The organism is Psychrobacter sp. MES7-P7E (assembly GCF_002863645.1).
GTDB lineage: Bacteria > Pseudomonadota > Gammaproteobacteria > Pseudomonadales > Moraxellaceae > Psychrobacter.
On record NZ_PJBU01000114.1, the window covers coordinates 57,672 to 115,342 of the forward strand.

The following is a 57,671-nucleotide window of genomic DNA, read 5'->3' on the forward strand; positions in this document are numbered from 1 at the left end:
AAAGCAGGTAATGCACGCTACGTTGATAGCCTCACCAGTACCGATGAGTATATGCAGCGCCGTCCAGAGTTGGTCAAGGATCAAAATCCATTGGCCATTATTTTGGGTTGCTCGGATGCACGAGTACCCGTTGAGATTGTCTTTGATCAGGGTTTGGGAGATTTGTTCGTTATACGAGTCGCAGGTAATGTGGTTGCACCATCGCAGATTGGTTCAATCGAGTTTGCAGCCGAAGCCTTTGGTACGCAACTGGTGGTGGTACTTGGACACTCGAAATGCGGTGCTGTCACGGCTTGCGTTGAGACACTGATTAATCCTGAACAAAACTATTCACCTAACTTGCAGTCCATCGTAGATCGTATTCGTCCAAGCGTTTATAACTTGCACGAACTGGCAACTGCCAATGGTCAAGACGTCGATGCAGACGAGTTGGTCGATCGTTCTATCCGCGCTAACGTACGTATGTCAGTCAGTCAGCTAAAGCATGGCTCACGTGCATTAGAGGACTTAACCAATAGTGGTCAGCTATTGGTAGTCGGTGCTGAGTATGATCTTGAGACAGGAAAAGTGCGTTTTTTAGATAGCTAGTTAGTCTTAGATAACTAGCTAGTTAGGGTATACAGACGAACACACCTTGTTCATATTCTTACAAAACCCTATCAGTTATTTCGCCATTTTTTATTATGATAAGAGAACGACGCAAATTACGACAATCGTGATTTGCGTGTTTTTGCCTTTATTTTCTGAATTATATTAGGATAATTATGTCTACTTCATCTAACAACAATAACGACGCAATAGACCAACCTGCTAGCAGCGTCAGTACTGATGGTGTTCAGCCAATCTCATCACAGACGACCGGTTTTACTTTTAACCACACCATGCTGCGTGTCAAAGACCCAGTGAAATCGCTTGAGTTTTACACTGGCGTCTTGGGTATGACCTTGCTTGCCGTTAAGAAGTTCCCTGACATGGGATTCGATTTATATTTCTTGGCTAAGTTGACCGAGAGCGAGCGCGAAAACCTGCCAACTGGCGATGATCTAGAAATCTTTGCTTTCCGTCAGCGTGGTATTTTGGAGTTGACGCATAACTACGGCACCGAAACCAAGGCTGATTTTAGCTATCATGACGGCAATCAAGATCCGCAAGGTTTTGGTCATATTTGTTTTAGCGTTCCAAGCTTGGATGAAGCGGTTGCTTGGTTTGATAAAAATGACGTCGAATTTAAAAAGCGTCCAGAAGACGGTAGCATGAAAAACATTGCCTTTATCAAAGATGTAGACGGCTACTGGATCGAAATTGTTCAGGCCGATTTGATGGGCTAGTTGTCAGAAAGACAGCACCTATTAAGATAAGTGCGCTAATAAAAATAAATAGAATAAAGGAGTATCACCCAGATGCCTACCTCTGAGGCAGAAACGACACTGAGTGCTGAGACAGCTGCGCAGTCTACGACAACGGATGGATTGACCTATCAAAGCATCCTTGGTTCGGCAAATGAGATATGGGTTGGCTTTGTTGAACGCATCCCATACTTTGTCGCATCAATTATCGTTATCCTAATTTTTTGGTTCTTATCGATTGTCTTCAAAAAAATCGTTCACAAATTATTAGGTAGCCGTAGTCGGCATCAGAACTTGGTCAAAGTGTTTCAGCGAGTAGGTGGGGCGCTTATTTTCTTTATTGGTTTTATGATAGCGATGGTTATTGCAGTGCCAGGATTCACCCCTGCTAAGCTGATTGGCGCGCTCGGTATTGGTTCCGTTGCTATCGGTTTTGCTTTTAAGGATATCTTCCAAAACTTACTCTCTGGTATCTTGCTGCTAATTTCAGAGCCGTTTCGTATCGGTGATCAGATTGTCTCAGGCGACTATGAAGGAACAGTCGAAGATATCAAAATTCGCGCAACTACCATCAGGACTTATGATGGCCGTCAAGTGGTGATTCCAAATTCAGATCTCTATACCTCAGCATTGACCGTCAATACCGCTTATAAGCAGCGCCGTCTGCAAGTCGCAGTTGGTATCGGTTATGAAGATGATATCGAAGCGGCCAAAGCTGAGATTATCAAGGCGTTAGATAAGATAGAGAGCGTCTCGAAGAAAGCAACGCCAAGCGTGATTGCTACTGGTTTTGGTGGTTCGTCCATTGATCTAATGGTACGCTGGTTTATCGAAGATGGTACGCAAGCCAATAAGGTTGCCTCGATTCATCAAGTAATTGTAGGTATCAAAAACTCATTGGATGCAGCGGGCGTAAACATTCCATTCCCAATACGTACGATTGATTTGAGTGATCCTTCAGTGAGTGCAATCGTTAATAAAATGAACGAGCAGCAAGACGTTGTGGATGTGAATAAAACAGTGGCAGAGTAGGGCGCTCGGTGAAATATTTAATTAGTTTCGAAACTTTGATTTCCACATTATTCAGAAAACTAAAAAACCGCCACATCAATTGATATGGCGGTTTTTTATACGTGTCTACTTGCTATAAGTATAAAGGCTTATTCGTCTTTTGCTCTAAAGTCGGTATGGCATGATTTACAGCTTGCACCAACTTGTCCAAACGCAGGCTTAACATCGTCCATGCTAGTGGCGTTTTGGGCGGCGGCGTTTAGCTCAGCAGTGACTTTTTGAAAGTTTTCCACTTCAGCACTGAAGCCATCAGCATTAGACCAAACCGCTTCAGTAGCATTACCTACCGCTTCTGGATCTTCAAAATGACTCCAAGGCTTGGCGGCATCTTCTGCCAAGAACGCCGCTTGCTCTTTAAATACATCGGCATCAAATGTGTCAGGTGCTTTTGCCATATCACCCATGACGCCCATTGCATCGCCCCAGTTTTTCATGGTGTCTTGACGCGCTTGCACATCAGGGTTAGATCCTGTTGAAGTGCTACAGGCCGTTAGCCCCAGTGCAGCCGCCATCAAGGTAACGCTGAACAGAGATTTGAAAGATTTGTTGGTATGAACCTGTGCCATATGACTTACTCCTTTAAACTTGGCTAATAGTAAGCGCGATTACAAACGCTCGCTTCGTCGTAAAATATAGTTATACAAAATACTGCCTAAAATTCTTTTGAGCACAGTTGCTAATAAAGAACGTCTTCTATTGTAACGGTTATCTGGGCGATGGGAATTATATAGTTGTTATATCCTCGTAATATTTTAGATAAGCATAACTTAACTTGGTTGTTACTGCTCATAGTTGATTGCGATGATTGTATAGTAGCTGCACAACGTATTTCTGTACGATAACAACGTGGGAGTAGCTCGTTTAGATAGTACTGATAATAAAAAAGGCCAGCGATAGTAGCTGACCTTTTTAATATTTTCCAAAAATATGAGTATTTCAATATTTACGAAAACTACAGTGCTAACCAATCACGCGGTTTTAGATAGTAATCGGTCAACTCAAATTCAGGCGTTCCTTTAGCAGGCTCAAAGCGATAATGCCAACTGGCAAGCGGTGGCATACTGACTAGGATGGATTCGATACGTCCATTACTCTGTAGCCCAAATAGCGTTCCACGATCGTAGACCAGATTGTATTCAACATAGCGACCACGGCGATAGAGTTGAAACTCGCGCTGCGTTTCAGTATAAGGCGTGTTTTTACGCTGTTCAAAAATCGGCATGATACCGTCAAGATAACCGTTGCCCACGGCTTTCATAAAGTTAAAGCAAGTCTCAAAGTCCCAGCCGCGACTCTCAGTACTGACGTCATCATAAAACAGACCACCAATACCGCGCTGCTCATCACGATGGCGCAGATGAAAATACTCATCACACCACTGTTTAAAATCAGCGTAAATATTGTCCCCAAAAGGCGCACACAAGTCATGACAAACTTGATGCCAGTGTACACAATCAGCGAGTACTGGATAGAATGGCGTTAAGTCAAAACCACCACCAAACCACCAAATAGGTGCTTCACCTTCCGCTTCCGCTACGAATAAACGCACATTGGCATGGCTCGTAGGCACGTTTGGATTTTTGGGATGGACAACCAGTGACACGCCCATTGCTTGGGCTTTACGTCCAGCGATATTAGGGTGACGCGCTGTCGCCGAGGCGGGGAGGTTATGTACATGAATATGGCTAAACATGACGCCCGCTTTTTCGATGACCTCGCCATCTGCCAATACGCACGACCGTCCGCCGCCGCCTTCAGGACGTTCCCAGTCATCAGGAACAAAGGTCGCATACTCGTTGTTATTAGTGCTGCCGTCACGCTCTTGTGCTTCTAGCGATTCACAGATACGCGCCTGTAAATCAACCAAAAATTCGCGCACTCGCATGATGTCGTTATTGGTTGGCGTCGTCACGGACGCCACCGTTGATAAGTCTGTTTCGTTATTTGTATTTGTAATACTCATAAGATATCTATTTATTCAGGTGTATGGCGGTATTAAGGTCTGTATCGAGAGAAGCGTCTATATCAAGATTGATATTTTTATCAAACAAGTGGCCCATGCGATCACGTTTGGTTGCTAGATATTCCGCATTCATATCATTGACACCGACCAACAATGGCACCCGTTCGACAACATCAATACCATGCTCAGTTAGATAAGCGACTTTGTTTGGATTGTTGGTAATGAGCCTGACGGCATCGACACCGACATGGGCAAGCATCGGACCACACATATCATAGATACGCGCATCGGCAGGCAAGCCTAACATGAGATTAGCATCCAGCGTATCATGCCCCTGATCTTGGAGGGCATACGCACGAATCTTATTGGTCAAACCAATACCGCGGCCTTCTTGACGCAAATACAAAATTGCACCGCAACCTGACTCTTGGATGGCTTGCATGGCAGTATTGAGCTGCGGACCGCAGTCGCATTTCAATGAGCTAAACGCGTCGCCTGTCAGACATTCAGAATGAATGCGAATGAGCGGCACTTGCTTTGCTATCGATTCGTTCTTTTGGTTTAATATCATGTCGTCTGAGGGTTGGCTAGCCATGATATCTGTCTGTTGATCGACCACAGTTAGACCAACGGTCAGCATGACATGCTCTTGACCTTCGCTATTTTCAAAGATATGAATATCAAACTCGCCGTGACGAGTGGGTAATTTGGCACTAGTGATAAATTGATATGACATTGCTGTCCTACATAAGCCTAAAGTCGTGGCGGTGAAAAGTATGTTGTTGCTGTTTGAGATGAGCGCTGTTTGAGACGGTTACTGTTCGAAATAACTATTAGTTGAGATGAGCATGTCACCTAAACTTTCCTGCTAAGATTAAAATGATACCAGTATAACCTGTTCATAGAGACAGCGTGCTCATTGTATTTTTTATAAAAACACACAAAGTTCACAGACGACGCACGATGATTAAAGCGACAATTAAAAAAAAATGCTATTATGCCATACTATTTTGACGGATACAGTGACAAGTCTTTACCCTTACATTACTATGTCGTCACTAACATCCGCTATTGATGCAAAATAATAGGGCATAATGTCACCCCTCAGTTGTCAATAGTATAAAAGCATCAATAGTTTGATATCAAAACGTTGGTATTGACGCGCAGCCTATTGTGCTAGCGTGTCTACTGTCGTAAGTAGCGCAGCTATACAAATACGAAAGTTGCATGAATAATTATATGGTCGATTACATCAATAATGATGTAGGTATTATTGACGTCTTTTGATTATAGTCACCGCTATATTTTAAAGACACGTCTTGTCAGCAGATTGGTAGGTATCGTACGGTTTATGCAGCAGTCACCTCATTCTCCAAAGTCTCAGTCCCTATCTACATCAGTGCTGGATTCTGCTGCTCAGTTATCGAGCTTACAGCAGACCTATACTGTGATACCACGTGTGCGTCCTCATACGCCATTGCTTGATGCAATTGATACACCCACTGACCTCAGCACACTTTCGGCTGCCAAGCTTATTACGCTGGCTGATGAATTGCGCCTTTTTCTATTGTATTCAGCTGGTCAGAGCGGTGGGCATTTTGGTGCCAACTTGGGCGTGGTTGAGCTGACCATAGTATTGCATTATTTGTTAGAGACGCCGCAAGACCAAATCGTCTGGGACGTGGGTCATCAAGCTTATGCTCATAAAGTACTGACAGGTCGCCGTGAGCAGCTAGGTACTATCAGGTCTAAAGATGGTCTGACGGCGTTTCCTGAGCGCGCAGAATCTGTCTACGATACATTTGGCGTTGGTCATTCATCGACCTCTATTTCAGCTGGTCTGGGTATGAGTCTCGCCCTGCGTTATCAAGGCCGCGAGCAAACGGTTGCTTGCATCATCGGCGATGGTGCAATGACAGGCGGCATGGCATTTGAAGCCATGAATGACGCAGTACAGCAAGATGCTGATTTGCTAGTCATCCTAAATGATAATGATATGTCGATATCATGCTCTATTGGTGGATTTTCACGACATTTAGCCATGCTTTGGGAATCAGGTTATCAAGTAGATATCTCTGAGTCAGGTGAGCCAGTACTCTGTCACCGTCCTGATATGCAAGCGTTCGATCGCCGCAAGCGTCACAAAGAGATGCGTGATGTTCCGCAGCTAGAAGACAACTTATTCAAAGCGATTGGTTTTACCTATTTTGGTCCATTTGATGGGCATAATATTCCTGAGCTGCTGCGCGTATTGTCACTGGCAAAACAAATAAAAGGCCCAGTATTGGTACATATCTATACGACTAAGGGTAAAGGCTTTGCGCCAGCAGAGTTAGATCCAGTGGGCTATCACGCAATCAGTAAATTGCCAGTCGAAAATCATAAAGAGCATGAAGAGTCTAAAGCTGACTCCATAGAGCAGCCAACGAAACAACCAAGTACAAAGCCAGCGTTAAAATATTCGCAAGTGTTTGGCCAGTTCTTATGTGATAAAGCGGCCGAAGACGATAAACTACTAGCTGTCACCCCTGCTATGGAAGAAGGCTCAGGTATGACGGACTTTGCTCGTCACTTTCCAGAGCGTTTCTTTGATGTGGCCATTGCTGAGCAACATGCTGTCACGCTAGCGGCTGGGATGGCAACTCAAGGCGTCAAACCTATTGTCGCAATTTACTCGACGTTCTTGCAGCGTGGATATGATCAGCTGATTCATGACGTGGCTCTACAGAATCTCGATGTGATGTTTGCCATAGATCGAGCGGGTCTAGTCGGTGAAGACGGTGCGACGCATGCTGGCGTATTTGATTTTGGATTCTTACGTTGTGTGCCTAATATGGTGATTGCAGCGCCAAAAGATGAGAACGAGTGTTACCATTTGCTCAATACTTGCTATGAGTATCAAGGGTGCACGGCTGTACGTTATCCGCGTGGTACAGGTACGGGTGCTGATATTGAGCAGCCCGCCCAAACTTATAAAGTTGGCGAAGCAGTTGTCGAGTCAGTATTAGGTAAAGCTGACGCACCTTACAAATTGGCATTATTGGCCTTTGGCACGATGGTAGCAACTGCTCAGCAAGCAGCAGAAACCCTAATAAATAACGATGCAGCATTAGATTACCAGATACATGTGATCAATATGCGCTGGGTAAAACCGCTAGATACAGCAATGCTTGAAACGTTATTAGCGCAAGGGGTCACTCATATAGCAACCCTAGAAGAGCACATGATTATGGGCGGCGCAGGTAGTGCAGTGAATGAATATTTACTAAACGAGTCGGCAGTATTTAAGCAAAGTCGTCCAGCTATTGCTAATATCGGTATTCCTGATCGCTTTATTGCTCATGGCTCCCAAGCAGAACAATTGGCCGACTGTGGTCTAAATGTCGAAGGCGTGATCAAACAGCTCAAAACGTTCTTATCGTAAGCAATGTTTTTAACGTTACAATATTTTTTAAAAAATTAATGCGTTAAAAAGGTCTTACTCAAAACTAATATAAGCTCCTTAAACAGAGCAAACGCCTACTAGCCGTAGGTGCTAACTTTTTTACAACTTGCGCAGTTTAGATGATCGCCAAAGTACTGGCTTGGTCAGCGTGACGGTTTTTTCGTTTTTATCGAACAATTTTAGTATAATGCGGGTGTCTTTTATAAGTTTCCGTTTATAAGAGACACGTTTTTAATCGCATAGATGTGGTGTGATGCGGCGGCTGTTTGGCATGTTGTGGGCACAAAGTTAGTCTTATTTTTTTATATTCATTCATCAAGCAAATAGGTTATTTATGGAACCCATGGTCGTCATCGCAGCGCGTACTGCTGAAAAAGTTGGTAAAGAGATTTTATATGCGCATCAAAACCGCCACAAAATCGAGTTAGATATTGAGTCTAAAGGACTTGATGGTCTGGTTACCCGCATTGATCGCTTTAGCGAAGAGCTCACTATTGAGACGCTAAAAGCCAGCTATCCTAATCATTCATTTTTGGGTGAAGAGTTTGGTATGCAAGAAGGCCGCGGCGAAGATGCTGACTGGTGCTGGATTATCGATCCACTAGACGGCACTAAGAACTTTGTCCACGGTGTACCGCAGTTCTGCGTATCTATCGCAGTCCAGCATAAAGGTGTCACCCAACATGGTGTGGTCTATGATCCTGTTCGTGATGAGATGTTCTCAGCGAGCCGCGGTAAAGGCGCGCGCTTGAACAATCGCCGTATGCAAGTGAGCGAGCGCAAAACCATTGATGGCGGTTTCTTTACGACTGGTCATCCGCTTGAGCGTAAGCGCAATGGCGAAGTTATCTCTTATGCCAAACAGCACTTTGAGAGCTTACAGAAGATATCTGAGGCAGGTGGTCAGGTACGTCGTATGGGTTCAGCTGCACTTGACTTGTGCTATGTTGCTGCTGGTCGTTTTGACGGTTATTTTGAGATGTCTATCAAGCCTTGGGACATCGCTGCGGGCGAGCTTATCGTAACTGAAGCACGTGGTGTGGTGGTTGATCATACTGGCGCGCACAACTCTATGACATCAGGCTCTATCTTTGCTTGTAATGTGAAATTGCTTAAGCCATTGATGCAAACAGTTGTACAAATTTGGGGTGACGCAATCTAAACGTTAACCTTAATGGTATTAACGTTTAGCGCTTTCAGGATTTAAATTCAAGTAATATCTATATTGAGTATGAATGAAAAAAGCTGGTTCCGTTATGGAGTCAGCTTTTTTGTTTTATCATCACCCTTATTGCCTGCTTTATCTTCGACGGTAATGCCTTTGAATGCTAATTCCTTACTGGTAGTTTCTAGCAGCTGCAACTCTTCTTCTATCAGCATTAGCATATCTTGTACGCGAGGCAGCGCCTTGCTACAAGCGGTGATACCAAACTCAATCTTATCTAAATAACTGGCTAAGGTGATATTCATCGCTTGACCATTAAAGACAATAGAAGCGGGGTACAACGATTGCAGACGTGCGCCGTTCCAGTACAGTGGCTTTTCAGAGCCAGGAACGTTGGAGATAATTAGGTTAAAGGCCTGCTTTTTGGGGAATAACCCTGTCGCTAGATTGATACCCTCCCACGCATAGGCAATCACACTATAGTTGATAACCTGCGCTTGATTCATGCGGCGAAAGCGACGTTTGCCGTTATTCATACTGCGATGAATCAATTCTATTCTACGTAAAGGATTGTCTAAGTGGGTACCCAAATTTGCCAATACAAATGACAGCTGATTACCCGAGACACTTTTGTCTGTACGTAGCGACATCGGCACAAAGGCAATCAATGGTTTGCTCGGCAGGGCGTCCATCGAGATTAGATAACGGCGAAGGGCACCAGAACAGACGGCGAGTACGACATCATTTTTGCTGATATTCAATCTCTCTGCGATATCGTTAAAGCGTTTGATGTCATAAGACTGTGCTGCTATACGACGAGATGCCGAAATGCGCTTGTTCAAAATGCTCATAGGTGCATCAAAAGTGCCGACATAGCCTTCATCGCTATAGTTTTTAAGGTTGTCTAGCAGCTCTGTGAATACAGGTTTGATGGTAGATATTTGCTCTTTAATGATGCGTTTGACCGATCTTTCAGCTGGCAAGATAGCGTTGACATGGTTGCGATGGCGCGCCATCAACGACCACACTGGCAAGGTTACGGGTTCTGTCGCTGATTGCGATAGCGACTTTTGTACCAAACGCATCGCAGCGATGCCATCTACCAATGAATGGTGAATCTTAAAGTACAACGCAAAACGCTCAGGGCTGCCCTCAGTTTCGGGCTCAATACCCTCAACCACATGACATTCCCACAGCGGCATGGCACGGTCCAACAGACGTCCATGCTCTCGTGAAACGTACATCAATAGTTCACGTACGCGTCCAGGACTTGGTAGCGCGACATGATGCAAATGATGCTCAACATCAAAATCTTTGTCTTTTTTCCAAAAGGCTAAATGTTCAAGTACCTGATTAAAAGGAAAGCTGGGCGGCACATCAGACTCTTGCATTTGTTTTACCAATTGATAGACAAAATCGCTATCCGCATTGTCTGGTAATTCAAATACAAACAGTCCACCAACGTGCATGGGCTGTTTACGCGACTCAAGAAGTAGAAACAACTGGTCGACTGCTGTGAGAAGTCGCATAATAAATCCTTTTATGACGATAAGTGTTATGTGAAAATTATAATAAGTAGATATTCAATCAAATAACATTTTTTATTATTTTATAGAGCGTGTTAAGCAATCAACCATAGCACTGACAGCACTATACGTAAATACTCAACACGCTCTATTATGACATGTCATCTATACTTCAATTTATTGAAAGAAATACCCAGTCTGTGGTGAGCTGGCAGTAGCCATCTTACGCATAGGCATACGACCTGCCAAAAACGCAGCGCGGCCTGCCCACATAGCATGTTTCATTGCGTGTGCCATCATTACCGGGTTTTGTGCATTGGCAATGGCTGAGTTCATCAGTACGCCATCACAGCCAAGCTCCATTGCAAGTGCAGCATCAGACGCAGTGCCGACACCAGCATCAACCAATACGGGCACTTTAGCGTTTTCGATTATTAAGCTAAGTGTATGACGATTGAGTAGACCAAGTCCTGAACCAATCAAGCTGCCAAGCGGCATAATGGCGACACAGCCCATGCTTTCTAATTCTTGTGCGACGATAGGGTCATCTGACGTATAAACCATCACCTCAAAGCCATCATCGATCAATACTTTAGCGGCTTTTAAAGTTTCCATAACGTTTGGGTATAAGGTTTTTTCATCACCCAATACCTCAAGTTTAACCAAATTATGCCCACCCAATAACTCGCGAGCAAGCTTACAAGTGCGAATGGCTGTTTCGGCGTCAAAGCAGCCAGCAGTATTCGGTAATATCGTATATTTATCAGGTGAAATCACATCTAATAAGTTAGGCTCATCACTATTTTGTCCAATATTGACACGGCGAATAGCAACGGTCACGATTTCGGCTGCTGAAGCGGCAATGGCTTCTCCAGTCTCTGTCATGTCTTTATATTTACCGGTACCGACTAACAGACGCGAAGAAAAGGTACGGCTACCGACAGTAAAGGTATCTTGTAAAAGTGGTGTTGGATGAGTAGTGCTAACGTTCTCTGACATAACGGAAAATCCTAATATCGAGCGGGAGAAGGGACAGACAAAATATGATGGGCAATCTAAGCAATCTAAAAGTTGTAATAGACAATGGCAAGCTGTCAGAAAAAAAATCGCATGATATGCTCACTTTGATAGTAATAATATGTGCTGGGCGATAGGTATAAAGCGCCAGTCACATAAAATAATACCCGTCTAAAACAAAATGCTATTATAACAAACTCATGCAACCTTACTGGCAGTCTTTTTTGATTCGAACTGTTAAGGACAAGGCATCCATCATGTCTTGGCGTGCGTACTTCTTACCTTCTCCTCACTTATTGGGCCGTCTTTATGATGCAGTTGCCATACAGCTTTGCGAAACGCCATCAGATTTTAGCCATACTTGCGATAGATCCTGAATTGCCGCCAACATTGGTACTCACCAAAGCTACTCCGTTGTCAGCGATCAATGAAGCGGTACGGTTTTTACAGCAGCAAGGCATTCGCGGTGTACCCACTTACGAAAGTGTTAGCGCAGATGATTTTGAAAAACGTATGAACGCAGCTTATGCTGGCAATACAGGAGAGTCGCAGCACATCGCTGCTGGACTTGAAGACCACCCTGATCTCGATAGTCTGGCAGATAGCGTCCCTGAAACTGAAGACTTGATGGATCAACAGGATGATGCGCCTATCATTCGTTTGATCAATGCATTATTGTCCGAAGCTATTCGTTTAAGTGCTTCAGACATTCATATTGAGACTTTTGAAAAGCGTTTGGTCGTTCGTTTCCGAGTCGATGGTGAGCTAAAAGAAATCATCACACCAAAACGCCAGCTAGCTCCATTGTTGGTCTCGCGTATTAAGGTAATGGCTAAGTTAGATATCGCCGAAAAGCGAGTACCGCAAGATGGTCGCATCAGTTTAAGATTGGCAGGGCGAGAGGTCGATGTGCGTGTATCGACCTTACCATCGAGCTTTGGTGAGCGTGTGGTGATGCGTCTATTAGACAAGCAAGCTGGTCGTTTGAATATGACGTATTTGGGTCTTTCTGATAGTGACTATACTGAGCTAAAGCGCTTAATTCATCGTCCGCATGGCATTATTTTGGTGACAGGACCGACTGGCTCGGGTAAAACCACGACGCTATATTCTGCATTGACCGACCTCAATGACCAAACTCGCAATATCTTGACCGCCGAAGATCCGATTGAGTTTCAGCTTGATGGTATCGGGCAGACGCAGGTTAACAATAAAGTAGATATGACATTTGCTAAAAGTTTGCGTGCAATGCTGCGTCAAGATCCCGATGTGGTGATGGTTGGTGAAATTCGTGATTTAGAGACAGCAGAGATTGCCGTACAGGCGTCTTTGACAGGGCATTTGGTACTATCGACGCTGCATACCAACACTGCTATCGGTGCAGTCACTCGCTTACAGGACATGGGTGTTGAGCCGTTTCTGTTGTCGTCGTCGCTTATTGGCGTAGTAGCGCAGCGTTTGGTGCGTACCTTATGTTCACATTGTCAAAGCTGGCAGGCTGCCGATACCGAGCAAGCCAAGCTATTTACCGAAATTGGCATTGGGTCAACGCTGAAAAGTGATGCCAAAGATATAGCAAGTGAGTCGATTCGTTTGCCCAAGCCAGTTGGCTGCGATAAATGTAATCAGTCAGGATTTAAAGGACGTACTGCTATCTATGAAGTCGTGCCAATCGACGATACATTGCGCCGTATGATTCATAGCAATACGGCTGAGTATGAGCTGGAAGAGTATGCGCGCCAGCAAACACCGTCGATACGTGCAGATGGTTTGCGTAAGGTCATAGAAGGGCGTACGACATTGGAAGAAGTGCTGCGAGTGACGAAAGAAAGCGCCTTAACGGACGATACAATATTGGTATAAATTTGCGAACTAGATACTGGTATAGCAAATAAAAAACAACTGGTGTGAATAGCCAGTTATTTAGTTTTAAAATTTTTATGATTGTGAAGCTTTAGAGTTTTTAGCCGCTATTATTTTGCAGCCATACACTCAATCTCAACGCTTGCTCCAGCAGCCAGTTCTGATACGCCAAAAGCTGAGCGTACAGGATAAGGCTTTATCATCTCAACCTTGTAGACCTTATTAAAGTCATCAAAGTCATCCATATCAGTCAGCATGACCATACATTTAACGATATCAGACTTTCGGTAGCCGTACTTTAATAGCGTGCTATGGATGTTATCGAGCACTTGCTTGGTTTCAGCTTTGATACCGCCTTTGACCAGTTTGCCATCTTTAAAGCCAATTTGTCCCGACATATACAACGTATTGCCCACGCGTACAGCCTCTGAAAAAGGATAAGTACCGCCATCGCCCAAGAAAGTAGGGCCAGATTTAGCAATGCTAACAACTGTCGTCGTATTAGCATTAGCGCTATGAACAAAACCCAATGAGCACATAGTGGCTAGCGCTAGCGTAGATAGGCAAGTGCTAAGTTTGGACATACTGTTTCCTCATTGGGTTTGTTATCAATTTTTATTAACTACTTGTCAGTACTATTATTTTGAGTAGATGATGCATCGCTTTCTTCGATTGATGCCTCGGTTTTAGAGTCATCTTCTGCAACTTTTTCAGACGCTTTACCTTGGCGGCGTGCCTCTAGCTCCGCTTTTGGTATCCATGCCCACGTCATCTCAACCACAATTGGATCGCGGTCACTATCAGATTCACGATCTTTGATGACACAAGGGATAATCATCTCACCTTTTGGTGTGTTTAGGATATCCAAACGCTGTTCATCAGACAAGCTTGCAATAGCAGCAATTTGACCTTTTTTGATTGGACGATGGAAATTTACCGAGTAAGATTTAATCAGCAGAATGCGATCAGAAGGCAAGTTTAAACCCAAAATAAAGCCAGTAGCCGTCTCAGCCAGTAATGTGATAGCGACTGCATGAATAGAGCCGATATGGTTTTGGACGGCTTTATTGTTGTTTAAACTAACGACGACTTGGTTTGGTTCTACCGTCTCATAATAAATGCCGGTCGTGCCGACATAGGGAACGACCTTGCCAAAGGCTTTAGATAAAATACTTGAGCGTGCACCAGCAGGCAGATATTTGGTGACGGATAACAGTTTGGTAAATTGATTGCTAATTGGTTTTAGCGTGCTACTGGGTTTTTCAACTGAAGATTTTGTGCTGTCAGATACTTTGGCTGGCAGTTTATTGGTCAACTTGGCGGGTAGTTTTTTTAATAATCCTGACATACAAAATTCCTTAACGTAAATGAGTTGAATGACATTATTAGCATGGCTTTTTATGATAGCGACACAAATATAGATAATGAAAGTCGCTATAAATACTATGGTACATCAACCATTGCCTTCCTACTATTATTAGCATGAACTGCTGCGCTTACAAAACTATAGTAGCGTGGCTATGTTGCTAGGTTATGTCATCAATTTAGATCGCCACTTAAAGTAGTCTAGGTATCTTATATGCCAGCGTCATTTGGACAAAGGAAGCCGAGTGAAAGTACTACAAATAGTAGACTAAGTGAGACTGATACCGTATCTAATTTATAGAGGGTTGACTATAGTTACCATGCCAATAGACAGTCACGTTATAATGACAAAATGTTAGCATGTCTATTTTAAACCTGTTTTTAATGCCGCTGGATAACGTTATGCCTGATATGTCTGCTCATGAACCGACCAATATTATTTATACGGGCGTTGCTGGTACAGGTAAAACCTATAGATTACTGCAAATCGCGAAGCAATATACCGACTATCTACCCAAGACTGAAAATGAAGATTTATTAGCACAGCTGCTGCAAGGTCTAAGCTGGCGCGAAGTATTATGTTTGGTATTTTTAGATTTACGTACTGAACAACAGGATTTGTTAAAGGTACGAGAAATTATTGATCATCCTTTTTTTATGACCAAAGCTGCTCAGAACTCACGTGATAAAAATCTAGATAGTACAGCTTGGTTAGAGTTACGCAGACATAGCCCTACGAACTCTCAAACAGTCAGTTTTGATAACCGCGCTAGCCAAGCTTATTTTGATAAAGACAACAGTGGAGCATGGTATTTATTACCTGAGTGTATGGTGCTACTAGAAGATTTATCGCAGCAATTAGCAGAGTTTCAGCAGGCACAGCGTGACAACCAAGCCCATCAAAATCAAAACATTGCTCAGCAACGTTTTAGTATGGTGAGCTTCCACCAAGCCTACGGTTATGAAGAGTTTGTAGAAGGTATACGGCCTGTCATGAGTGGCGCTGCACCAGCAAATAACAGCCCTTCTAATCAAACTCAAATGAGTTACGCGGTGCAAGATGGAGCATTCCTGAAGCTATGCCAACGCGCAGCCCGTGACCCTCAGCAGCGTTATGCCATGCTGATTGATGAGATTAACCGTGCTAACGTGTCACGAGTGTTTGGTGAGCTTCTCAGTTTGATAGAGCCTGATAAACGAGCGGGCAAGCCAAATGCGATGACAGTAAGTTTGGCGTATTCTGGGCGTGCTTTTAGTGTGCCTGCCAATGTCGATATTTATGCCACTATGAATACCCAAGACCATTCTTTAGCACCACTTGATATGGCGTTACGCCGACGTTTTCGTTTTATTGACTGCTCACCGCAGCCTAATTTACTATCGACAATTCGAGCCAGCAATGACACCGACACTGGACTGTCTGACGGTTCAGAAGCAGCTATGATAGATTTGAGCAAATTACTAACAGGCTTAAATAAACGTATCGTGCAGACACTGGGAGTAGAAGCGCAGTTGGGACATGCTTTTTTATTTACCGTCACTCAATTAGAGCAATTACAAACAGCTCTCGTTGAACAAGTTATTCCTCAATTGGCTCAAGCAGCTGGTGGTCAAATTACGGTGCTGCAGTATATCTTTAGAGATGAGCAGCAACCGACAAGCAAGCAGTTTGTACAGGACAGTCAAGCATTGATGAATGACGACTTGTATAATCCGATGGGCAACCAAAACAATGCTTCCGCTGAACACCAAATGTTTGCAGGGCAGGGTTCTTTTCTTGGTCAGTCTATGAGTGTAAATAGTTATACTATCAATGCCGATCTGACTGCTAGGGAAGGTGAGTTTAGTAATGCTGCTATCTATCAGCGTTTGTACTAGCAGGGTGACCGTTCAGTGATAACGAATAATCCATATTACGCCAAAGAGCACTCTATTAGGGCAAATAGTCGTCAGACTCGTATCCCTAATAGTAGTGTCGCTACCATGAATGTTATCACCGTGTTTGAGCATCAACGTCTGACCGTGCATGATTTTTTGCAAGCATCTGATTTCGATTGGCTAATAGTGCAAGAGTTTGCAGCATTTACTATCAAGCGTAAGCGAGGACAGTGGCAGCTTAAGGTTGGGCACTATATTGGGATTATTCTCCTACCTAGTGGCATAACGCTTGAGATATTGCCAAAGCTAAATCAGTCTACTCAGAGCAATGATATCGTCCAGACCCGTCATTGGGTACAGGGTATGCTATCGGATTTAATTAATCTTGATACGCGTAACAATCGTAAGCTACCCAATACGAAAAATTTCGGTCAGTTTAGTCCCCAGTCCACTCCTTTAGCGTTAAAAGTATTGCCTATATCAGACTGGCTGATTGAGCAGTTTTTGCAGCGTTTAATGGATTATCAACCAACCAAGCATTATCAGGCTCAGATTGAAAATCAGGCATCCCTGCAAGGTCGACTGCTTATCAAAGAGCAACTGCGTCATAATAGTATGCAACCGCATAAGTTCATCTGTGAAAGTAGCGTATTAAGTCACGACATGTTGGCCAATCGATTGATTAAGAGTGCATTGGTTTACTTGATGCCTTTATTGCCCAAGTTTATTTCCTCAAAACTGTTGCAGCCATGGCAGCAAGTGCCTACACTAAACAACTTTGAGATGCAGCAGATAGCGTTAATATATGCTCAAGCAAAGCGTCAGCTAGACGTTCAGCCACTCCAAAAGCAAAAATTGCATGCCGCGCAGCAGTTAGTAGACTTGGCATACTGGTTATTGAAACAGACGACAGCTACGACAGGTAACGGTATTGATCCAAATAGACAAAATTGCTCTCAGCTAAGATTGTGTTTATTGATCGATATGAATCAAGCTTTTGAGCAATGGGCAAGTCAGCGTATCGCATCTGTATTTCAGCAGATTAGTAGCAATTATCGTCCTTTTTACCAAACCCAAAGTGTCTGGCTAAACGATGCTGAAGGACTAGCGTGCTTATCTATACGGCCTGATTTGCTGATATTTGAAACTGCCTCTGATGATTATCAAAATCAGAGTGATACAGCAGCTCATCAAACTAAAGCTAAAGAAAAAACCAAAGGTCACTACAGTCATGTCATCGATATTAAGTGGAAGTACTTACCACATGCCGCTGCGATTAGTGCGAGCGACGCTTATCAATTGACTAGCTATGCACAAGCTTACTTGGCGGGGCAGATCTGGTTGGTTTATCCGGTGCTAGGTAGTGATAGGCAGCCAGTAGCGCTCAAGCAGCAAACTCATTATGGTAGTAACGATAGCAGTAGCGATGATATTAAAAACAATGAATCAATTGATGCCCATTTATGGTTAATGCCGTTTGATGTTTTGACAGGTACACTCAACGGTGAAGTACTGCCACATTTGGACAAAGTTTAATATCGTTATCAATGACAGCGCGAATGACTGATGGATAAAGGGCCTTATTGTCACTATTTTGGTGAAATTGACGTAATTTTAAAAAAATTAGCGATTATTTGAAATTAATCGAAAATAGGTGTTGACACAATCGCCTTTACCCCTTAATATGTGCACCTCGATAGCGAGGAACATTAATAAGTTAGCGGCATTGCCAACAACGAGTTGATTGACAAACTATCGTGATAATAGAGAATTTCGGAGTGTGGCGCAGTTTGGTAGCGCATCTGGTTTGGGACCAGAGGGTCGTAGGTTCGAATCCTATCACTCCGACCATCTATTTTAAGAGCCTTACAGGCTTTTTTTTATGTATAACGGTTTAGTTTCTGATATAGTAAAATATATTGCAAAGTAAGCTTAGTATATAAAAGTCCTCTAAGAGCGCCTGTAGCTCAGCTGGATAGAGCATCTCCCTTCTAAGGAGGTGGCCGCAGGTTCGAATCCTGCCAGGCGCACCATTTAGCCTGCAAATCTTGCCTATTCTTTGGCAATAGTTATGGCGGTTGTAGCTCAGTTGGTAGAGCCCCGGGTTGTGATCTCGGTTGTCGTGGGTTCGAGTCCCATCAGTCGCCCCATATTTTATTCTGTATGTATCTACATAAAAATCATATCTCAATCTAAAAAATATATAAGTAATAGCACTCGCCCTTGATGGCGATTTTTTTATGCCTATTCGATTTTATCTCTATATTATCTTTATAATATTAAACAGATTGAGTTTGATAGCACCTTCAATACTAGATAATCCCCCAAGTTTTTACCAACATTGCCTATAGTTTTCCTTGAGGCCTAGCGTGACTGTGTCTATTCTATTATCGTTTAGTAATTCTAATAAGTAAATAGACATGACGTTTTAAATGATGCATTATGCTTAAATGTTATCACATTCATTGTATTTAATAAAAATTATTTATTGGAGCCAGTATTGGCATAGAGCAAACCGACAGAACTTGTTATTAAGAGTATTATTTTTTTAAGATGAATCGTTATTAATCTGCATTACTGAGGAATTGATTGATGGACGCACTGAGTGTATTGCTGCAAAACGTGCATTTATTTGAGACTAAGTATTACCGTCTAAATGGCACTGGCAATTGGTCTTATTCTATTACTAGAAAAGACACCATTTTATTTTACTTAGTAATGTCTGGCGGTTTTTGCATTGATGTCGGTAATGGTCTACGGGAAGCTCGCGCTGGCGACATGATTATGATTCCGAATGCGCACAAGCACGTGAGTTATGCACTTAATCACCATGGCGATGTTGCTGAGTCGCTTGATGAACTATTGAGTAATTGCACCGAGCGTACACTTGATATCGATGGCGATGGAGACCCCAATTCATCTTTGATACTAATCGAATGCAAATACGACAAAGAGATGATTAATCCTCTGTTGTCGGTACTGCCACCGATATTGCCAGAGCTCAATGATGCTGCTGACGGACGGTTTGAAGTGATTGATGTAGAGATAAAGCTGCTAACACTAGAAGCTGAGCGTGAGCGTATGGGCAAAACGGCCGTAATCAATCATTGGGCAAGCATCATGATGATTGAGTGTTTGCGCGTGTATATTGAAAGCTTGCCTGAAGCCACAGAAAACTGGCTCAAAGCCATGAAGGATCCTTTTTTGACCAAGGCACTAGCCGCGATGCATGGGGCACCGAGTGAAAGCTGGACCATTCATCAACTTGCAGAAGTAGCAGGAATGTCGCGTTCCAGCTTTGCACAGCGTTTTAAAGACACTGTTGGTATGCCGCCACTGACTTATCTGATTGATTACCGCTTACGATTGGCGGCTCGCTATTTACGCTTACAGCAAAACAGTATTAGCCGTATCAGCGAGATGGTGGGCTACGCCTCAGATTCGACTTTTAGTCAGGCATTTAAGCGTGTGTATGGTGTCTCGCCAAAAGCATACCGTCAGCAGTATCGACAGAATAATCTTGCATAGTTCTAGTTGCTGTTTATTTAAGTTATTTAAATAGAATCTCGACGATAAGCGCTAAGGTCATTTATATGTCCTTGGCGCTTTTTTTTAATTTGTGAATACATATTGTTTATAAACGTTGAGTCACTCATATCTATAAGACCTTTGGTAACTTGCTATGGCTATTTTAGTTAAGGACAGCTGACATTGAGTCTGTGTTCAGGTACTATGGGTTGATGAGTCGTCGAGACAAAAGCGTTGATTTTGTAGCGCGTTATATGCCCTTATACGATAGGCATATAAAAGAATCGAGACGATGTTTATTTTCGCTGCTGATGGTATGTTATGACTGAACCGACCGCAAAGCTAAATGCAGAAAGTAATGGCCAACAAGAGACCATTACAACTGCTAAAAAAGAAAGTAATGTTGATAAAAACACTGCTGTAGAGAACCCGCATGTCGGCAAAGAGGCGCCGAAAAATGAGCCGGTAGATACACCTGATAAGGCGGCATTATTGACGATGTTTACCTTGTCAGATATCGAGGCGGTAGCAACTGAAGCAGTAATATCTGAGTCATCCGATAGTCTTACAGTAGCTGCAAAACCTGTGGCGCAAGAAACCAATGTCGCTACGCAGCGTGTTGCGCTTTATCGTGTTCAGCATGAGCGTACTCGACTGTTATATATGGCATCTGCCAATACGCGTCCTACTTACTTAGTACAAACCCTGAAGCCACAATTCGCAGAATATCAGCAATATTTACTTGCGCAGCAGCTTGATAAACGTGGGTTGATGGATACGGATACGCTCGAAAGACTCTGGCAGCAGCTGCATGTGGTCGATGATATTATTGCAGATATCGTGCTTCATATGCCTGCACAGCAGCCCGCCGGTTGGCAGCTGACGACTCAAGATGGTCGCAACCCATTGTGCTTTGCTACAGTCGGTAAGTTAAAGCACGGCAAGCCAATTCGCGACCAAGGTAGCCTCAACAGCTATGTACTTGGGCACTTTGGCGTGAGTAGCTTTACCTACGATCGAGGCTATTATATCGGTCATGTGGTTGGTTATTTATTCAGCTGTTATTATTGTGCTCACTTGTCGATTACTTATGGCGTCACAGCCCTTGGCCAGCAAGTCGTGGCTGACTATGATTATGCCAGTCTTGAAACCCCGCATATGGTTAGGTTATTACAAGGTCTTGACGGTTATTGCAAAAAACGCATTTATCAGTTGGCCGTTATTTGTGCGCGCTTGAGTGTTTTTGCGAGTGATAAACGTATTGAAAGAATGCTAATCGCTGAGGTTAATGACTTTGATAAAAAGCTACAGCAGCAGCATTTGGATGTCTTATTATTACAAGGTTTAATGCCTGATAGTAATGACTCAACGCCACTGCTCTAAGCGTTGAATGTCAAATTAATAAATTTCTATTAAGTCATAAATTATAACTGTCTACCTGTAAGCCTCTTAGGATATCTGTTGCCATGCCTGCCTATCATTTCAAAGCGCTTGACGACCATGGCGTTGTCCAAAAAGGCTTGCTAGAAGGGGACTCTGCGCGGCAAATTCGCCAGCAGCTGCGTGATAAGCAATGGACACCTGTTGAAGTCAATCCGGTCAATGACAGACAGAGTCAGAGCAAAAACCGCTACAAAAAACCGTCTGCATACGAGCTGGCATTGCTGACACGTCAGCTATCTGTATTATTGGCAGCGGGTATTCCACTTGAGGAAACCTTGGCAGCGGTTGCTAAGCAATCCCCAAAAACTCATATCAAATCCTTAATGCTTGCAGTGCGCTCACATGTCTTGGAAGGACTCAGCTTAGCACGTGCTTTGCAACAAGCCGCTAGCTTTCCGCCGTTATATATCGCTACGATTGCTGCAGGCGAAAAATCTGGTCACCTTGATCTTATCCTCAACCAACTAGCAGACTACACCGAAAACCGTTTTGCCCTCCAAAAGAAAATCCAAGGGGCTATGGTCTATCCGATTGTTCTGATGGTAATGGCAATTGCGGTAATTATGGGGCTGATGAGCTTCGTCGTGCCCAAAATTGTCAAAGTCTTTGAACAGTCTGAGCAAGCACTGCCTTTAATTACTCAAATCGTTCTCACGCTATCGAATATCATTACTCAGTGGTGGTGGTTGATACTATTGGTATTGGCAAGTACCGCATTTTTATTCTACCGTTTTGCCCAAACGCAAGCAGGTAAATTAACTATCGATAGCGTGGTGCTTAGATTGCCGATACTAGCTAGATTGTCCAAAGGTCTGAATGCCGCGCGGTTTGCCAGTACCCTTGCGATACTAGTACGATCAGGGGTGCCACTGATTGAGGCATTACATATTGGGGCTGCGGTCACGACCAATTTACATATCCAAAAAACGATTATTACTGCGGCTGATAGGGTCACAGAAGGCTCCAGCTTGTCTAGTCAACTAGAGAAATCTACTTACTTTCCACCGATGATGGTACAGATGATAAAAAGCGGAGAAAACTCAGGCGAGCTTGAAAATATGCTGAGCCGTGCCGCCAATATGCAGGAGGCAGAAGCAACCAATTTTATCAGCACCTTATTATCATTACTTGAGCCTTTAATGCTGGTGTTGATGGGCGTAGTAGTTATGATTATTGTAATGGCGGTTATGCTACCTATCGTTAATATGAACGATTTAGCAGGCTAGGTTCAGTCGCTAGCCTATGATTCATTATGCTATTCACATACAGACAGCTTCCTATCTCCAAAACCTCTATTTAGTTCTCTTTTACTCTATTCATATCACCTAACTTGCTTGCTAAACCTTGGACTAGCTTTCTTAAGGTTTGCTTACTGTTGTATATTGTTGAACGAACGCTATTTTTGCTATGGCAAACGCCAGCACCGCGCTATAGTAAGCACGTTTTAATAGTCATACATTTGATGTCAGCTAATATTTAACTTTGGCTAAGATAGCAAATTCAAACTGGGCGCAGCGCTGGATAAAAATAAAACCATGGTTTATAGTGACAATAGTTTCAAAGCTCATTGATATATCATTGATGAGAGCCACGATAGAACGCCACTTTTACTATTTACATAACTGTGATGACCAAAGCGATGACTATGACTGACAAACTCCAAGTAAATATGATGCCAAAAAGTGCTATTCAGGATATGCAATTCCATCCGAATGTTGTAAATGACCATAAGACCGCTTCTTCAGCTATGCAGCGCAGTGCGACAAAAAAGTCTGGTCAAGCAGGATTCACTCTTATCGAGATTATGGTCGTTATTGTGATCCTAGCCATTCTTGCTGGATTAGTGGTACCAAAAGTAGTCGGTCAAAGTGATAAGGCCCGTGTTAAAACAACTGAAACGGCGCTTGCTACTGTCTCAAATGCGCTAGATATGTACAAGGTTGATAATTCGCGCTATCCAACGACCGCTCAAGGGTTAGAGGCGCTTACGACACCGCCAGCTGATGCAAAAAACTATCCTGAAGGTGGGTATATCAAAGGTGGTTATCCAACTGATGGCTGGGAAAATGAGATGCAATATGTTGCACCAGGTAGTGAAGGGCGACCTTACGATTTATTTTCGTTAGGTGCTGATGGTCAACAAGGTGGTGAAGGTCAAGATGCGGATCTTTATGCTCAGCTATAAGGCTTAATAACAGACGTATAGTGAACAAATTCTGATACTGATATAGCTTTGTAGAATGAAACATTCGTTCATCCATGCACTTTCAACAATTTATAAATATCAACCAATATTCTCTTATTGGTTGATATTTTTTATCAGTAGATAAATCGCCTGCTGTTCATTACAAGTTTGATAGCCAGTGCTATAAATATATCTATGCGCTCAGCAAAATAGTCATCGCAAACTGCAATTAAAGGTAATCATCTATGTCGATTCAACAGTCTAATAAATATTTTTCTAAAAACCTTTATAAATTGGTTCTAACTGTTGCAAGCACTTCATTAGTAACGGTTCTGTCAATGACATCGATCAGTGTACAAGCAGCAGGGTTAAATGACTTATTTAAAAATAGCTCCTCGGCAAAATCAAAGTTCTTACCAGTGGATGAAGCCTTTCAGGTGGTCAGTAATACCAAAGCGACTTCCAAAGGCACGCGGTTGTCGATTAGTTTTGAAATTACACCAGGGCATTATGTCTACAAGGATAAGCTTACGTTGAGCTTCCCTAAAGGAATAAGTGCCACGCCGTTCGCTTTTAATCAATCACCAGTATCAATCAATGATCCGACCTTTGGTCAGGTTCCTGTATTTACGCAAAGAAGCGTCATTGCAACCACAACACTGACGACGAGTAATGGTAAGGGCGCCAAAAACGCGCCTGTTATTATTGGTTGGCAAGGGTGTGCAACGGCTGGGCTATGCTACCCACCAGAAAAAGTTAAAACCAAAATAGACATTGCTGCGACACGCAGATAAATAGCGAGCAGATTGATTAAAATATCGGTAATAATAGGTAGCCATTCATGTCCATCAAGACATCACCAAAGTCTTCATCATTTAGCGTATCTACCCATTCGAAAAAATCCCATATCTTAGCGCTTGCCATCGCTAGTGGCTCATTGCTGACAGGTTTATCAGCGACATCGACGGTACAAGCAGCAGGGTTAGGCGACCTTTTCGGTAGTAGTGAAAGCTCGTCGAAGTCAAAGTTTTTGCCAGTAGATCAAGCGTTTCAGGTGAGTACAGATAGTACCCCTGTCAAAGCAGGTACGCGGTTATCTATTAATTTCGATATCACTCCTGAACATTACGTCTATAAAAAGCAAATTAAGCTTACGCTACCCGCTGGCGTGACGGCTGCACCTTTTACCTTTAGCCAGACACCATATTCGATAGATGATCCGACTTTTGGCAAAGTACTGGTATTTGATCAAGCAAATATGGTCGCTACCACCACACTGACGAACAATAGTGGCAAGAATATAGATAGTGCCGCTATCGTCGTCGGCTGGCAAGGCTGTGCAAAAGCAGGACTGTGCTATCCACCTGAAAAGATTAATACGACTGTCGATATTGCAGCTTCATCGACGCAGGTATCAGCAGATAGTGAGAGTAGTGCGAGCTCGACCAATTCAGCGATAAATGCTACTGAGACGTCAGAAGAGAATGGTTCAGCAGGTCTTGATAATGCTTTGCCTGATGAGGCGCAAGCACTGACAGACGATGGGGCTATTGACTATGATCTCATTGATGACAGCACTGTAGAGTATGATTCTTTAGATAGTAGTACGGCGACGAATACGATTTCTGCAGCAAATAGCAGCGTAACAGGCGAGACGGCCAATAGCGAAAACGCATCAAACAATAGTTTTGTTGATAGCGATCCTTTTGGTTTGGCCTCTCACCCTTGGCTGGCATTAGTACTATTATTTTTAGCAGGCTTAGGCTTGGCTTTGACGCCTTGCGTCCTACCGATGCTGCCTATTGTGGCCAATATTGTAGCCCGCGAACAAAACCCAACGGTCAAACGCGGTGTCATCTTGACCACCAGTTACGCGATTGGGGTAGCGACTGCTTATGGTATTTTGGGCGCTGTTATCGCAGTATTCGGTGAGTCTTTAGGTATTATTGGTTGGCTGCAGAACCCGATCATTCTCATTAGCTTTGCTATCGTTTTTATACTTCTCGCACTATACATGTTAGGTCTTTTCAGTGTGCGATTACCACAAGCGATCAGTCGAAAGATGCAAGGCTTAAGCCAAGCAGGTGACAGTAAGCTTGGTAGTACAGGCGGCAGTTTGCTCGCTGGGTTTTTATCAGCGCTAGTCGTGTCACCTTGTGTTTCTGCACCATTATTTGGGGCACTATTAGCGGTTTCTACCATTGGTAGTCCGTTGCTCGGCTTTGCCGCTTTATTTATGCTAGGTTTTGGTTTATCAGCGCCGCTTATTCTAATCGGTGCTACCCAAGGCAAGATTATGCCAAAGGCAGGCGAGTGGATGAATTGGGTCAAGCAAGGCTTTGCTTTACTACTGTTTGCTGTGGCACTGCTATTGATTGAGCGCGTGTTTATATCGCCAGTCATGCTGATGGTATGGGCGTTATGGTTTATGGTCGTGGCAACATGGGCATGGAGTTGGCTAGGCAAAGGTCGTATGCTGACCCAAGCATTAAGCCTTATCGCTGGTATTTGGGCCGCTTGCCTAATAGTCGGCGCTGCATTGGGTAATGACGATAGCTTACATCCATTAGCGTCATTGGGTGCAGCACCGATGATGGTACAGTCAACGTCTGGTCAACCAGCGAATAGTGATAGCACCACTGATAAGACAATCACGACGCTTGCAGAGCTAGATGCTATTGTCGCAGCCAATCCGAATGTCATTGTCGATCTGACAGCAGAGTGGTGTATTGAGTGCCGCATTATGGACAAGAACCTGTTTCATTATCGTCCAGCTCAAATGCAAGGTTGGCAATTAGTGAAGCTCGACATAACTGAAACAACAGCAGACTCAAAAGCCGTGTTGTCTCGTTACCAACTCTTTGGTCCACCAGCGCTGCTATATTATATTGATGGTCAGCTAGTAAATCAGCAAGTGGGTGAGATTGGTCGCTCAGAATTTGAGCAAACATTATCGGCGTTGAACAACTAAAGTTTAACAATGAACACTTAAGAAACCAGTGTAATATTTCGAAAATTCTTAAGAATATTAAGAAGGCCAGTATACTAAGAAAGTATGCTGGCTTTTTTGATGCCATTAAATTCATACTATAGAATATTTATTAAGTATTTGTTATATAAGTAATTATATTGATAGGCGGTTATTTTAACTATCGATAAAGCTAGTATCGTGCTTATATTTTCATTACAATAAGGAAACAATGCAGCAGGGGCACTAATTGTCATTTTTTCCGCTCCTAATATCTGCGATTAGCTGATAGTCTCAGTCAATTCTATTTTAGCGATAACGCTAATGGCCATATTAATTACCTCATATACTCTGCTAGCGCTAATGCTAGTTAGATAAAGGACACTTATGTTTGCCCATACCATTACTCAGCGTCACCAACAGCCGTCTTACCAGAATGCACATATGCCTCTTCGTATTGCAGTTGCGCTTGCGTTGAGTTGTACCGCGATACAAGTACAAGCTGCTGATGACTCTCAGACTTATAACGAATTGCCAGCACCCGAAGCTGCATTTGAATACGAGGATCTTGACCTATCACAGGGTCTTGGTAATAGTGCGATATCTTCTGACGTGGGTACACAAAGTAGCAAAATAATTAGCAAAGAATTTATTGCTCAGCAAGCCAAGCTGTTTTCTGAATGTACGCAAGTCCAGTCTAGTGCTGCTCGCCTAGCTTGTTTTGATAAGGTAGCTGAACAAGGTAAAACGCCAAGCTATACCTCAACCAAACAACCAATTGATTTGGCAAAAACCTTTCAAAGTACGGTCTCAGGTAATCCAAAAGTGATATTGGCTGAGTCTCAAACGGCGATGAGTGGTACGACAGTTGAAGATGCAGACACCATTTTAATGACCAATCAGCAAACAGCAGCCAGCAAATTGAAGGCAAATGGCAACGTAGAAGTAGATGCTGAAACGAATAGTGAGGCACAGATTTTAGAAAATGTCGGTGTCACTCAAACAGACATCGAAAAATTCTCGCCACTCAGTCTATCTTATGACCTAGATAAAAATAGTGAGCGTGGTACTTGGACGGTCAGACCATATCGACCGACGTATCTGTTGCCACTATTTTATACTTTCGATCCCAATTTAAGTCCAAGTACACCATCGCAAAAAACAGATCCTTTTGATTCTAATGATATACGTGAGACTGAGCTAAAATTCCAATTATCCCTAAAAACAAAAGTCGCAGAAGATTTGTTTGATACCAGTGCTGACCTATGGTTTGGCTATACTCAAGAATCACATTGGCAAGTTTATAACGAAGACAACTCGCGTCCATTCCGTGCTACCGATTATCAACCTGAAATATTCTTAACCCAACCTGTGACAGCAGATCTGCCTTTTGGTGGACGTCTGCGTATGTTGGGCGCAGGTGCTGTCCATCACTCGAATGGACAAGATGATCCATTATCACGTTCATGGAATCGTGCTTACCTCATGGCGGGCGCAGAGTGGGGCAGACTCTCAGTCATACCGCGCCTATGGGCTCGAGTAAATAACGAAAGTAGTAGCGATGACGATAATCCAGATATCGAAGACTACATGGGCTACGGTGATATCAAATTCTTATATGATTTGCCGGCTGATCAGAGCATTAGCGGTACCTTGCGCTACAATCCAGGTACCAATAAAGGTGCTGCGCAAATCGACTATATCTATCCTATCTCAGAGAACGTTAATGGTATGGTTCAGCTATTCCAAGGATATGGTGAGTCGATCATTGATTATAATCATGAAAATACCTCTATCGGCTTCGGTATCGTACTGAACGATTGGAAAGGGCTTTAATTCGGAAGGGACATTAATTTGAGAAAGGCTCTAATATAGGTGAAATTTATTATAAGTTATGACAAATTATAGTTTATGCGCCGTTTAGCGCCTTATCAAACTGGACTGTGGTTGGCAGAATATATGGATATGCGCTGCCAACTATGCCGTATTTATCGTAGTACACCACAATCTCAACTACTGCATCATCAAGCGCAATCTAGCCTAGATAATATAACGGATACGCCACCTACACGGATAGCCTCAAAGAAACACTCTTTTCTTACTAATATCCGTAATCAAGCAAACAGCTATTTGAGCAGTGGTTTACTTTGTGCTCACTGTCATAACGATATCACTTGGTTACCAAGACCTTTTGAAGTAGATATCGCTCCTAGTATATCTCTATCTATCCAAGCCTCTACTTACTACGAGTATCCAATACGTCAAGCTATCCGAGCATTTAAGCATCAGGAGGATATGACGAAACTGCCGTTACTATTACATACCATACGTCAATTACCGCGTCCACATGGTTGTCATCGTAATAACAGCGTGATTGTTGCTATGCCAACAACAAGTCAAAGATTGGTCAAACGTGGGTTCGATCCTGTCAGTATTCTATCTGCCCAATTGTCTAAACATTGGCAAATTCCTTTATGGCAAGGCGTTAAGCGCATTGACGATACAGTTAGTCAGCAGGGACTGACTCGTGCCGAACGTCTTAGTAACTTAGACAACGCCTTTGCTCTAATCGAAAGGCCTCCTACAAAACGCTTACTACTATTCGATGATGTATCTACCACAGGTGCAAGCTTACAAGCATTAGCGCAAGCGTTCATTCCACCTGCAGCAATAAAATCAGCAACGGATAGCAGCCATAATAGTTATCAAATTTCTGCTTACGTATTAGCCCATGGCAGCAAACCCTAAACCCAATATATCTTTGTCAATAATATCTAATTATTGCTAATATATTTCCTTAACGCTATATTATTATAGTTATGTATACTAATTTGTTGTTCTGAACTAAATGTCTAAGTTATCTTTTGGCGGATTAATATATGAGTGAAGGAGGCTAGGAAGCGCCTGTAGTTATTTCTAGATGGTATTTATTAGATATCGTGGAATGAAAATTGCATGTTATTAAATAAATATATGCGAAGAATCATGGTGATAAGACAAAATCATAAGATACTCATACTCAATACGCCGTAAGTAAAAGACAGATAATTGCAGTTTTAAATAGGAACACGATGTGAATGCATCTTTGAACATTCTACCACCTAAGCTGAAGAACGTAAGCTCAGGTTTTACCTTAATTGAATTGATGGTAACCATTGCTGTTCTTGCCATTATTGTGAGTATTGCTGCTCCAAATATTAGTACACAACTTGCTAATCAGCGGGTGAAGTCGACAACAGCTACTTTAGTTAATGCACTGAAAGAAGCCAAAGCTGAAAGTATTATCCGTCGTCAAAACATTACTTTAAGCTATGATAATGATAGTAATCCTAAAGTCATTATCATTTCAGGATCAGAAGCAAATCCTATTGCTAACTATAACTATAATGATGAAAGTGAAATTGTATCAGCACTAGAAACCATAACCTTTGAACCTAGTAAACGAGTCACTGCTACAGTCACTTACACTGTCTGTGATAGCAATACTTCAGTGCAACCAAGAGTAATTTCAGTGAGTAGAGTTGCTAATATTACTGACCAAGTAGGAGGTAGCTGTCAATGAATGGGTCAAGTTTTCAACGAGGTGTTGGTTTAGTAGAGGTATTAGTGGCTGTTTTACTACTATCTATTGCGATATTGGGCTTTAGTGCGCTACAAATGCGTGCAATTACAGCCACTGACGAGAGTTTAGTTAGAACCAAATCTTTAACAGTGATTCGCAATTTAGCTGAAGTGATGCGTGGCTATCCAGAGGCGTATATTAAAGATAGTAGCGCACCTCCTTTTGAAAGCATACTCTCGACAGAGTTTTCTGAGTTATCCTTAGCTGAACGAGCAAAAGTAACTCCAACTATACAGGCTGTAATAAATAGTTCGGCTACTGATACAGTGGTTATCTCATATGTTAAAACTAATAATGATGGTACTAAGACCACCGTCAGTAAAACAGTAAGTATTTTAGCTAGTGGTGAAAATTGCTTATCTACTACTACTAGCAATATAGGTGGCAAAATTGTACCAAAACAATCTTGTACTATTAATGAGCTTGCTGCTCGTGATGGGCTTATGATCAAAAAGATGGCAGCTGATGAAAATATTGCTGTCAGTATTGCTACCTGTCCTGGAAGTTCTGCGAATGCTATACAACAACAAATGTGTATTATTACCGCATGGAATGGTACTAAGCCAATATTAGACGATACAGAGGTAGATGCTTGTGGAAAGGTAAATGGTACCTATCATATCGGCAGTCAATGCCTTATCTCGGAGGCATACTAATGAATAATAACCAGGTAAGCCATTTCAATAATAGCTCTTCAGGTTTTACTCTGATTGAGCTGATTATTTCCTTAGTATTAGGCCTACTAGTTTCAGCGGCTGTAATACAAGTTTATATTATTAGTGCTCGTACGAGTGTAGTGCAGCAAAGCGCCTCTGAGGTACAAGATACTACAATATTTGCACTGCAAGCAGTTGATGACCATATTCGCTTAGCGAACTTAGGGAACCCAATAAGTAATATTACGAGTACAACTCCTCATAGTGGTATTGTGCTAACTACAAATAATTTAGGTAATAGCAATGCTACTGATGAAAAATACTTAACTGTAAGTGCTGATAGTGACGGTTGGACAGGCTTATCAAATATAGTTGGTATTGAAAGTGACCAATTAACTATTCAATATAAAAACATAACTTCAGCATCGTTATATGATTGTGAAGGAACAGAGATTGCATCAGGTAGCAGTGATTGGGTGGTTGAACGCTATTTTATACGTAAGGCTGCAGGTGGTGGTGCTACTGATTTAGTATTGGCTTGCTCTGCTGGTCGAGTTGATGAAGAAGGGGTAATAGTCACAGCATTTACTGGTAATGGTGAAATTATTATACCTGCAATAGAGCAGTTTAAAGTATTGTTAGGAACCATTACTGATGTAAATCAGCTTAGCTATTTACCAGCTAGTACTTATTTAACGCTCACAGAAAAACCTGCAATCACCACTATCAAACTTGGAGTAATTGTTCGTAGTACTACTCCGTTAATAGAAGATCCTGAAAGTGAATTAGCAACTGAGGATAAAGGAAAGTTTGTGGTGCTAGGAACGGAACAGAAGCTAAATACTGTTAGTATGAATGAAAATTATTATCGTCGTAGTTATGAATCTACTATTACGTTGCGAAGTGCTCGTGTCATGTCTGTTACTGGTCTAAAATCTAATGTCACGTCATAAAAAAGAGGCGATATGTCAAATTATCAGCGATATCAGCGCTCCATAGTGCCACCATCTAGTCAACAAGGTGCAGTACTTATCGTAGTTCTATTGTTCTTGGTTTTGATTATATTGGGGGGCGTTATTGCGGTAAAGCAAAGTAGCACGGACCTGAAACTCGCCACTAGTGACCAAATTAATGCACTACTACTACAGTCAGCAGATAATGCTAACCAAAATATAGAGCAAAGTATTAATGGCAGCAGTGATTCAGATGCTTACGATGCTATGATATCGCGTGGTGGCCCTTTTGGTCATTTTATCTTGTCTGATTATAGTGTCGAGAATGAATATGTCTTTTGCTTCCGTCCACGTGATCAGTTATTCAATGTCAATAAAACTTCAATCATAACGCCAGATGGTTCGTTAACAAGTACGGGCTATTGCGATTCTACTGAATCAAGTGATTATATTAGCAGTCGTAATACTAGTATGACGCAGGTGAACGTATCGCTAACACCACCAAATGCAGAGAACGAAGCATTCGGTAGTTACAGTATAGGGCAAGGAAGTAGTTTGATATCAAGCAAGGCATTTATGTTCGATATCAACAGTACAGCTGTATTACCCGCTTACGGAAATACTAAGCTAGGTAATATAGACTGCTTCAAGCAGACCAGTAGATTGCATACAGCGTCTGCTGCTGACTATACAGATACGATTGGCGGTTGTATGGCAGAAGCTGGTGTACCCAATAAGATCATTTATGAAATGGCCGATGTTGAGAACCAGTCGTTACGTACCAAATGTGTCGATTTTGGTGAAGGCGCAGGATTACTGTGTACCTTGCCATCTAGCTAACAAATACTATATTTTGTTATTTGCCATATTGAATAGCGTCATCGCTACTCTGCTATCATTTATATTAAGGAATAGGTCATGAAACAGTTAATGAGTCAAAGGTCTAAACGACAAACATGGCCTATTAAAGCGCTAACGGCAGCGGTGACAATCGCCATAACAAGTCTAGTGCCTGCCAATAGTGCTACAGTGACGAGTGACAGAAAACCTATCGGTGATCTTGAGATATATAAGGCGGCTAAGCCAGGTACGGCCTCTATTTTTATGATGCTGGATACTTCAGGGAGTATGGGTGGTAATAGTGGTTGCCGTAATTACAATAGTAATACTGGTGACATTCGTTTGGTAGTGTATCAGCGAAAGCTTGATGCCAGTAAGCCTGACGGACTATTTAGGAACGATGAAGGTAATACAGTAATAGATAAAAATGCGCCACTCCTTAAGAACGTAAATATTACCTTTCCTACTTGTAAAGATGGTAGTGGCAATACAATTGCTCGTACCCTCATGGCGCGTTTGCAAGTAGCACTTATAGAACTATTGTCGGATGAAGTTCTTGAAAGCGGTAGTGTAAAAGATACCGGCTCGCTTCCGGATGATTATGCCGTAGGTATGGGTAACTATAGTTATGATGGCGACGGTAGGTCAGGGGTGGTTTTGGTGCCTACGGCTGAACTAACTGCTGGACAACGAGTAAAGCTAATTGAGAAGATTATAGATTTAAGGGCAGAAGGTAATACCCCTACTGCCCACGCTTTCGCTGAGGCGGGTGCCTACATGATGGGTACAAATACTTATAGTTATACTTATAGAAACTATAGTGGGTTTGATGACTCTGTCAGCACCTCTAAGAAAGATAATAGTTATATATCTCCTTTAAGTGATAAAGAGTGTAGCGGTAATGGTATTTATCTATTAACGGACGGTCAGCCAAATGGTAGTAGCACTAGTAGAGCTACAAGTTTAATGAATACTTCTTTATCTGGCTCAAGTCCAGCATTGTCAATCAACAGTTGCACTAATTTGCAAGGGGATTCCAGCGGTAGGTCATGGGGCTGTATGGCAAGCTATGCTGCCCTATTGCGAAATAATGCTAGCAACTCAAAAGGATTGCCGATTAAAACGGCGACAGTTGGCTTTGGTAGTGCTTTTGCTGGGTTGACAGGGACACGCTCCATCACAGTAAATGGTGAAGTAAAGGCAGTCGTTGATTGCGATAGTGGTAATGTTAATGATGATACTCGTAATCTATGTAAATTAGGTGAGCAAAAAGCTGATGGTGAAGTCAAAACTTATGGCGATGGAGGCTTCTATTATACTGAGAACTCTGAGGAAATTGCTGCCAGCATAGTTGACTTCTCAGCTAGCCTTGTACAGATTATTAATACAGCACCTTCAGGTACAATTACTATTCCAGAGGACCCTTACCGAGCGGCAAATCAACTTCCTTATGCCTATTTACCTATGCTAGATCCTGATATTGTTTCCACAGCAAGTATATGGAAAGGTAATCTTAAAAAATATAATTTGGATCAAGGGACATTGTTTGGAAGAGGCAGCAATAAACTTTATAAAGATATCGCTGGCAATCTAGATGAAAATACACAAGATGAATGGCAAACTGCTAATTTTGTAGTAGAGGGCAAAGCGGCCAATAATAATATTGCGGCTGGCGGTGTATATGCTCAATTACAAGCACCAAGTGCAGGTTTGGGTAGTGTGCGTACTCTCTATGTCGAGGATTACACGACGGCTACCGATAAAGCACCAATGTTGCGTAAAGTTGGTGTTGATAGTAGCGGCAAACCATTTGGGTTCGATAAACTCAAAGATACTGTTGCTTATAGTCAGTTAAATCAACGTCGTTTGCTGAGTTTTTTAGGTTTTGGTGGTGTGCTGACTAATGATGGACAACCAACGACCCCGCTTACGACTGAGACTAATAACTTAAGCTTAACCAAGCCGACCAATGAAGTAAAATTGTTAGGTGGTGTTGTGCATTCCAAGCCTGAAGCTGTTTCTTATGGTTCAAAATTAGATGATAAAGGCAGTATTGTCGATCCTCGAGAGGATTATCTACTCTTTGGTTCTATGGATGGAGCTTTGCATTTAGTCGATGCAAAAGCAGGTAAAGAAGAGTTTGCTATCATTCCTAGAGAAATGTTAATAAATCAACCAGAAGCTCTAGTAGAGAACTCTAAAAAGGAAATATCTAAAATTGGTCAACCTTATTTTGGTGTGGATGCTCCCTGGTTAGTCAAAACTGATTACGCTTATGATTTACCAGGAGGAAAGGTAACAGTTGATCAAGCATCAGGTAAGGGTATGTTTGCTTATGGTGGTCTGCGTATGGGAGGTGATTCATTCTACGGAATGAATATAACCAAAAGATCTGAACCTAAGATGCTATTTACGATTACACCACAAGGCATTAGCTCGACTACTCCAGGTGTTTCTTCAACAGCGGGTTTTACTCGTTTAGGACAGATTTGGAGCAAACCAGTTGCTGCAAAAATACGCCTAACCAAAGGCTCTGATCCTAAGAAGAATGCTGCGCCAACAGACGTGCTTATATTCGGTGGTGGTTACGACATGCAGTATGAAACTGATGGCTATGTAGCCACTACTAGTGCCCCTGCCAAAGGCAATGCTATCTATATGATTAATGCCAAAACAGGTAAGCTGATATGGTCAACTAGTAGCGAAGACACTTCAGGTGTTAACATCAAAACAGATACGATGATTAATAGTATCACTGGCGGCATTGCTGTACTCGATAGGGATAATGATGGTCTGATGGATCACCTCTATGCTGCCGACTTGGGTGGACAAGTATTCCGTGCAGACTTTGAGAATGCACGCATTGCTCAGTTCGGCTTTGCAGCTGTAAATAGCTTCACTAATAAAGGCGTGACACGCATATTAGATGTAGCTCCTACAGATAAGAAACTCGCATACCGTTTCTATGAAAGCCCAGTCGTAAGTTTCTATCGTAGAGAGAAAGGGCCAGATACTGGTAAGCTCTTTGCTATGGTCAATGTTATTTCAGGTAATCGCAGCGCGCCTCTATCGACATTGCGTAATATCAATGACTATGCCAACCGCGTTTATGGCATTATCGATAATGATGTGACTAATAAAGATCTGTATAACAGTGGATTTACTAAGGCTGTTGCAAACTTAACAGAAGCTAAGCTGGTAAATTTAGGCAATGCGATACCTACTATAGGAGCTGCTACCACTGATATAGCGCGTGAGAGCAAAAAAAATGATGCTATAAAATCAATGATAGGTGTAGCTAAAAATGGTACAACTCCAGCAGTTCCAGCAACCAAAAATGGATGGTATTATCCATTAACTCGTTTTGATGGTTACAGTAACGTTAGATATAACAAAGGTGTGGGCGAAAGTACAGTCATTAATAATTTGCTTTATACCACTGTATATAACCCTGACAAAGTATACGGAAATACAGCAAGCTGTTCAGCGAAAATAATGGGCGGCTCTGAACGTCAACTATACTGTTTACCTTATGGCGTATGTATGGATGAAACCTCAATAACTGGTACAGGCGGCTTTACACCTGCAGGTCAAGGTATTCAGGAGTTGGCTATTGGTGCCTATAACGCAGATAATACAGATATAAAAGTACTGATTGGTACGACAACAATCGCCGATCGAATAGATGCTGCTAAACGTGCAAAATATGGTACAGATGGATTTAAAGATAACAGTAATATTAAAGATCTTTATCCTGGTGAAAGCAACAGTGCCACCCAAAATAATGGTGATGGATCCGCTGTTGAGTTTTTATTCAATGAACGCTATACCTTGCAACCAAAAGCTTGGTATGAACGAAAAAAACAGTAACTGTGATGTTCTAACTGTTTAATATCAGTATTTAATAATGAAAAATAACTTTACCTACATTGATAATGAGACAGTAAACATGACTAAGTTGCATATAAAGAAGGCAGAACATGCGACAGTGCGTAACGATATGCATGGTTTTACGCTCATAGAAATGTTAGTTGTACTCATTATTCTATCTATATTGGCCGCGATAGCGATACCAAGCTATCGTCAGTATGCTGTGCGCAATGCTGAAAATGACGTACAAGCAAAAATGCTACAGTTAGAGATAGAGCTAGAGCGCTGGCGAGCCAAGTCGTTAACTTATCAAGGGTTCCAACCACGAATCATAGATAGCTCTAATAATACAGTGACTCATGGTTATGCAGATAGCCCTGCAACAAACAAGACTATCTATGTGCCAGATGGTAGTGATGCCAGTAATTATCGATACAAGATTACGCTCGTCGATGGCGATACTCCCGCTAATTCATTAGTAAATACAGCAGTAAATGCTACAGGGCGCACATGGAAGATGATTGCCGAGCCCAAAGGTTCAGGTATAACCACTTACGCCAGTAGGATGATGATGAATAGTGCAGGTCTACGTTGTAAAAACACTAGCAAGAGTACTTTCGATGAGACCCATGCTGACTGCGAGACAGGTCAAGAGGAGTGGTAATGAACAAATATTGTAAACAATCACTATCAGCCTCTACCAGTCAGTCAGGCTTTACACTCGTAGAGATAATGATAGTCGTTGCTATCATTGTTATTCTCGCAGCCATCGCCTTTCCTAATTATCAGCAATATGTCATAAAGACCAAGCGCACAGATGCTATGAGCGAAATGCAGAACATAGCATCGCAGCTCGAAAGTCGCAAGCTGGCACAAGGCACTTATAGTAATGCATTGATTACAGGATTAGGCGGTAACTTTCCTAGGCAGGGACCGACACTCTATGTTATTACCTTTAGCCCCAACCCACTGACATCTGAGTGGGTCATTACAGCAACACCTCAAGCCAATACTCAGGTCATTAACGATGGTACATTGACGTTGAGTTATCAGAATGTGAAGTGTCGAGATAGTATTTGCGGTACAGGCGATGAGTGGAATCAGTAACATTTTTTGTGACTACTAAAACCGTCACTATTATGAAGTAGTGACAAAAAACGTCAGTAAAAGTTACTGTATACTTACCAATATAGTGCCAACTGACAATTTTTAGTAGGTTAGTAGCAACATTGATAACATAGTTTAGGATGATTTAGACAATAACTGTCCTATTGATGCCAATTTTAAGAATAATAGCCATATTTTAGTTATTAAAATATTAATATCATAACTTTGGCATGCTACCTGCAATAATTATAGTAAGAAAGAAATTTATTATATCCTTAAAGATAAAGCGAGGTTGTATCAACACAGCCACTTATCTTTATATACCCCAAAAGGAGTTCATATGAACACGAATCAAAAAGGTTTTACCTTAATCGAACTCATGATCGTTGTTGCGATTATCGGTATCTTGGCTGCGATCGCTATCCCTCAGTATCAGAACTATATCTCACGTTCACAAGCGGCGCGTGTGATGACTGAAACCACTCAGGTAAAAAATGCGCTTGAAGACTGTATCAATAATGGTAGAGTAACTACCATATTACACAGTGGTACTCCAGCAGCGAATGCTGCAGCTACTACATGTGTACTAGGGACCAACCCATCTAATTTAATGGGCGCAGAAACTAATATTCCAGCAGGTACTGCGAAGGTCGGATATCCTTTAGTTACTTATGATCCAGCTGGCACATCAGTAATTACAGCTAAATTTGGTCAAAATGCCGCGACTAGCCTAAAACAAGCTGATAAAGATACGATGATATGGACACGTACAGCTGCTGGTACTTGGACTTGTACGGCTTCTATCCCTGGTGAGTTCCGTCCTACTGGTTGTTCAGCAGATGCTAGCTAACTTCTGCTTGTAGTTAACATTTATGCGGTAATAAAAAAGAGACGTTATAACGTCTCTTTTTTATGCCTAATAATTTATTATTTTAGAAATATAAGATATATCAGGTAGTTTATAAGATATATCTGTAGCACTTTAATATTACATGACTTCTATAATCAAAAAGACATTAACCTATGTTTAAGTCACTAAAATTAAAAGATATATTAGTAGTCGTTATATTGCTAGTAATAACTGTAGTGGTAGGCTACTTCTATGCCAATAAGCAAGCGCGTAACCGGGTTTGGCAAAGCTTCTATCCAGCACGAGCTCAGCTTGCCTTACAGCACGTTAGCTGTAGTGACGGTAGCCCCAGTTGGCTGACAGACATACTGATAGAAAAAACCAAATACCAAAACGCACCTGCCAACCAAATCGCTTATATCGATCCGCAAGGTCAGCTGTATCACTGTGAGAGTGGTTATGTAGATGGCTTGCCGCTGCTATCTGATCCCATCAGTGCGGATACTCGGTTTCGCTATGCCAGTGTCACTAAGCTATGGACTTCTGATGCTATTTTGGACTTAATCAAGCAGGGGAGATTTACATTAGAGACGCCATTAGCAGAGCTACTACCAGAGATAAACCAGCCCAATGATGCTAGAGTCAACGACATTACTATCCAGCAGTTACTCATGCATCAAGGCGGCTTTAATCGTTTGGATATCCAAGGCAACGATATGTTCGGCATTGGTGAGCCTGTTTGTCCCAATAGCATTGAGACGATGAATAAGATCAGACTGACTTTTACTCCAGGGTCGCAGACCAGCTATTCAAACTTAGGGTATTGCCTATTAGGCGCAGTAGTGGAGCAAGTGTCAGGACAGCCTTATCAGGACTATCTGCAGGCTCACTATGACATCGATGCTGTCGATATACAGTTTATCTCAAGCAAACGTTTGGATGATGAGATCAGCTATAACTATACTGAGACAGGGCTTACGGGGATAGCTGATATCTATACTGCTTTTAATTATGAGGATCTATACTCTGTGGCCGGGCTATCTGGTAGTGCAGCTGAATTAGCGCTACAGTCTAAGGCAATGAGCGCTAAGCAACAGCCCAATATCCTGTCGGTAGATGCAGATATGGACTGCGATAAGCGCAAGCTAGGATTATGTTATGGCTACGCGATGATGCCTTATCAACCTGATATTCAGTCTGCGACGATATATTTTCGTGATGGCACTTTACTAGGCTTATCATCGCTAGTTGCGGTCAGTGATAGTGGCGGTGTGGTCGCCTTATTGAGTAATGGTACGCCAACGGATATTGAGCATACTAACGATACTATCAAACGTATGATTTATACTTATCTTAATAATAACCAGCAATGACGAAAATTGGTCATGGCATAGATAATGCTTAGTACAGGCATCACTTACTATAGGTGCTTGAATTATGAGAGTCCATCGTATCCAGTCAGGCTTCACTTTAATTGAGTTAATGATTGTCGTTGCCATCATTGCGATACTGGCCGCTATAGCTATTCCACAGTATCAGCTGTATACGGGTAGGACTCAGACAGCGAGAGTTATCAGTGAGCTGAGTCAACTGCGTACGACCGTTGAGGAGTGTCTAGCGTCCGGCAGGACAGTCATTGGTCTGGGTCTGAATGAATGTGATCCACGCGCAACAGCTTCTAATTTGATAGTTGGGGGGTCGCAAGTGGGCGTTGCATTACCTAATAACATGGGCGTCGCACAGATAACCAATCCATTAGTAATGACAACGAGTATTGCTGCCACGGTGTCTACTCAAGTAAACCCAAAATTGGCAGGTAAAAAAATACATTGGTTAAGAGGTAGTGGTGGCTCTTGGAGCTGTAGTAGTAATATAGAGGTTATCTATTTACCTATCTTCTGCAAGTATGATGCGAGTTTATGACAATCTATTAAAGTATCTCTAATTATAAAAAAACTACCTAGCAGCATGTCGCCATTAGGTGGTTTTTTATTATATACAATATCTTGGTACTTCGAGAAGGAAGCTATCTCTCTAAATACTGAATCTTACCTTCAACACCATCCCACTTTTCAGCTTCTGGCATTTGACCTTTCATCTCAGTGATATTCGGCCATTTTTGTGCCAGCTCTTCATTTAGCTGGGTAAACATTTCTTGCCCCTTCGGCACTTCGTCTTCTGAGAATATCGCATTGGCTGGACATTCAGGCTCACATAGTGCGCAGTCGATACACTCATCAGGATCGATGACAAGGAAGTTTGGGCCTTCATAAAAGCAGTCCACAGGACAGACTTCTACACAGTCGGTGTATTTGCAAAGAATGCAGTTATCTGTAACGACAAAGGTCATAGTGAGGTCTACCTGTTATTGGATTGGCTGATATAGTCAATCTCTTTCAAAAAAATTATTGTGTCAGCCTCGCCTGAAGTACTATTTATACCTCTGCGCTCAGCTGCAGTGTAATTCTTTTAAATTAAATCAACTATAAGGGCTACATAGAATAGTTGGAAAATAAAACGTATTTTAGCGCCTTTACTACGCTTTGACAATTCCCTTTAATGACTAATGATTTTCTTTAGATGATACAGTAAATCGTGCGCTTGCTTGGGCGTCAGGCTATCAGGATCAATGGCGTGCAGTTCATCTTGCAAGCTAAATAACTGATTTTGTTCTGGAATAATATCTATGCTTGGATTTTTACCATCAATACTTATGATTGCCTTGTCTGTTTCAATATTATAAACCTGTTCACGTTTATCCTTTACTGACTTAGCTAAGTCATTTTTATCATCAATAGGTTGTTCATTTTCTGCTTTTAGATTATCTAACTTTACATTATCTGCCGTTAAGTTATCTAATAAGTAGCGCTTAGCATCATTTAGCACTTGAGTAGGGATACCAGCCATTTTTGCGACATGCAGCCCAAAGCTAGAGCTTGCTGCACCGTCTTTAATTTGGTGCAATAACAATAATTGACCATCAACTTCACTGGCTGCTACATGGACATTACGGATATTAGCATAGTGGTTACCAGTACCATTCGTTAATTGGGTCAGCTCAAAATAGTGAGTGGCAAATAATGTCAGGCAGCCAATCTCGACTAGGCGATTGACACAGGCATGGGCAATGGCAAGACCATCAGTGGTAGCAGTACCGCGACCGACTTCGTCCATTAATACCAGCGATTTATGGGTCGCTTGATTTAAGATATTAGCCGTCTCGATCATCTCTACCATAAAGGTCGATTTGCCACCAGCCAAGTCGTCAGCTGAACCAATACGCGTAAAAATGCGGTCGATATCGCCGATATGCGCATGCTTAGCTGGCACAAAGCTGCCGCAATGCGCGAGCAGTACAATCAGCGCGGTCTGGCGCATATAGGTAGATTTACCACCCATATTAGGGCCAGTAATCAGAAGTAATCTTTCAGGGTGTTCATCACTACCTAATGTGCAGTCATTGGCGACAAAGTGGTTTGTACTTAACGAATTACCGTTCCTACTATTCGCATTCGTTTGATTCAATGCCGCTTCAACCACAACGTGACGACCTTGACGAATATCAATGTTGGTTTGATTTTTGGTCACCGATTCGCTTTGGTCTTTTGTATGTAGACCCATAACTGGGCGCTGCCAGTTATACGTCATGGCAAGATGAGCCCAATTGCTTAGCACATCTAGTTGGGCGATAGCCGCGCTAAGCTGTTGTAGTTCAGCTAAATGTTGGTTTAATTGAGTGAGCAGCTCTTGATACAGCTGCTTTTCACGAGCCAACGCTAAGGACTGGGCACTTAGATACTCTGTCTCGACTTCCTTTAGCTCATCAGTGATAAAGCGCTCGCTGCTCTTCAGCGTTTGTCGACGGATAAAGTGCGCAGGGGCATTCTTCGCCTGCATCTTAGGCAGTTCAAAATAAAAGCCACTAACTTTATTAAAGCCGACTTTTAGACTCGGTAGTTGATTGTCTTGACGGGCACGCTCTACCATTTCGTCCAATGTCACTTGGATATTGTCATGCAAATGGGTAAGGCGATCAAATTCCTCATCATAGCCCGCTGCTAGCATACCACCGTCACGAATATGGGCGGGCGGCTCAATGACAATAGTACACTCGATTAATTCAGCGACGGATTGAACAGCAGGTAGTTGAGCTGGCAATTGCTGCATAAGCATGGGCAGTAGTCCTGCCTGCTCATGGCTGATACCGGCATTTATCAGTAGAGTATTAAGCTGGGTGCTACTAGCAATACCATCAGCAAGCTTACGCAAATCACGCGGCTTAGCACTCATCAGCCCGATACGGCTGCTGATTCGCTCAATATCGCCAATGGTATTCAGCATTTCTCGTAAACGTGTAACCAATAAGCTATCTTTTACATCTTGGTTTGATCCAATTGAGTCACTCTTTGGGTTTAGCAAACAAGTTATCGCATTTAGACGCATATTGATACGTGAATGCTGACGCAATGGGCGCTTCATTTGCTGTACCAGTAAGCGTTTACCCATCGGAGTCTGACAGTGATTAAGCACAGATATCAAAGAAGTGCCGTTACTGCTAACAGGGGTAAATAGCTCAAGGTTTTGTTGGCTATTGGCATCGATAATTAGGTAGTCATCGCTGTACTCGACAATGAGTTGGTTGACTTGAGGCACGTGGCGTTGCTGAGTCTGACGTGCATAGTGGACAAGCGCAGCGCAGCTGGTTTGCGCAAGTGGAGCCTCATGAATGCCTAACCCATCGAGACGCTGGACTTCGAACTGCTGACAAAGCGTGTCACTAGCATGCTCACGATGAAAATCATTAGCAGCGACTTCTATAATAGGGCAGTCTAGATTTTGTCGTAACCACAGTAGCCACTCTGTATCATTGCTTCCAATGCTGTCGCCAACGCCATCAATAAGTGCTTCACTAATGATGCATTCACTAGGCGCAAAACGTGCCAATACAGTAAGCATTTGAGTTCGTAAATTATCGATATCGTTTTTATCTGCTATTAGTGTCTGGGTAGTCAGTGTACCCGCGGCCAAATCCATCTGACTAACGGCTGCTTGTAACGTCTGGCTATTGTCTTGCGTTTTCATAGTCGCAATATCGATGGCGATCACAGTCGGCGTATGATTAGGTGCAATCAATGCGTCATCAGTAATAGTGCCTGCGGTAAGCGTTTTAACCACTTCGCGGCGCATGATGCTACCAGTAGCAGATTTGCTTTTGTCTTTCTTTTGCTTGTCGCCCATCGCAGGGACATTAGACTTATTATCAGCGTTGCCAGTTGTCGATTCGTCAATTTGTTCGCATACAACGACAGTTTGCCCAGCCGCGATCAAGCGTGCCATATAGCTATCGGCTGCATGAAACGGTACGCCCGCCATGGCTATCGTGTTGCCTGCTTTATCCGTACCACGGCGCGTCAATGTGATATCTAATATTTGCGCCGCTCGCTTAGCATCGTCAAAGAACAGCTCATAGAAGTCACCCATCCGGTACAAGAGCAATGCTTGTGGATAGTTGGCTTTCATGGTTAGATATTGCACCATCATCGGCGTATGGTCTGCTAGGTTATAAACGGCATTGCCTATACTTAAGCAGTCAGAGCTCTCTTTTTTTGATAAGGGTTTTTCTGATGAATTAGGATTTGACGATTGATTTTGTCCAGATGGCTTTACGGTCATGCAGAGTCTCTTATAGTGCTTTAATAGGTTGTAATGAGTATTTTGTGATAAGGGTGCTAAAGGGTCATTTGTCTTATGTATGAGTTTGATAGATAGCTTTGGCTTTACCAATAAACCAGTTACTTATAGATAAATGGCTTAACGACAAACTTTGAGCCAAAACGTAGCGATCGCAAGCGTATAAAAGTCAAAATGTGAAAAATAATAAAGTCGCTGAAAAAGCTAAAGAATTTAAGAAGGTATTCGCTATTTTAACACGTCCTACTAGGTTTTTACTGTGGCAAATATCTACTCGCTGCCCTTGTATCCATCAGCGTCATAACCATATATAATGACGGCACACTTAATTGGGCGATACTAAATTAGGTAGTACTTAGTCGGGTGATGACAAGGCAGAGAGCTAAGCTTTGGCTAATGCGCACTAATTATCGAATATTCCATAGGTCAAAAAATTATGTTATCAAAGATTATAGGCAGTGTGGTTGGCACCAAAAATGACCGCGAATTAAAACGCATGCGTAAAGTGGTCAGCAAGATCAACGCACGAGAGGCTGAAATACAAGCCCTGTCTGATGAGCAACTACAACAAAAAACTGAAGAATTTAAAGCCAGACATCAAAAAGGCGAAAGCTTAGATGCATTATTGCCAGAAGCGTTTGCTGTCTGCCGCGAAGCATCATTACGTGTCAATGGCATGCGTCACTATGACGTGCAGCTGATCGGTGGTATCACCTTGCACGAAGGTAAAATCGCTGAGATGAAAACTGGTGAAGGTAAAACCCTAATGGGAACCTTGGCCATGTACCTAAATGCGATCAGCGGTAAAGGGGTTCATCTGGTCACGGTCAACGATTATTTGGCCGCACGCGATGCTGAGCTAAACCGTCCGTTGTTTGGGTTTTTGGGTATGACTGTTGGTGTGATTTACTCACAGCAGCCGCCACAAGAAAAAATCGAAGCTTATCAAGCTGACATTACCTATGGTACCAATAACGAATACGGCTTTGATTATCTGCGCGATAACATGGTGTTTAGTCTTGCTGAGAAAAAACAGCGCCCGCTAAACTTTTGTATCATTGATGAGATTGACTCAATCTTGATTGATGAAGCTCGTACGCCGCTGATTATTTCAGGACAGGCCGAAGATTCATCACGCATGTATGCGCTCATTAATACCATTATTCCTGTGCTGATACGTTCAAAGGACGAAGAAGCAAACAAGAACAATGAAGAAGAAGATTTCTGGATTGATGAAAAGAATCGCCAGATTGAGATCAGCGAAAAAGGGTATGAAAAAATTGAGCGCTTCCTGATCGAAGTGGGCGAGCTGGGTGAAAACGAAAGCTTATATAGCCCAAGTCGTTTGCCACTTTTGGCTCACGTTCAAGCTGCCATCCGTGCGCATCACGTATTTGTCAAAAACGTTCACTATATCGTGGATGAAGGCGAAGTGGTCATCGTTGATGAAAATACAGGCCGTACCATGCCTGGTCGTCGCTGGTCAGAAGGCTTGCATCAAGCAGTCGAGGCGAAAGAAAACGTTGAGATCCAAGCAGAGAACCAAACGCTTGCAACCACCACATTCCAGAACTACTTCCGTCTATATGACAAATTGTCTGGTATGACGGGTACCGCTGATACTGAAGCTGCCGAGTTCAAATCTACTTACGATCTAGATGTCATCGTGATTCCAACACATGAGCCGATTGCTCGTATCGATATGGATGACCAGATTTTCTTAACCAAGTTAGGCAAATACAAAGGCATCATTCGCGAAATTAAAGAAATTCAAGCCAAAGGCGCGCCAGTACTGGTTGGTACCGCGACGATTGAGGCCAGTGAAGAATTGTCTTACTTGCTTGACCAAGAAGGCGTTAAGCATAACGTTCTAAACGCCAAGCAGCATGAGCGTGAAGCAGAAATTATTGCACAGGCAGGTAGTCCAAAGTCAGTCACGATCGCCACCAACATGGCGGGGCGTGGTACGGATATTATCCTTGGTGGTAACTGGCAGTCGTTTATCGAAGATATCGATGCGGTGAGCCCGGAAGAGATGCAGCGTCTAAAGTCTCAATGGCAAGTCAAACATGACCAAGTCGTAGCAGCTGGTGGTTTACATATCATCGGCTCTGAGCGCCATGAGTCACGCCGTATCGATAACCAGTTACGAGGTCGTGCTGGTCGTCAAGGTGACCCTGGTATGTCACGCTTTTTCTTATCGCTCGAAGATGATCTTATGCGTATCTTCGCAGGTGATCGTGTGGTCAATATGATGCGTGCGATGGGTCTCAAAGAAGATGAAGCCATCGAACATAAAATGGTCTCTAAATCGATCGAAAACGCACAAGGCAAAGTTGAGAGTCGCGATTTTGATGCCCGTAAAAACCTATTGAAATACGATGATGTTGCCAATGAGCAGCGTAAAGTTATCTATGGTCAGCGTGATGATTTATTAGCAGAGATGGACTTATTAGAAGCCATCGAAGTGATGCATCATGAAGTGTATAACGCGATGATCAATCAGTTTATTCCACCTGGCTCTATTGATGATCAGTGGAATATTGACGGCTTAGAAGATGAGTTAGAAGACGAATTCAAAATCTCGATGCCGATTAATGATTGGTTAGATGAAGATCGCCGTCTGGATGAAGAAGGGCTGCGTGAGAAAATCGTTCAAACGGCGATAGATCGTTATCACAGTCGCCGTGAGCAGATGGGTGAAAAAGACGCCGCTCAGCTTGAGCGTCATTTCATGCTACAGAGTCTAGATAAGCATTGGAAAGAGCACTTAACGCAGATGGATCAGCTACGTAAAGGGATTCATCTGCGGGGTTATGCACAGAAAAACCCTGAGCAAGAATACAAGCGTGAGTCGTTTGAATTGTTCCAAATGATGCTTGGTGCGATTAAGTCTGAGACTGTACAAGACTTGTCACGTGTACATATCCCAACCAAGGAAGAACTGGAAGCATTAGAAATTCAGCAACGTGAGAACGCTGCCCATATGCAAATGCAGTTCGAGCATGACGATGTAGATAACTTGGATAGCAATGCGAGTGGTTCAGCTGCTCAGCCGCAACCACAAAACCGTAGTCTAAACAGCGGTGCTGCGGCAGCTGGCGTTGGTGCTGCTATAGCAGGTAACGGTAGTAATGCTAATGAACCAAACCCATATGCAGGTATGAACATCAGTCGTAATGCAGCGTGTCCTTGTGGCTCAGGTCTTAAGTACAAGCAGTGTCATGGTAAAATCTAGTCTTTAATCATAGCAAGTTATTAGCTATGTATTGAACTGCTATTAGAGACAGCCTTTATTTGAAAAAGCCCTTATCTTAAGTAGATAGGGGCTTTTTTATATCTGTTAGATAACTTATGCAAACTTAAAACTTGCTAGACTAAGACCAACAAACACTTTGTATTGATTACTTACAAATTCAGCATAGGCGTGAATTTATGGACACGCTATAGTGTTTAACATATTTATTTGGGAGAGTGTCATGAGTGTAGAATTCTTAAAAAAAGTACGCAGCTCAGTAGTTTTAACAAGTTTGTTGGCTGGCGCCTTGACGGTCAGTGCTTGTCAGCAAAAGTCAGAGCCAGAGTCGGGCATGGAAGAGGGTGCTAATACAGAAGAGTCCGTTCCAATGTCAGCGGAGCCTGCTGAACCTAGCGATGTCGTTGTCGATACTGAAGATGCTTCACTTAACGAAGTAGAAGGTGATACCACCGCTTCAGTAAACAGCGGCGTGATGCAGATGTCATATCTATGTACACCTGAACTAAAAGTTGAGGCAACTTATAAAGAAGATGCTAATCAAGTTGTTGTCGCAACCGATATGGGTACAGTAACGTTGAACCAGACCAATGAAGGTAGTAATCCTGAAGTGTTTGAAGTAGCGACCGCAATTGATGGTGGTCAGGGCTTCACACAATGGCGCGTAGGGCACGAAGCTCGTAAAACTGGTGTTATGCGTACCGCTGGTGCAGATGAGTCAAATGTTAATACATTCGAGTGTAATGAAGCCTCATAGTTGGTCTTCAATACTTAACGAGTGATAAGCATCAAAAAAGCAACGCTAAGATAGCGTTGCTTTTTCATGTTGTGAAATAATCTTTATAAATCATACAAGTTCGTAGTGGTTAAACTATCAACGCTTATTTTAACGGAGTTGTATCAGAACCATGAGCCAACAGACCCTCTTCAGTCACATCTAACTCTTCATGTCTGAGCTCTACTTGAATGTTGTCAGTATGTACATGAGTGCTCTTATTGATTTCGATGTCTTGAATAGCGTAGGTGTCTTTGGTAATAGTAGCCACTTGGCGAGATAGCACAATATCAATCGGTTCATCGCCAATCTCTATTTGTTTACCATTAATGGTCACTACAGCTTTGCTATCCAAAGAAGGCTCGACGTGGCGCAATATATCTTTTTCATCGTAGTTACCAGAGAGTAAATCTTGGCTTTCTGCGTCATGATAATCAGTACGAATGGTGATATATTCTTCTACCAACTCAATTGGCACTTCAACAGTCTTAGTACGTGAATGCTTGGTGACGGTTACTTTACCCACATCTAAGCGTTCTTTGTTAATTACAGGACGCTCTTCTAATAGCTCTAAGTGTCCAACATTGACGGTATTATTCGTCTGCTTCGTTGAGATATTTTGTTCTTTATCCAAGTCATCTTGGTAAAGGCTGTTTCCATTTTCAGTAGTCATTGTTGTTCCTTTATAATTATAAAATGATGAGTTTTCAACAATCTAAAACGTTATATGCCAACTACATATATTAACTAGCTACATTTAATACTATAAACCATTCGCTCATGTTATGAATACAAAAAAGACCAGAGACATGCTCTGATCTTAATGGCCAAACATATGAGTTTAGCTGATTATTACTATCATATTTAACTGACGATATAGGAAATTTACGTCGTTAAACTATGACTTATTAGCATATTACATGCCACGAGCACGGCGTACATCTTCTGCTGTGATACCATCACGGTCTACTAAGTTACCTTCACGGTCAACCACGTTGCCGTCACCATCAACATCTAGCTCTTCGCGTTGAATGGTCTCAACCACAGTTTCAGTGTGATGATCGGTCGTCTTGCCAACATTTACTTCTTCAGAAACATAGGTTTCTTTGCTGACGCGAGCACGTTCGGCCTGTAGCTCAACTTCAACTGTTTCAGTAGCATCGAGATCACCAATACGACGATCTGTTGGGCGATCTACGCTAGTACGTTGGATATTGGCATGTTCTTCTTCTAGATCTACATCGACATTGCGCTCTTCAGTAACGACATGCTTACCTACTTTTACTAGACCAGCAACGATACGGTCTTTGTTGACTGTCAGACGCTCTTCTAATAGCTCTAGCGTATTTGGTGCATCATAAGAGTGGTCTGCAATATCAACGCGATCTTCTACAGGGAGTGTATCGGCGTTAAACGCTTGACGATCTCTTTCGTACTGCTCTTTATAGCTGTATTGATAATCGTGATCGTATACTTCCATGGCTTCTACTTGTGTTTTGGTCAAGCTATCAAAGAAGACATCATCACCAACGATACGGGCTAAACCTGCTGGTACCAGTACTTCTTTTGAACTAAACCAGCCGCCTGCATCTACGATTAAGTAACGAATACGACCAGTAGTGTCTTCTACTAAGGCACCTTCGATTTTACCGATTTTTTCTTCATTGATACCGTAAGCAGTTTTGTGCGTTGGGTCATAATAGTCATCACCAATTAAGTCTTGATGAGTAGCTTGAATATCTTTTAAACGGATTAGTTGACTCATTATTGTATTCCTTTTTTGCGAGTTTATTTTTTATAATGTAATGGTTGATGTTGTTATTAGTTTTTAGCAAAACCATATGTACTACAGTTAACGGTAGACCAAATCAATAGTTTCCCTATCAACTTGTAGCTATCCTAACACCGTGATTTTTGATGAGATATATGAGCAAGGTAGCAAAATGTGCACTTGCAGTAATTGCGTGTAATAGGCTGTAAGTGGCATAACATAGGAGGGGGTAGAAGTTAACGAGACTTTACACAGAGTAATATTCAACATTCATCGAAAGAAAAGAGACACAAAAAAACCGCATTACCATTAGCAATGCAGTTTCTCAATAAACAATAATTATCTAAGTATTAGTTAGCTAACTTACTTTAAGTCAGCTAAACCTACTTTATTTAAGCAAGTTCAATAGCTACGGCTACCGCTTCACCACCACCGATACATAGCGTTGCGACGCCTTTTTTGCCGCCAGTGCGCTTTAGAGAGTTGATAAGCGTAATCAAAATACGAGCACCTGAACAGCCGACTGGATGACCAAGAGCACATGCACCGCCTTCGATATTTACTTTAGCATGGTCAAGTTTCAGCTCGTCCATCGCAGCCATAGTAACCATCGCAAAGGCTTCATTGATTTCCCATAGATCTACGTCATCTACTGACCAGCCAGCACCTGCTAATACTTTTTCGATGGCACCAATTGGCGCAATAGTAAATTCGCTTGGGTGACGTGAGTTTGAGGCAGTAGCAACAATGCGAGCTTGATAATCAAGACCTTCAGCATTCGCTTGAGATTCTTTCATAACGACGACAGCTGCAGCACCGTCTGAGATTGAGCTAGCGTTTGCAGCAGTAATTGTACCGTCTTTAGCAAATGCTGGACGCAAAGTAGGAATGCGATCAGCGTTGGCAAGGGCAGGTTGCTCATCGGTATCAACAGTTTGCTCGCCTTTACGCGTTGCAAACGTAACAGGCTCGATCTCATTTTTAAAATGGTTGTCTTTGATAGCAGTCAGCGCACGGTTCAATGATTCAATAGCAAACTCATCCATTTGCTCACGTGTATAGCCTTTCTCATCGGCCATTTCTTGAGCAAACATACCCATAAGCTTACCAGTATCAGCATCTTCTAGGCCATCTAAGAACATATGGTCTTTGACTTCTTTATGACCCATACGATAGCCGCCACGTGAACCTGGCATGATATACGGTGCATTGGTCATTGACTCCATGCCACCTGCAACAGCGACGTTGAAGCTGCCCGCTTTGATACCATCATGCGCTTGCATGACTGCTTTTAGGCCTGAACCACAAAGTTTATTGATCGTGACAGCACCAGTCGCATCCGGTAGACCTGCTTTGCGCATGGCTTGACGAGCAGGGCCTTGACCCAGACCTGCGGTCAAGATACAACCCATAATGACTTCATCGACACTGTCAGCGCTAACACCTGAGCGTTCGACAGCAGCTTTGATAGCGGCGGCGCCCAGCTCGGTAGCACTCATGTCTTTTAGTGCGCCTTGAAAGCCACCCATTGGTGTACGTGCGCCGTTTAGGATTACAATTGCATCATTTGACATCGTTATTATTCCTTGTTGTGCGTTTTGATTAAGTATCTACCAAGAAATCAGATGCCGATTGGCTAGCTTTTGCTTATATTATAAGCATCTGTCTTCTTCAATATGTGGTTTATGCTAGCTCATCTAATCGTATGCGTACTACTTTATCAGTAATGGTCTCTAACTTTTCAATTTTTTCGATAGCGAGATTCATCTGACTCTCGACCACAGGTAGCGTCAGAATAATAACCGGCACTTGACCTACTTTATGCGCAGGCTTTTGCAAGATTGCATCGATATTGATACCAGCATCACTTAGGATGCGCGTGATATCTGCCAATACGCCTGGGCTATCATAAGCATGTACACGCAAATAATAGCCAGTTACCATCTGATCAGCGCGCAATATAGGTGTGTCTGATAGCTGGTCAGGGATAAATGCTAAATGCGGGACATGATGACCAGTGTTGCTCTGGTCGTCGCGGTCTTTGCTACCCAGCACACGAACCAAATCCATGACATCGGCCATCACTGCAGAAGCAGTTGCACCAGCCCCAGCCCCATCGCCGCAATAGAGCGTCTGACCAAGTGGATGTGAGTTAACCAGTACTGCATTTTTTACACCATTGACGTTCGCCAATAGCGCATCTTGTGGAATAAGTGTTGGATGTACGCGTAATTCAACCCCTGCATCACCATCGTTTTCGCTATCGCGACGTACTGCAAACCCTAAATGCTTGATACGGTAGCCAAGCTCTTCGGCATAGTTCACGTCTTGCAGGGTAATACCAGTAATACCTTCACAGTAGACTTTATCAAACTGTAGCGGAATACCGAAAGCGATAGAGGCGAGTAGCGCCAATTTATGAGCGGCATCAATACCTTCAACATCAAAAGTAGGATCTGCTTCTGCGTAACCTAACTCTTGCGCTTCGCTTAATACGTCGGCAAAAGGACGGCCCTTATCACGCATTTCGGTCATGATAAAGTTGCCAGTACCGTTGATGATACCCGCGAGCCAGTCGATTTTGTTGGCGGCAAGTGCTTCACGCATTACCTTGATAATTGGAATACCGCCTGCTACCGCTGCTTCATAAGCAACGTGCACATTGTTTTCTTCAGCGAAAGCAAAGATCTCATTACCGTGTTCAGCGAGTAGAGCCTTGTTTGCCGTAACCACATGCTTGCCGTTTTTAATGGCTTGCATAATGACGTCTTTGGCTAAGGTAGTCCCACCAATCACTTCGATAACAATATCGACGTTGTCGCTTGCGGCAATTGCCATCAGATCGCTGTTTTGCATGATATTGGTATCAATATCATCACGCTGACGACGCGTACCAACTTCGGTAATAATAATGTCGCGTCCGCTACGGCGTTTTAGCTCATTTAAATTGTCATTGATCAGATTGATCACGCCCGTTCCGACGGTGCCTAGACCAAGTATCGCTAGTTTGATGGAATTACTCACAGTATCCTCAAGAGGTTAAATATAATGAAGTCAGTATAAGCGGTGACAGTGTCAAATGAGTCTGCGACATCAAACATAACGTCTGTGCGCATTGTCTAGTGCTGCCTGCCCATCTACTTCATCATAGTTGAATAAAAAAAGCTCAAATAAAAAGGGTGTTGCTCATTTTGCATCGCGCTTTATCGTATCATACCGACAAGGCATTGTGACGTCTATACAATCTCATAAAGAGCGATGTCATAAAGGCCAAGTTTAGAAAGACAACATCATCAAGGTTATATCAGCTTACGATTATAAAAAAGCAGTAGCTTCAATCTTGTTTGGCATATGTATATGTCATTTATGCTTGATTGCCAATATTAGTTACTAATATGAGTCACTAAGTTCGTAACTTACATTATTAGTTAGCGCCTACTACTTGTGCCAATTCTGCTGCAGGCAAGTAGCCACCTACTTGTTGTCCTGTTTCGGTAAACACCGCAGGCGTACCGCGTACACCAAGTCTTGAACCTAGAGCCATATGTTCTTGTACAGGGTTGGCACAGCTAGGGGATTGTACATTGGCACCGATTTTTGCTTGATCCATCGCAGCTTTACGATCCTGACTACACCAGATCGCTTCCATCTTTGGTACAGACTCTTGACTGCGTGGCCATGCCAGATAACGAACCTCGATACCGCGCGCATTGATATCATCCATTTCTGAATGTAGTTTGCGACAGTAGCCACAGTCTGCGTCGGTAAAGGCATAAATAACGGCTTTGGTTTCACCTTTCGCTGGATAAATCACCATGTCTTTTTTATCGACGGCTTTTAGCGCTTCTTGTGCTGTCGTAGCAACCAATGCAGCACTGATATCAACCGGAGCGGCATCACCCACAGCAATGATCTGACCTTGAATAATATGCTTGCCAGCTTTATCAGTAAAGAAAGAAGGTAGACCTTCAGCGGTCACCCAATAAATACCATCCATATCTGTCGGTACAGCCGAGACAATAGTTTCCTCGATACCAGAACTCTTTAGATTTGCCTGTAATGCCTTCACCACGGTTGCATCATTACCAGCTGAGGGATTAGTAGTGGCTTTTGTCTGGGCAGCGTTTACAACGCTAGTATTGCTGGTTGCATCAGCGGCATTGTTTGAGCAGCCAGCAGCGATACCAACTAACAGCGCACTCATCATAAAACGAGATAGAACGGTACGAGAAAGAGGATTACGCAAGGTGGTATTTTTGATAGTGGGGAACGGCATACGGGTTTCCTATAGGCGTCGCGCCTAATCATGAGTTCGTTATAAAAACGCTATAAACTTTTCTATATAGTAATGTGTCTTGGCAGTGTTTTAAAGGTCTAACATTGAAGAAGTTTTTATAACTTATTGATAATAAAAGATAGGTAATAACAGCCTTCATATTACCATATTTACGCTACATAATAGCAAAGGGAAGACTGCCAAGAAGTATCAACGAAGCCAACTTTAAAGAATAGCTATCAACATAAATTCAAAAAACAAGATACATTTGTGCTATTTAACATAGTTGCTTGAACTTGTAGTCTAAGGCTAATCGCATTGTTTTTATAAAAATCTATATAAAATGCGTTGTATAAACTATTTGAGAACGACTTACTTTAACAAATTTGCTTTAAGGAGCACACATGGCAGGTGCCAGTTTATTAACCTTACTCGATGACATCAGCGTTTTAATGGATGATGTGAGCGTCATGACCAAAGTCGCTGCCAAAAAAACCGCGGGCTTAGTTGGTGATGATTTAGCACTCAACGCCGAGCAGGTCACAGGGGTTAAGCCAAATCGTGAGCTCCCCGTCATTTGGGCAGTTGCCAAAGGCTCTGCCGTGAACAAGGTGATTTTAGTACCAGCGGCGCTATTGATCAGTTATTTTATACCGTGGTTGATTACTCCGCTATTGATGATCGGAGGGCTATACCTGAGTTATGAAGGGGCTGAAAAGGTCATTCACAAATTTTGGCCGAAGTTGTTGCCTCATGATGAAGAGCAAAATGCTCGTTTAAAAGCCAACGCAGATGAGTCGGTAGATTTGGTCGCGTTTGAAAAGGATAAAATCAAAGGTGCCATACGCACAGACTTTATCTTATCAGCTGAGATTATTGTTATCTCTTTAGGCGCAATTACAGCAGCTGGTGGCGATATTGTCCAAAAAGGCATCGTACTTTCGATAGTGGCTGCTGTCGTGACCGTCGGTATTTACGGCTTAGTTGCAGGCATCGTAAAGATTGATGATGCGGGTCTGCATTTGATTGAAAACTCACAAGCAGGTGATAGTAAGCGCAAGTTTGGCGAGTTTATGCTTGCAGCTGCGCCAAAGCTTATGAAGTTTTTATCCATAGCGGGCACGATTGCGATGTTCTTGGTGGGCGGCGGTATTATCGTGCACGGTATCGGCTTTTTGCATCACAGTGTAGAAGATATTGCCCATCTTACTGGGGTATTTGAAGGATTGACCGCTTCGTTATTAAATGGACTAGTCGGGTTAATTGTTGGTGCTATTGTAGTAGCTATTGTTACTACTATTGGCAAAATGCGTGGTAAAGACGACACAGCGTCTTCTGCACATTAAGCTTATCTGCTTTCTATTGTCTTTCGTTTGAATTAGCAAGTAAGTTTGACTGTATTAAAATAAAAAGCCCCAAAGCTACGAATAGCTTTGGGGCTTTTACGTTTGAGCTTATATGACTAGCTGTCGCTGTCTGTATCATCAGATGCAAGCTTTTCAGCCTGCGTCGGCTTCTTATGATCCGTCTTAGGCTTACGACTGCGCGCCTTTGGTACTTTTGGCGTAGTCAGATTGAACATACCGGTCTGTGGTAGTAATTGCTCAGCCACATTTTCGATCATGTTTTTATAGCTGGCTATAGTCGTCTTAGACTTAGCTGCCTGACTGTCATCTTTGCTAGTCTCTTTAGTAGCTTCTACTACTATCGATTCAGTCGTTTGCTCAGTCTCTGCAGCTATGTTTTCTGCAGCATCTTCTACTTCATTGCCAGTTTGCTCTGCAGGGATTTCGACTTCTGCGTCCTTAGCTTCTGACTGAGCACGCTCGACTTCTAGCAATTGCTCACTATCATCACTGACATCATCAGTTTGAGCCTGATTGGCAAGGGCAGTCGCTTCAACGTCATGCGCATCGACTTCGCTATTGGTTTGCTCGACGATAGCTGGTTCCGCATCACTTACTTGTTCAGCAGGTACGCTCAATACAGCGGGTTCCTGATAATCAGGGTGTTGTCCGCGTGGATCATTGCTAGCACGCTTAGTGATAGCACGTGGCTCAACGTCTGTCTTACCTTGTGCTGCTGCGAATTGACTGACAGCTTGGGTCATCGCTTCGAAGCGTGCAAGGTAGTCGGCAGCCAATGGTTGATAGCCATAGTTGCTAAAGTCAAAGCTCTGGCTAGCAGCATTAGGACTGTTATCAGTACTCTGAGCTTGCTCATTATGCAACGCAATAGTCGCGATAAAGCAGTTGATAATGCCTTCTTCTGCTAAGCGCGTTTGCGCCTCTGGTAGCGTGGCACGAATAAACTCACCAACCGTGCCACGTATTGCTGGCACATTAGTAGCAGCTGGCTTATCCGCTTGAGCAGCTTGCTGAGCGAGTACTACACGTGGATCGTTACTCGCTTGCCCAAATTTCTCAGCAGTCACGTAACGTGTGCCAAATAGTGCTTCATGGGTTAGCTCAAGTGCTGAGTTACTCACATTACTTGTGCTTGCACTATTACTGTCAGCCTGAGTATTTTGAGCTTCATCACTCTTACTCACATTTTCAGCAGTCTTGGTTTCCTGCTGTTTTGGAGTCTGAGTTTCTTTAGCTTCCTCTACGTCAGCAGTTACTGACGTTGGAACTTCCGCTTTACTTTCGGTGTCACTCGTAGAAGTCGATTGAGCTTCTACAACTACAGGTGCTTTTTTCTCTTCAGCAGCCTGCTCATGCTTAGGAGCATCGTTTTGCACCTTAGCTTGTTCGGCAGATGCACGCTTATCATCATTTACCTGATTAGCATTTGCTTCCACCGTACTTTTTCCGTTATCGCTTTTCTTCTCAGCGTTCGGCGCACTGGTGTTTTGCTTATCAGTGTTCTGCTCACTGCTACTATGCTTATCAGTAGGTTTTTGAGCAGCTGTTTCGTTTGAACGCTCATCTTTTGCTACGTTATTTGTCGCGCTTTGCTTCTCACTAGGCTGAGCTTTGACCTGTGTGGATTTACTATCATCTAAAGATAGATGAACCACTTCAGGGGCTTTTAGCTCAGTTGGCGCTTCATTGACCTGTAGCACGACCTCGTTAGGGTCTTGATTGCGACGTGCGCTATGCTGATTTTTGCTATTGGCAGCATCGTTGTTTCTAGCGTTCTGCTGTTTGCTGTGCTTAACGCTGTCAGCCGTTAATGTCTCACCGCGCTCTAGCTTACCGCGTGAGCCGCGTTGGCTATGCGATTTACGCTTAGTCCG

The 57,671-nt window shown here is 42.7% G+C and carries 44 protein-coding genes, 3 tRNA genes and 1 pseudogene (2 of these 48 cut by a window edge); 33 read left to right on the plus strand and 15 right to left on the minus strand.

Annotation, left to right across the window (positions count from 1 at the left end):
• From CXF62_RS12900 to CXF62_RS12910, 3 genes are all read left to right on the plus strand, one after another.
• On the plus strand, positions 1–588 hold the 3' portion of the coding sequence (locus tag CXF62_RS12900; RefSeq protein ID WP_057758161.1) for a carbonic anhydrase. Its footprint begins 51 nt before the window's first position; 588 of the gene's 639 nt are visible here — the last part of the coding sequence; the start codon falls outside the window, past its left edge; it ends in the stop codon at positions 586–588.
• Between the two features lie 176 nt (positions 589–764).
• Positions 765–1,328 (plus strand): lactoylglutathione lyase, encoded by a 564-nt coding sequence (gloA, locus tag CXF62_RS12905; protein WP_102094684.1) that lies wholly within the window; start codon positions 765–767, stop codon positions 1,326–1,328.
• 72 nt (positions 1,329–1,400) lie between these two features.
• A complete protein-coding gene (locus CXF62_RS12910) occupies positions 1,401–2,378 on the plus strand; it encodes a mechanosensitive ion channel family protein (RefSeq protein ID WP_102094685.1) in 978 nt (325 codons plus the stop codon).
• 128 nt (positions 2,379–2,506) lie between these two features.
• Here the strand turns inward: CXF62_RS12910 and CXF62_RS12915 are convergent, their stop codons facing one another.
• The 3 genes from CXF62_RS12915 to ribA all read right to left on the minus strand — a co-directional run bounded on the left by CXF62_RS12915 (position 2,507) and on the right by ribA (position 5,116).
• Complete coding sequence (locus CXF62_RS12915; protein WP_102094686.1) at positions 2,507–2,983, minus strand: c-type cytochrome; 477 nt, start codon at positions 2,981–2,983, stop codon at positions 2,507–2,509.
• 386 nt (positions 2,984–3,369) lie between these two features.
• Complete coding sequence (hemF, locus tag CXF62_RS12920; RefSeq protein WP_102094687.1) at positions 3,370–4,380, minus strand: oxygen-dependent coproporphyrinogen oxidase; 1,011 nt, start codon at positions 4,378–4,380, stop codon at positions 3,370–3,372.
• 7 nt (positions 4,381–4,387) lie between these two features.
• Positions 4,388–5,116: a GTP cyclohydrolase II gene (gene ribA, locus CXF62_RS12925; protein WP_102094688.1), complete on the minus strand. Its 729-nt coding sequence runs from the start codon at positions 5,114–5,116 to the stop codon at positions 4,388–4,390.
• Positions 5,117–5,731: 615 nt separating this feature from the next.
• Here ribA and dxs point away from each other — a divergent pair.
• Positions 5,732–7,804 (plus strand): 1-deoxy-D-xylulose-5-phosphate synthase, encoded by a 2,073-nt coding sequence (gene dxs, locus CXF62_RS12930; RefSeq protein WP_102094689.1) that lies wholly within the window; start codon positions 5,732–5,734, stop codon positions 7,802–7,804.
• Positions 7,805–8,159: 355 nt separating this feature from the next.
• Complete coding sequence (locus CXF62_RS12935; RefSeq protein WP_102094690.1) at positions 8,160–8,987, plus strand: inositol monophosphatase family protein; 828 nt, start codon at positions 8,160–8,162, stop codon at positions 8,985–8,987.
• A 92-nt stretch (positions 8,988–9,079) separates the two neighbouring features.
• On the opposite strand, the gene CXF62_RS12940 is transcribed toward CXF62_RS12935, so the two are convergent.
• Positions 9,080–10,519 (minus strand): WS/DGAT/MGAT family O-acyltransferase, encoded by a 1,440-nt coding sequence (locus CXF62_RS12940; RefSeq protein ID WP_102094691.1) that lies wholly within the window; start codon positions 10,517–10,519, stop codon positions 9,080–9,082.
• A gap of 174 nt (positions 10,520–10,693) precedes the next feature.
• On the minus strand, positions 10,694–11,515 hold the full coding sequence (locus CXF62_RS12945; RefSeq protein WP_101205496.1) for a thiazole synthase: 822 nt from the start codon (positions 11,513–11,515) through the stop codon (positions 10,694–10,696).
• A gap of 327 nt (positions 11,516–11,842) precedes the next feature.
• On the opposite strand from CXF62_RS12945, the gene gspE reads away from it, so the two are divergent.
• Positions 11,843–13,396 (plus strand): type II secretion system ATPase GspE, encoded by a 1,554-nt coding sequence (gspE, locus tag CXF62_RS12950; RefSeq protein WP_102094692.1) that lies wholly within the window; start codon positions 11,843–11,845, stop codon positions 13,394–13,396.
• 110 nt (positions 13,397–13,506) lie between these two features.
• Here gspE and CXF62_RS12955 read toward each other — a convergent pair whose 3' ends face one another.
• On the minus strand, positions 13,507–13,980 hold the full coding sequence (locus tag CXF62_RS12955) for a RidA family protein (RefSeq protein ID WP_102094693.1): 474 nt from the start codon (positions 13,978–13,980) through the stop codon (positions 13,507–13,509).
• Between the two features lie 38 nt (positions 13,981–14,018).
• Positions 14,019–14,744: a DUF4442 domain-containing protein gene (locus tag CXF62_RS12960; protein WP_102094694.1), complete on the minus strand. Its 726-nt coding sequence runs from the start codon at positions 14,742–14,744 to the stop codon at positions 14,019–14,021.
• Positions 14,745–15,121: 377 nt separating this feature from the next.
• Here CXF62_RS12960 and CXF62_RS12965 point away from each other — a divergent pair, with 377 nt between their 5' ends.
• The 24 genes and pseudogenes from CXF62_RS12965 to CXF62_RS13075 all read left to right on the plus strand — a co-directional run bounded on the left by CXF62_RS12965 (position 15,122) and on the right by CXF62_RS13075 (position 40,584).
• Positions 15,122–16,639, plus strand: coding sequence for an McrB family protein (locus tag CXF62_RS12965; RefSeq protein ID WP_228153242.1), 1,518 nt, complete (start codon positions 15,122–15,124; stop codon positions 16,637–16,639).
• A gap of 15 nt (positions 16,640–16,654) precedes the next feature.
• Complete coding sequence (locus CXF62_RS12970) at positions 16,655–18,175, plus strand: McrC family protein (RefSeq protein ID WP_228153243.1); 1,521 nt, start codon at positions 16,655–16,657, stop codon at positions 18,173–18,175.
• A 238-nt stretch (positions 18,176–18,413) separates the two neighbouring features.
• Positions 18,414–18,490 (plus strand) — tRNA-Pro (locus tag CXF62_RS12975).
• Between the two features lie 105 nt (positions 18,491–18,595).
• A tRNA-Arg gene (locus tag CXF62_RS12980) sits at positions 18,596–18,672 on the plus strand.
• 41 nt (positions 18,673–18,713) lie between these two features.
• Positions 18,714–18,789: transfer RNA gene (locus tag CXF62_RS12985), tRNA-His, on the plus strand.
• Between the two features lie 442 nt (positions 18,790–19,231).
• Positions 19,232–20,167, plus strand: a complete 936-nt coding sequence (locus tag CXF62_RS12990; RefSeq protein WP_102094695.1) for an AraC family transcriptional regulator — start codon at positions 19,232–19,234, stop codon at positions 20,165–20,167.
• A 321-nt stretch (positions 20,168–20,488) separates the two neighbouring features.
• Positions 20,489–21,550 (plus strand): hypothetical protein, encoded by a 1,062-nt coding sequence (locus CXF62_RS12995; RefSeq protein ID WP_102094696.1) that lies wholly within the window; start codon positions 20,489–20,491, stop codon positions 21,548–21,550.
• A gap of 83 nt (positions 21,551–21,633) precedes the next feature.
• Complete coding sequence (gspF, locus tag CXF62_RS13000) at positions 21,634–22,836, plus strand: type II secretion system inner membrane protein GspF (protein ID WP_057758190.1); 1,203 nt, start codon at positions 21,634–21,636, stop codon at positions 22,834–22,836.
• Positions 22,837–23,357: 521 nt separating this feature from the next.
• Positions 23,358–23,795 (plus strand): type II secretion system major pseudopilin GspG, encoded by a 438-nt coding sequence (gspG, locus tag CXF62_RS13005; RefSeq protein WP_102094728.1) that lies wholly within the window; start codon positions 23,358–23,360, stop codon positions 23,793–23,795.
• Positions 23,796–24,133: 338 nt separating this feature from the next.
• Entirely contained in the window at positions 24,134–24,589 is a 456-nt protein-coding gene (locus CXF62_RS13010) for a protein-disulfide reductase DsbD domain-containing protein (protein ID WP_228153244.1), read from the plus strand.
• 47 nt (positions 24,590–24,636) lie between these two features.
• Positions 24,637–26,766 (plus strand): protein-disulfide reductase DsbD, encoded by a 2,130-nt coding sequence (dsbD, locus tag CXF62_RS13015; protein ID WP_102094698.1) that lies wholly within the window; start codon positions 24,637–24,639, stop codon positions 26,764–26,766.
• 384 nt (positions 26,767–27,150) lie between these two features.
• The gene (locus CXF62_RS13020; protein WP_102094699.1) at positions 27,151–28,599 is read left to right on the plus strand and encodes a phospholipase A; all 1,449 of its coding nucleotides are present in this window, start codon (positions 27,151–27,153) and stop codon (positions 28,597–28,599) included.
• Positions 28,600–28,674: 75 nt separating this feature from the next.
• On the plus strand, positions 28,675–29,511 hold the full coding sequence (locus tag CXF62_RS14875) for a ComF family protein (protein WP_228153245.1): 837 nt from the start codon (positions 28,675–28,677) through the stop codon (positions 29,509–29,511).
• Positions 29,512–29,836: 325 nt separating this feature from the next.
• A complete protein-coding gene (locus tag CXF62_RS13030; RefSeq protein WP_228153246.1) occupies positions 29,837–30,325 on the plus strand; it encodes a GspH/FimT family pseudopilin in 489 nt (162 codons plus the stop codon).
• Complete coding sequence (locus tag CXF62_RS13035) at positions 30,322–31,041, plus strand: prepilin-type N-terminal cleavage/methylation domain-containing protein (RefSeq protein WP_102094700.1); 720 nt, start codon at positions 30,322–30,324, stop codon at positions 31,039–31,041. Before CXF62_RS13030 ends, CXF62_RS13035 begins: the two co-directional genes overlap by 4 nt.
• A complete protein-coding gene (locus CXF62_RS13040; RefSeq protein WP_185156661.1) occupies positions 31,041–31,994 on the plus strand; it encodes a PilW family protein in 954 nt (317 codons plus the stop codon). Before CXF62_RS13035 ends, CXF62_RS13040 begins: the two co-directional genes overlap by 1 nt.
• A gap of 12 nt (positions 31,995–32,006) precedes the next feature.
• Positions 32,007–32,834, plus strand: a complete 828-nt coding sequence (locus CXF62_RS13045; RefSeq protein WP_102094702.1) for a PilX N-terminal domain-containing pilus assembly protein — start codon at positions 32,007–32,009, stop codon at positions 32,832–32,834.
• Between the two features lie 78 nt (positions 32,835–32,912).
• Positions 32,913–36,704 (plus strand): pilus assembly protein, encoded by a 3,792-nt coding sequence (locus CXF62_RS13050; RefSeq protein WP_102094703.1) that lies wholly within the window; start codon positions 32,913–32,915, stop codon positions 36,702–36,704.
• Between the two features lie 79 nt (positions 36,705–36,783).
• Positions 36,784–37,368 (plus strand): prepilin-type N-terminal cleavage/methylation domain-containing protein, encoded by a 585-nt coding sequence (locus CXF62_RS13055; protein ID WP_102094704.1) that lies wholly within the window; start codon positions 36,784–36,786, stop codon positions 37,366–37,368.
• On the plus strand, positions 37,368–37,811 hold the full coding sequence (locus tag CXF62_RS13060) for a type IV pilin protein (RefSeq protein WP_102094705.1): 444 nt from the start codon (positions 37,368–37,370) through the stop codon (positions 37,809–37,811). Before CXF62_RS13055 ends, CXF62_RS13060 begins: the two co-directional genes overlap by 1 nt.
• A 340-nt stretch (positions 37,812–38,151) precedes the next feature.
• Entirely contained in the window at positions 38,152–38,661 is a 510-nt protein-coding gene (locus CXF62_RS13065; RefSeq protein WP_102094706.1) for a pilin, read from the plus strand.
• A 173-nt stretch (positions 38,662–38,834) separates the two neighbouring features.
• Positions 38,835–40,034, plus strand: coding sequence for a serine hydrolase domain-containing protein (locus CXF62_RS13070; protein WP_102094707.1), 1,200 nt, complete (start codon positions 38,835–38,837; stop codon positions 40,032–40,034).
• A gap of 64 nt (positions 40,035–40,098) precedes the next feature.
• Positions 40,099–40,210: pseudogene (locus CXF62_RS15020) on the plus strand (prepilin-type N-terminal cleavage/methylation domain-containing protein); the annotation flags it as partial.
• On the plus strand, positions 40,201–40,584 hold the full coding sequence (locus CXF62_RS13075) for a pilin (protein WP_416220492.1): 384 nt from the start codon (positions 40,201–40,203) through the stop codon (positions 40,582–40,584). The pseudogene CXF62_RS15020 and the gene CXF62_RS13075, both read left to right, overlap by 10 nt.
• Positions 40,585–40,687: 103 nt before the next feature.
• Here CXF62_RS13075 and fdxA read toward each other — a convergent pair whose 3' ends face one another.
• Both fdxA and mutS read right to left on the minus strand, forming a co-directional pair.
• Complete coding sequence (gene fdxA / locus CXF62_RS13080; RefSeq protein ID WP_102094709.1) at positions 40,688–41,011, minus strand: ferredoxin FdxA; 324 nt, start codon at positions 41,009–41,011, stop codon at positions 40,688–40,690.
• A 206-nt stretch (positions 41,012–41,217) separates the two neighbouring features.
• Positions 41,218–44,334, minus strand: a complete 3,117-nt coding sequence (mutS, locus tag CXF62_RS13085; RefSeq protein ID WP_102094710.1) for a DNA mismatch repair protein MutS — start codon at positions 44,332–44,334, stop codon at positions 41,218–41,220.
• A 454-nt stretch (positions 44,335–44,788) separates the two neighbouring features.
• Here mutS and secA point away from each other — a divergent pair, with 454 nt between their 5' ends.
• Both secA and CXF62_RS13095 read left to right on the plus strand, forming a co-directional pair.
• Positions 44,789–47,590 carry a preprotein translocase subunit SecA gene (gene secA, locus CXF62_RS13090; RefSeq protein ID WP_102078073.1) on the plus strand — a complete coding sequence of 934 codons (2,802 nt, stop codon included), beginning with the start codon at positions 44,789–44,791 and terminating at the stop codon, positions 47,588–47,590.
• Between the two features lie 241 nt (positions 47,591–47,831).
• Positions 47,832–48,365: a hypothetical protein gene (locus CXF62_RS13095; RefSeq protein ID WP_102094711.1), complete on the plus strand. Its 534-nt coding sequence runs from the start codon at positions 47,832–47,834 to the stop codon at positions 48,363–48,365.
• Between the two features lie 124 nt (positions 48,366–48,489).
• Here CXF62_RS13095 and CXF62_RS13100 read toward each other — a convergent pair whose 3' ends face one another.
• The 5 genes from CXF62_RS13100 to CXF62_RS13120 all read right to left on the minus strand — a co-directional run bounded on the left by CXF62_RS13100 (position 48,490) and on the right by CXF62_RS13120 (position 54,430).
• Positions 48,490–49,056 (minus strand): YsnF/AvaK domain-containing protein, encoded by a 567-nt coding sequence (locus CXF62_RS13100; RefSeq protein WP_102094712.1) that lies wholly within the window; start codon positions 49,054–49,056, stop codon positions 48,490–48,492.
• A 243-nt stretch (positions 49,057–49,299) separates the two neighbouring features.
• The gene (locus CXF62_RS13105) at positions 49,300–50,148 is read right to left on the minus strand and encodes a DUF2382 domain-containing protein (RefSeq protein WP_102094713.1); all 849 of its coding nucleotides are present in this window, start codon (positions 50,146–50,148) and stop codon (positions 49,300–49,302) included.
• A 398-nt stretch (positions 50,149–50,546) separates the two neighbouring features.
• A complete protein-coding gene (locus CXF62_RS13110; RefSeq protein ID WP_102094714.1) occupies positions 50,547–51,728 on the minus strand; it encodes a thiolase family protein in 1,182 nt (393 codons plus the stop codon).
• 109 nt (positions 51,729–51,837) lie between these two features.
• The gene (locus CXF62_RS13115; protein ID WP_101205523.1) at positions 51,838–53,178 is read right to left on the minus strand and encodes a homoserine dehydrogenase; all 1,341 of its coding nucleotides are present in this window, start codon (positions 53,176–53,178) and stop codon (positions 51,838–51,840) included.
• A gap of 400 nt (positions 53,179–53,578) precedes the next feature.
• A complete protein-coding gene (locus CXF62_RS13120; RefSeq protein WP_102094715.1) occupies positions 53,579–54,430 on the minus strand; it encodes a DsbC family protein in 852 nt (283 codons plus the stop codon).
• Positions 54,431–54,834: 404 nt separating this feature from the next.
• On the opposite strand from CXF62_RS13120, the gene CXF62_RS13125 reads away from it, so the two are divergent.
• Positions 54,835–55,776, plus strand: coding sequence for a DUF808 domain-containing protein (locus CXF62_RS13125; protein ID WP_102090795.1), 942 nt, complete (start codon positions 54,835–54,837; stop codon positions 55,774–55,776).
• 116 nt (positions 55,777–55,892) lie between these two features.
• On the opposite strand, the gene CXF62_RS13130 is transcribed toward CXF62_RS13125, so the two are convergent.
• On the minus strand, positions 55,893–57,671 hold the end of the coding sequence (locus tag CXF62_RS13130; RefSeq protein WP_102094716.1) for an Rne/Rng family ribonuclease. 2,421 nt of this gene lie beyond the right edge of the window; 1,779 of the gene's 4,200 nt are visible here — the last part of the coding sequence; its start codon lies beyond the right edge, outside the window; it ends in the stop codon at positions 55,893–55,895.

What these genes read in the sequence shown, in the direction of transcription:
- CXF62_RS12935 (WP_102094690.1), top strand. Translation starts at nt 8,160, where the DNA reads ATGGAACCCATGGTCGTCATCGCAGCGCGTACTGCTGAAAAAGTTGGT.
- CXF62_RS13010 (WP_228153244.1), top strand. Translation starts at nt 24,134, where the DNA reads ATGACATCGATCAGTGTACAAGCAGCAGGGTTAAATGACTTATTTAAA.
- CXF62_RS13105 (WP_102094713.1), bottom strand. Translation starts at nt 50,148, where the DNA reads ATGAGTCAACTAATCCGTTTAAAAGATATTCAAGCTACTCATCAAGAC.
- dsbD (WP_102094698.1), top strand. Translation starts at nt 24,637, where the DNA reads ATGTCCATCAAGACATCACCAAAGTCTTCATCATTTAGCGTATCTACC.
- CXF62_RS13045 (WP_102094702.1), top strand. Translation starts at nt 32,007, where the DNA reads ATGTCAAATTATCAGCGATATCAGCGCTCCATAGTGCCACCATCTAGT.
- CXF62_RS12965 (WP_228153242.1), top strand. Translation starts at nt 15,122, where the DNA reads ATGTCTATTTTAAACCTGTTTTTAATGCCGCTGGATAACGTTATGCCT.
- CXF62_RS12940 (WP_102094691.1), bottom strand. Translation starts at nt 10,519, where the DNA reads ATGCGACTTCTCACAGCAGTCGACCAGTTGTTTCTACTTCTTGAGTCG.
- gspG (WP_102094728.1), top strand. Translation starts at nt 23,358, where the DNA reads ATGCAGCGCAGTGCGACAAAAAAGTCTGGTCAAGCAGGATTCACTCTT.
- CXF62_RS12915 (WP_102094686.1), bottom strand. Translation starts at nt 2,983, where the DNA reads ATGGCACAGGTTCATACCAACAAATCTTTCAAATCTCTGTTCAGCGTT.
- hemF (WP_102094687.1), bottom strand. Translation starts at nt 4,380, where the DNA reads ATGAGTATTACAAATACAAATAACGAAACAGACTTATCAACGGTGGCG.
- CXF62_RS13050 (WP_102094703.1), top strand. Translation starts at nt 32,913, where the DNA reads ATGAAACAGTTAATGAGTCAAAGGTCTAAACGACAAACATGGCCTATT.
- CXF62_RS12910 (WP_102094685.1), top strand. Translation starts at nt 1,401, where the DNA reads ATGCCTACCTCTGAGGCAGAAACGACACTGAGTGCTGAGACAGCTGCG.
- CXF62_RS13035 (WP_102094700.1), top strand. Translation starts at nt 30,322, where the DNA reads ATGAATGGGTCAAGTTTTCAACGAGGTGTTGGTTTAGTAGAGGTATTA.
- ribA (WP_102094688.1), bottom strand. Translation starts at nt 5,116, where the DNA reads ATGTCATATCAATTTATCACTAGTGCCAAATTACCCACTCGTCACGGC.
- CXF62_RS13095 (WP_102094711.1), top strand. Translation starts at nt 47,832, where the DNA reads ATGAGTGTAGAATTCTTAAAAAAAGTACGCAGCTCAGTAGTTTTAACA.
- CXF62_RS13100 (WP_102094712.1), bottom strand. Translation starts at nt 49,056, where the DNA reads ATGACTACTGAAAATGGAAACAGCCTTTACCAAGATGACTTGGATAAA.
- CXF62_RS13125 (WP_102090795.1), top strand. Translation starts at nt 54,835, where the DNA reads ATGGCAGGTGCCAGTTTATTAACCTTACTCGATGACATCAGCGTTTTA.
- CXF62_RS12995 (WP_102094696.1), top strand. Translation starts at nt 20,489, where the DNA reads ATGACTGAACCGACCGCAAAGCTAAATGCAGAAAGTAATGGCCAACAA.
- CXF62_RS13040 (WP_185156661.1), top strand. Translation starts at nt 31,041, where the DNA reads ATGAATAATAACCAGGTAAGCCATTTCAATAATAGCTCTTCAGGTTTT.
- CXF62_RS13020 (WP_102094699.1), top strand. Translation starts at nt 27,151, where the DNA reads ATGTTTGCCCATACCATTACTCAGCGTCACCAACAGCCGTCTTACCAG.
- gloA (WP_102094684.1), top strand. Translation starts at nt 765, where the DNA reads ATGTCTACTTCATCTAACAACAATAACGACGCAATAGACCAACCTGCT.
- CXF62_RS13070 (WP_102094707.1), top strand. Translation starts at nt 38,835, where the DNA reads ATGTTTAAGTCACTAAAATTAAAAGATATATTAGTAGTCGTTATATTG.
- mutS (WP_102094710.1), bottom strand. Translation starts at nt 44,334, where the DNA reads ATGACCGTAAAGCCATCTGGACAAAATCAATCGTCAAATCCTAATTCA.
- secA (WP_102078073.1), top strand. Translation starts at nt 44,789, where the DNA reads ATGTTATCAAAGATTATAGGCAGTGTGGTTGGCACCAAAAATGACCGC.
- CXF62_RS12960 (WP_102094694.1), bottom strand. Translation starts at nt 14,744, where the DNA reads ATGTCAGGATTATTAAAAAAACTACCCGCCAAGTTGACCAATAAACTG.
- fdxA (WP_102094709.1), bottom strand. Translation starts at nt 41,011, where the DNA reads ATGACCTTTGTCGTTACAGATAACTGCATTCTTTGCAAATACACCGAC.
- CXF62_RS13060 (WP_102094705.1), top strand. Translation starts at nt 37,368, where the DNA reads ATGAACAAATATTGTAAACAATCACTATCAGCCTCTACCAGTCAGTCA.
- gspF (WP_057758190.1), top strand. Translation starts at nt 21,634, where the DNA reads ATGCCTGCCTATCATTTCAAAGCGCTTGACGACCATGGCGTTGTCCAA.
- CXF62_RS13110 (WP_102094714.1), bottom strand. Translation starts at nt 51,728, where the DNA reads ATGTCAAATGATGCAATTGTAATCCTAAACGGCGCACGTACACCAATG.
- CXF62_RS12955 (WP_102094693.1), bottom strand. Translation starts at nt 13,980, where the DNA reads ATGTCCAAACTTAGCACTTGCCTATCTACGCTAGCGCTAGCCACTATG.
- gspE (WP_102094692.1), top strand. Translation starts at nt 11,843, where the DNA reads ATGATGCAGTTGCCATACAGCTTTGCGAAACGCCATCAGATTTTAGCC.
- CXF62_RS13065 (WP_102094706.1), top strand. Translation starts at nt 38,152, where the DNA reads ATGAACACGAATCAAAAAGGTTTTACCTTAATCGAACTCATGATCGTT.
- CXF62_RS13120 (WP_102094715.1), bottom strand. Translation starts at nt 54,430, where the DNA reads ATGCCGTTCCCCACTATCAAAAATACCACCTTGCGTAATCCTCTTTCT.
- dxs (WP_102094689.1), top strand. Translation starts at nt 5,732, where the DNA reads ATGCAGCAGTCACCTCATTCTCCAAAGTCTCAGTCCCTATCTACATCA.
- CXF62_RS14875 (WP_228153245.1), top strand. Translation starts at nt 28,675, where the DNA reads ATGCGCCGTTTAGCGCCTTATCAAACTGGACTGTGGTTGGCAGAATAT.
- CXF62_RS12945 (WP_101205496.1), bottom strand. Translation starts at nt 11,515, where the DNA reads ATGTCAGAGAACGTTAGCACTACTCATCCAACACCACTTTTACAAGAT.
- CXF62_RS13055 (WP_102094704.1), top strand. Translation starts at nt 36,784, where the DNA reads ATGACTAAGTTGCATATAAAGAAGGCAGAACATGCGACAGTGCGTAAC.
- CXF62_RS12990 (WP_102094695.1), top strand. Translation starts at nt 19,232, where the DNA reads ATGGACGCACTGAGTGTATTGCTGCAAAACGTGCATTTATTTGAGACT.